We start from the raw sequence: 57,671 nt of genomic DNA, 5'->3' as shown, positions 1-57,671 counted from the left end.
GACCGGTGCTCTACGGGGATGGGTGTCAGTCTAGACGACTGGGTCTGTATTCAGTTTGTGCGGATGCTGTGCGCGAAGCGGTCTACGCAGAAGGCTCGGCGCACAGCATCCCAGAGGGTTACTCGCCCTTGTTCTTCTGGACGATCTCGTCGGCGACGGCCTTGGGGACCTCCGCGTACGAGTCGAACTCCATCGAGTACACGGCCCGACCCGAGGTCTTCGAGCGCAGGTCGCCGATGTAGCCGAACATCTCCGACAGCGGGACGAGGGCGCGCACGATCTTGATGCCCGACCCGTCCTCCATCGACTGGATCTGGCCACGACGCGAGTTCAGGTCGCCGATGACATCGCCCATGTACTCCTCGGGCGTGCGCACCTCGACCGCCATGAGCGGCTCGAGGATGGCGGGGTTCGCCTTGCGGATGGCCTCCTTGAAGCCCATGGAGCCGGCGATCTTGAACGCCATCTCGGACGAGTCGACGTCGTGCGACGCGCCGTCGAGCAGGATCGCCTTGACGCCCACGACGGGGTAGCCCGCGAGGACACCGACGTTCATCGCGTCCTGGAAGCCCTGGTTGGTCGGCTCGATGTACTCGCGCGGGATGCGGCCACCGGTGACCTTGTTCTCGAACTCGTACGTCTTGTCGGCCGTGACCTCGAGCGGCTCGATCGCGAACTGGATCTTCGCGAACTGACCCGAACCACCGGTCTGCTTCTTGTGGGTGTAGTCGTGACGCTCGACGGCCTTCTTGATCGTCTCGCGGTACGCCACCTGGGGCTTTCCGACGTTGGCCTCGACCTTGAACTCGCGCTTCATGCGGTCGACGAGGATGTCGAGGTGCAGCTCGCCCATTCCCTTGATGACCGTCTGGCCGGTCTCGGGGTTGAGCTCCGTGCGGAAGGTCGGGTCCTCTTCGGCGAGCTTCTGGATCGCGGTGCCCAGCTTCTCCTGGTCGGCCTTGGTCTTCGGCTCGATGGCGACCTCGATGACGGGCTCGGGGAAGGTCATCGACTCGAGGACGACGGGCTCGTTCGGGTCGGCGAGGGTGTCACCGGTGGTGGTGTCCTTCAGGCCGATCACGGCGTAGATGTTGCCCGCGGTGACCGCGTCGACGGGGTTCTCCTTGTTGGCGTGCATCTGGAAGATCTTCCCGATGCGCTCCTTCTTGCCCTTGGTCGAGTTGATGACCTGCGCACCCGAGTCGAGGTGACCCGAGTAGACGCGGATGTAGGTCAGACGGCCGAAGAAGGGGTGCACCGCGACCTTGAACGCGAGCGCGGCGAAGGGGTCGTTGGCGTCGGGGTGACGCTCGATGACCTTCTCCTCGTCCTTCGGGTCGTGCGCCTCGATCGCGGGCACGTCCAGGGGCGAGGGCAGGTAGTCCACGACCGCGTCGAGCATCGGCTGCACGCCGCGGTTCTTGAAGGCCGAACCACAGAGCACCGGGTACAGGTCACCGGCGACGGTGAGCTTGCGGATGGCGCCCTTGATCTCGGCGAGCGTGAGCTCTTCGCCGCCGAAGTACTTCTCCAGCAGCGCCTCGTCGGACTCGGCGACCGTCTCGAGCAGCTTCTCGCGGTACTCGGCCGCACGGTCGGCGAGGTCGGCCGGGATCTCCTGGACCTCGTACTTGGCGCCCATGGTGACATCACCCTTGGCGTCGCCGGGCCAGACCAGTGCGCGCATCTCGACGAGGTCGACGACGCCCACGAAGTCGTTCTCGGCACCGATCGGCAGCTGCAGCACGAGGGGCTTGGCGCCCAGACGGTTCACGATCGTGTCGACGGTGAAGTAGAAGTCGGCGCCCAGCTTGTCCATCTTGTTGACGAAGCAGATGCGGGGCACGTCGTACTTGTCGGCCTGGCGCCAGACCGTCTCGGACTGGGGCTCGACGCCCTCCTTGCCGTCGAAGACGGCGACGGCACCGTCGAGGACGCGCAGCGACCGCTCGACCTCGACCGTGAAGTCCACGTGTCCGGGGGTGTCGATGATGTTGATCTGGTGCTTGTTCCAGAAGCAGGTCACGGCGGCGGACGTGATCGTGATGCCGCGCTCCTTCTCCTGCTCCATCCAGTCGGTGGTCGAGGCGCCGTCGTGGGTCTCGCCCAGCTTGTGGTTGACACCCGTGTAGAACAGGATGCGCTCGGTCGTCGTCGTCTTGCCGGCATCGATGTGCGCCATGATGCCGATGTTGCGGACCTTGTTGAGGTCGGTGAGCACTTCTTGTGCCACGGGGTGTCCTTACGTGTGTGTTCGGGTTGCGGACGCTTCGACGCGGCCCTGCGGGCCTCGCTCAACGACCGGGGAGTGACCGCCGGTCGTTGAGCGAGCGCAGCGCGTCGAAACGCGTTACCAGCGGTAGTGAGCGAAGGCGCGGTTCGACTCGGCCATCTTGTGGGTGTCTTCGCGGCGCTTGACCGCGGCACCCAGGCCGTTCGAGGCGTCGAGGATCTCGTTCTGCAGACGCTCGGTCATCGTCTTCTCACGACGACCCTTCGCGTAGCTGACGAGCCAGCGCAGCGCGAGCGTGTTCGCGCGGTGCGGCTTGACCTCGACCGGCACCTGGTAGGTCGAGCCACCGACGCGGCGGCTCTTGACCTCGAGGGTGGGGCGGACGTTGTCGAGCGCCTTCTTGAGCGTTGCGACGGCATCCTGGCCGTTCTTCGCCTCGACGCCCTTGAGGGCGTTGTAGACGATCGACTCGGCCAGCGACTTCTTGCCGTCGACGAGGATCTTGTTCACCAGCTGGGTGACGATCGGAGCACCGTAGACCGGGTCGTTGACGACGACGCGGCGGGGTGCGGGTCCCTTGCGAGGCATCGGACTCAGCCCTTCTTGGCGCCGTAGCGGCTACGGGCCTGCTTGCGGTTCTTGACGGCCTGGGTGTCCAGGGCGCCGCGAACGATCTTGTAGCGGACACCGGGGAGGTCCTTGACACGGCCTCCACGGACGAGCACGAGCGAGTGCTCCTGCAGGTTGTGGCCCTCACCCGGGATGTAGGCCGTGACCTCGGTGCCGTTGCGAAGCTTGACACGGGCGACCTTGCGCATGGCCGAGTTCGGCTTCTTGGGCGTGGTCGTGTACACGCGGGTGCAGACACCCGCCTGCTGCGGGTTCGCCTTCAGGGCGGGCGCCTTGGTCTTGGTGACCTTGGGCGTACGTCCCTTGCGAACCAACTGCTGAATGGTTGGCACGTTCTCTCCTTGTAAAGCTGTGCCGGCTCTCGCCTGCACAGGTGCTGCACGGTGACAGCGATGGTGGCTTCACCACAGATCCACCGGCGCGGCGGATGCCGAGCATTGGGTGGTGGATATGCCGTGGGGGCGGCCTGTTCGCAGACCGGTCCCGATCGTGTGCCGAACCCCGTCCGGATGCCGTGGCACGGCGGACGGCGCGCGTATACGCACACCCGGTCAATACTACGCCGTATGACGAACGCGGGCAAACGCGCCCGGTGAGTCGCGCTCTGCTCTCGCGACGCTCGTCTCAGCGTTCGATGCGCGCGAGGTGGAACTCCTCGTCGCCGAGGAAGAACCGCTCCCCCGCGTCGATCTTCGAGCCCGGCTCCACCTCGACCTCCTCGCCCATGAAGGTGCGAACGAGCACCCCGTTCGTCGAGGCCAGATCGGTGATCGTCCAGACCTCGTCGTGCCGTTCGAGACGGGCGTGGGTCTTGGACACGGTGAGGGCCTCGCCGGCAACGGCGATGAGCTGGGCCTTCGGGAAGGCCGCGTCGGCGGCCGGGCGGCGCCCGAGGATGACGACGTCTGCCGTGATCGCGACCGGCGCACCGGATGCCGGGACGAGCTGCCACACCGCCGCGCGAACCCGCCGCGTGATGACCGTCTGGTCGATGTCGTCGTCGGCGCTCTCGCCGCGGAGGTGCTGGGCGGCGACCGCGCCCGCGGCCGAACGCGGCGATCCCGCAGCCGGAGAGCCGATGACCGCCGACACCTCGCCCGACAGCTCCGGGAAGCCGTCGGGCTCGTTCGGAGCGACCGCGAACGCCGGCCACGGTCGCGCGCGGCGCAGCGGCGGCTCCGCCGCGTCGGGCGTGAGCCCACGCTCCCCCGCGGCGGGCGCGTCCGAGGAGCCCGCCTGGGAGCCGTCGACCGCGGAGTCGGACGCATCCGCGGCGGGTTCGGCCGGTACGCCGTGGGCGGCTCGGGCGGCTGCCGCGGCAGCGGAGACCCGGGGCGCCGGTGCCGGTGCATCCGCCGCCTCGCCGACGTCGTGCGGCGACGGCAGCGCGGTGCTGCGACGGCCCGGCACGAAGTCGATGGGGGCATCATCGGTGACCGGCGGCATCGCGTGGCGCCATCCGGCACCGGAGCTGGGCGGGAACGGGGAGGGCGCGATCGCCGAGACGTCATCGATCTCCGACGGCCACGCCGCGTCGTCGTCAGCGGTGGCTTCCCCGGCGCGGACCGCGGCGGATGCCGATACGGGCGCCGGAGCGGGCGGACGGACCACGGCGGACGGCGGCGGCGACGACGTCGCGACGGGCTCGTCGAGCGCCTCGACGGCGACGGTTCCCGCCTCGGGCCGTGCGGGGGCAGGTTCCGCGGGCGCCGGGGCGGCCGTCGACGGCGAGGCGGGCGGCACCGTCGTCTCCGGCGGGGTCCAGGCCGGCGCGGCGGCGGGAGCGGGAGGAGCGAAGAGCCGCGCCAGGTCGTCGTCGTCCTCGCGCACGTCGTCGGACGGTGCTGCCGGCTCCGCCGCCGCGGCCGGCGGCAATGCAGAGACGACCGCGACTTCCGGCGTCATCGGGGCGGGTTCGGCGAACACACCGCCGAGGCTCGCGCGAGGCTGTTCGCGGCGGTGCGCCGACATGCCGCCGGCGCGTGCGCCGAGCCATCGCGCGGGCCCGAAACCGAGAATGCTCGCCCACACGACGAACAGCACCGCCGCGAGGGCGGTCATGCCGCCCCCGTAGCCGAAGCCCGGATTGATCCGGTGCGCCGCGACGACGACCAGCACCCACAGCGCGATCGGCCCCAGCACCGGGAAGAGCCCGATCAGAACGAGCCACGGGCTGAAGCCTCCCCACCGGAGGAGGGTGGCGACGTTCCACACGGGAACCCACCCCTTGTAGGGGGCCTCGCCCATCTTGCGGAACATCGCGGCCAGCGCCAGCGCGGTCCAGACATAGAGAGCGAGGCCCACCGCCAGGGCGACGAGGCCCAGCAGAGCGCCGACGGAGTCGCCGATGGGTGCGTTCATGCGGTGCGCCGCGGGCGCGAGGCCGCACGGCTCCCCCTCTCGAAGTGTGACCGGAACGATCGCGGGACGAACGATCTCAACGATACGGCTGCACGCAGCCGGCGCCACCTGTTCGTCGCGAGCGCGGCCCGCTCGTCCTCGACGATCCGCCAGAACTCCTCGGCCTCGTCGGAGGACATCGGGCGGGCGGAGAAGACCGCTTCATCGGCCGTCCGCGCGAGGGTTCCCGCCGCAGGACGAGCCAGCGCCCGTGCGATCTCGGAGCGCGTGGCCGCGGGCGGTGTGCGACGGCCGGCGTCGGCGGCGGCGTCGAGGTACTCGTCCCACCCCCCGGCGATCGCGTCGGCGGGTCGGTCCTGGCGCCGTCGCCGTCGGCGGCGCAGGGCCTTGGCGATCATGATCGCCGCGAACGGGCCGGCGAGCACGAGCAGAACCGCGAGGACGCCGCCGGTGATACCCAGCGTCGTCCACAGCCAGCGCAGGTCGAGGGGGTCGGGTCGGTCGGTCGGCGCGGCACTGTCCTCCTGCGCGGGACGCTGGGGCTGAACCTCGTCGACCCCGTCGGGGCGCACCGACGTGGCGATCTGCGGGTCGGGCTGCTCGGTGCGCTCGGTGCGCGGCGGGCGCGTGTGCTGGGGGGTGACGTCGACCGGGATCCACTCCCCGGATGCCGAGCGCACCTCCACCCAGGCCGAGACGTCGCCGGCGCGGCACACTCCGTCGACGCACGTCGCGGCATCCGGATCGCTCGACACGAGCCGCGTGCCGACGACGATCCGCGCCGGAAAGCCCAGCTCGCGGGCGATGAGGGCGACGGCGGTCGAGAACTGCTCGTCGTCGCCGACGGCGGCCACGAGGTCGTCCGCAGCCACGGCGGCGGGGTCGGCCTCGCGGGCGAGCAATGCCGTGAACATGCTGTCGATGCGCGCCAGCGAGTGTCCCGATGCGCTCGGCGCGAAGGTGTAGCCCGTCCCGAGCTGCTGCATCCAGGCGGCGCCGGCGGCCGGAGCGCGCAGCGCGTGGCTCAGGTAGCCGCGCGAGCGCAGCAGCGCGACGAGTCCGTCCAGCGCCGCACCGCCCGTGCCGACGGCATGCTGCTGCACCCAGGTGCGCAGGCTCGCCGGCGCCACGAGTTCGCCGCCGTCGGCCCCGGTCACCGACACCCCCGCCTGCCCCCCGGGAGCAGCCGCCGAGGTGAGGGCGCTCACCGCCGGTGCCGCGGCGCGCAGGCGATACGTGTCACCGGCGCTCCACGGTGTCGTCTCGACCGCCGCCTCGCGGGCACCGCTCACGTAGAACCCGTCGGCCAGCGCGGCGGCGCGCGGTCCGGCGAAGTCGACGGATGCCACGGCGCCGGCCGTCGGCATCCAGATGCCGTCCAGCGCACCGATCGTCACCTCGGCATCGATGGGAGCGCCCGCACCGAGAACGCGCGCCGCCGCGAGCCGCACGAACGGCTCGCCCGCCGGGTCGGTGCGGAAGACCGCGCCGTCGTAATCGTCCAGCACGGCCAGTCGCACGCGATCGGGGAGCGCATCCCCGGTGATGCGGAACAGCTCCTCGTCGACGCGCGCATCGGCGAACAGCGTCCGATACGCGCTCAACGGGCTGACCGCGCGCGAGATCTCCTGACGCGGTCCCGTCGCCTCGCGCAGGACGTCGCGCTGCGACGGCACCGCCACCGCCGGCACCGCGACGGCGACGGCCGCGGCGACGACGACCATGCCGACGCCGAGCCCGAGCCGGCGCAGTCGTGCACCCGCTCCCCGCGCGGCGCCGCCGGCCACCCGCACGCTGGCCGCGCCCGACGCGCGACGAAGCGCCTGCACCCGCGCGGCGCGGGTACGCCACGACAGCCACAGCACCCCACTGAGCAGCACCCCGGCGCCGACGGCCGTTTCGACCGGAGCGGGAAGCACGACGGGTCCGACGACCAGCGGCGCGCTGAGCTCCGTGCTGCCGAACAGCAGCCCGAAGCCGGCCATCGCGATCGCCACGGGCACAGCGAGCACGGCGAGCGCGTCTGTGCGCCAGCTCAGCAGCAGGACGCTGGCGGTACCGACGAGAAACACGACGAGCGCCGGCACCAGCAGGTTGCGATACGACCCGACCGGCAGGTCGACGGTGAGCAGATCCTTCCAGCCCCACAGCAGCCCCGCGACGAGCTCACCCAGTCCCTGGAGGAACGGCGCCGGTGCTCCGGCGCGCGAGGGGACGGCCACGGGCACCCCGACCACGAGGAGTGCGCCGGCGAGCAGTCCGGCGGCAGCCCAGCCGTTCCATTGCCGCCAGGCGACGAGGGCGGCGATCGCTCCCGCGAGAACGGATGCCGCGGCCACCAGCAGCAGGAACGACGCCGAGCGGTAGACCGGCCATGCCGCCACCGCCGCCAGCCCCACGGCTGCGAGAGCGTACAGCGCCCCGGCCGCGACCCTCACGAGCGTGCTCCGCGCAGGAGGAGTCCGGCGAGGTCCTCGAGCGCACCGATGGTCACGACGGTGAGCGGACCGACCGTCTGTGCGCGCGGGTGGGCGCGCTCGTCGCAGCGGACGGCGATGACCGCGGCATCCACCGGAAAGGCCAGCGTCGCCAGGCGCAGCGCCGCGAGAGGCACGCCCGAGCCGGCGACGAGGACAGCGACCGAGAGCCGTTCGTTGGCCTCGGCGGTCAGCCGGCACACCTCCGGGAACGGCATCGTCTCGACGAGGCGATCGACGCCGCTGAAGCCGTCGAGCACGGCGCGCGGGGCGCCCGCGGCGATGTGGCGGATGGCGCGCAGGCGCCCCCGGACGACGCGCGGGATCTCGGCACCGACGACGATGTCGAGGTCGCGCGCGTCGTGCACGGCGCGCAGGGCCAGGGAGGATGCCGCGCTGACGGCGAGTTCGAACTCGTCGTCGGATGCGTACTCCGCGCTCGACAGTCCCAGCACGACCGCCATCCGCGAGCGGCGCGACTCCTCGTACTGCCGGACCATGAGCCGGCCCGTCTTCGCCGTTGACTTCCAATGGATCTGGCGGCGGGCATCACCGGGCGCGTACTCGCGGATCGCGTGGAAGGACATGTCCGCATCGACGAGGCGCCGCGTGGCACTGCCGTCGAGGTCGCGGATGAGTCCGGCGCTGGTGGACGGCACGGCGACGGTGCGCGGGTGGACGAACAGCTCCTGTACGTCGTCGAAAGCATGCTCGCGGCGCAGCAGCCCCAGCGGATCGGAGCGGATCGTGGTCGCCGGACCGATGCGCACGATGCCGCGACGCTGCGGCGGCAGGTCCACCGCGTGACGGGAAACCCCGTCGGCGGCGAGGAGCGGAACGCCGAACTCGACCAGTCCGGGCCCGATCGGGATGTCGATGCGGCCGGGCAATGCCGTGGCGCGCCCGATGTTGCGCACGACCACGGTCGCCCGCGCCGCCACCCCCGCGACGACGCGCTCCCGGTCGAGCACGAGGCGCACCTCGTACGTGCGGGCACCGAGGAGGAACGGCAGGGCCATGGCGAGCAACGCCGCCGCGGCCGCGCCGGCGACGAGGGCCTCGACCCATCCGAACGCGAGCCCGGCCGAGAGGCCTGCGGTCGCCGTCAGCACCGCCAGGGCCCCGGCGGGCCTGATCGTCGCGCGGCACCACGCGGTGGCGGCGCGGACGGCCGCGCGCCCGCTCGCCCACACCCGCGAGGCGCGGACGGCCGCTCCCACCAGGCGACGGCCGCGGCGCGCCGTGACCTCCGTCCGCTCGCCGGTGAGGCTGGTTGCCGAGGTCCGCGTGAGCCGTGTGTCGGTCACGGACGACCGACTCTCGCCGCTGCTCACGCGCTGTCCCGGCGGGTGGGCGGCGCCACGTCGAGAAGGACCTGACCGATGACGGCCTCGGGGGCGACGCCGTCGAACTCGGCCTCCGCGTGCAGGATCAGCCGGTGAGCGAGCACCGGGACGGCGAGCCGCTTGACGTCGTCGGGAGTGACGTACGTGCGCCCGTGGGCGGCGGCGCTCGTGCGCGCGGCCCGCGTCAGGGCGAGGGCCCCGCGGATGCTGACGCCCAGGCGGACCTCGTCGGCCGCCCGCGTCGCGTCGACGAGCCGCGCGATGTAGTCGAGCACGAGCGCGTCCACGTAGACGTCCGCGGCCAGTTCGCTCATCCCGACCAGCGCCCCCGGGGTGAGCACGGGCGACAGGTCCGCGGTCGCGACCGCGGCGCGGTCGAGGATGCGGACCGTCGCCGCGTGATCGGGGTAGCCGAGCGCCGTGCGCAGCAGGAAGCGGTCGAGCTGGGCCTCCGGCAGGCGGTAGGTGCCGGCCTGCTCGACAGGGTTCTGCGTAGCGAGCACGAGGAAGGGGGCACCGACGGCGCGCGTGACGCCGTCGATGGTCACGCTCCCCTCCTCCATCACCTCCAGCAGCGCCGCCTGCGTCTTGGGGCTTGCGCGGTTGATCTCGTCGGCGAGGACGATGTTGGCGAAGATGGGGCCGGCGTGGAACTCGAACGCACCGGTCTTCTGGTCGTAGACGGTGATTCCGGTGATGTCACCCGGAAGCAGGTCGGGGGTGAACTGGATGCGGGTCGTCGTCCCCTGCACCGATTGGGCCACGGCGCGGGCGAGGGAGGTCTTGCCCGTGCCCGGCACGTCCTCGATGAGCACGTGGCCTTCACTGAGCATGGCGGTCAGGATGAGCTCGACGACATGACGCTTGCCGAGCACGGCGCGCTCGACGTTGTCGGCCAGTTGCGCAAAGGTCTGGGCGAACCAGGTCGCCTGCTCGGTGGTGATCGTCATGAGGACTCCGTCGGGTCAGCCGGCCGGGTTCGGCGCGGTGGAGGGCGTACAGCGTGTCGCGAGCTCTGCGCTCGCGGGGGCGAGGCTCCAGCCTTGCCCGGACCAGTCGACGACGACACGGATGCCGGTGACGCGCACGGCCTCCGCGGGCACCGTCCACGGGTCCGTGCCGGGAACCAGCAACGCGTCGTTCTTGTCGTAGTAGCGGATGCCGGCGGCATCGAACGTCACCGCGGCATCCGAGCCGCTCGATCCGGCGGTGCGCGTGAGGGTCGTGCCGCCGGTGCACGTGCCGAGCGACCAGGACGCCTGCACCTGGTAGGGAGCGCTGCCAGCGGCGGGGACGACATCGCCCCAGTCCGACTGCCACCACCCGTCTTTGTGCTCGTAGCGCACCTCGATCCCGGGGTCTTTGTCGAACACGCTGCTCGGCAGTGCCCGGAAGACGACGTTGTTGTCGTTCGGCGGCGTCTCGGGCGACGTGGGCGTCTGATCGATCGTCCACGTGGCGCGGCCCGACGGGGTGCCGTCGCCGGCGACGTGGGCGGTGGGGCCGACGACGAAGGTGTACCCGGTCGGCGCGGCTCCGCTCTGCACCGCGCGCACCGTGTTGGTGACGGTGGCCCGACCGAAGGAGCGGGAATCGAACCACGACTCCGCGCAGAGGGCGAAGGTGTACAGGCGCCCGTCCGGGAGACCGCGGAAGACGCGCTGTCCGCCGTCGTCGCTCGTGCGACAGCTGTCGACGGAGACCGGGGCGCCGTCCTGGCCGACGGGGCCGTCGAGACGCACGATGCCGTACCGCACCCGGGCGCCGTCGCCCCCCGGCGTCGCCGTTCCCACCGCCGTGATGTCGACGCGGCCGCCGCCGACGTTGACGGCCGTGAGGGTCAGCGTGCCCTGCGTCGGCGCACCGATGCCGTGCGCCGACACCGTCGTGGAGCCGATGGCGGGGCCGGGCAGGCCCGGCGGGGCCGTGTACCGCGACAGCGGCGTGATCGTCACGTCGGTCGCCGTGTTCGCGCCCACGCGGAACGCGGGCACCGTGACGGTGGTCTGCGACGAGCCGACGGCGATCGTCTGCGTCTCGCCGACCGGACTGGTGATCTGCAGAGATCCGGTGTTCGCGGCATCCACGCCGGAGATCGCCAGCGACGCGACGCCGCCGTCGGCGCCCGCGACGACGGGAGCCGCGGTCGCACCCGTGGGAGCCGATGGCGGGTCGTACGCCCACGCGGTCGTGCGCACCGCGGTGAGCGATGACCCCACCGCATTCACCGCGACGGCCTCGTAGGAGCGCTGCTCGCCGTTCGGGGCGCTGATCGGCGGGCAGATGCCCTGCGGGGTGCACACCGCCACGCGCTGGCCGCCCTGACGGACCTCGAACCCGGTGAGCACCGGGTAGGCGGCCTGCGCCGGTCCGGGATCGACGCGGAGCGTGAGAGAGCCGTCGGCGTAGGCGGACTGGGCCACGCTCGCCGGCGCCTTCGGATAGCCCTGCAGGTCGAGGAGGATCCGCCCGTCCCGGGCGCTCGCGCTCTGGCGGCCCTGGGCGTCGCGGACGGTGAAGCTCGCCGCGCACGTCGCACCCGGCGCATCCGAGGTCCACGATGCCGAGACGCGGCTGGGCGAGACCACCGCGAAGCTCACTCCGGTGCAGACGCCGGCCGGGGCGACGGAGACCACCTGCAGCGGCGTACCCGGCAGCGGGTTGACCTCGCCGGCCGCACCGATGACGTCGATCGTGCACGACGAGCCCGATGCCTGGCTGCACTGCTGCTGCACCGAACCGCCCTGGGGCAACGTGGACGGGGCGGCGCCGACCCGCAGGGAGATCCGCGCCGGGGCGACACCCGGGTGCGACGTCACCTGGACGACGACGCTCTCGATCGTGCCGGGCGCGGCCGCATCGCGGCCTCGAACGCTCAGCTGCGCGCCCTGCAGCGCGAGGTCGAAGGATGCCGGGGTCCCGTCGACCCGGTAGACGATCGCCTCGGGGCGCCCTTGCCAGGTGGTCATCGCGCCGAGGTCGAAGACCTGGGTGTCGCCCGGAGCGACCTCGAGCGCGGCCGGCGACAGCCGCGGCTGCGGGGCGATCGGGGTCACCACGACCGGGATGGCCAGGACGGTCCAGGCCGGCTGACCGGCCAGGCGTACGAGCACCCGGCAGGTGTCCGTCCACGGCGCGTCCGCGCCGGCCGCGTAACGCAGGGTGGTTCCGCCGACGGCGGTGCACGATGCCCCGGGCCGCGCGCCCGAGGCGCGGGTCTCGCCCGACAGCTCCAGGGCGCGACCGCGCGGCACCGTGATGAGCGCGGCGAGGTCGACATCGGCCTGCGCGTTCTCGCCGACGGTGAGCGGGGGCGCCCCGGCACGCAGCGCCAACGGCGTATCGGCGGCGGCCGGGATCCTCAGGAACGCGTACGTCGTCACCGGCCCGGCGGACGTCTGCCCCGTGACCGAGAAGGGGATCACGTGGGCGCGGTCGTCGACGGTGCCCACCAGGCGCGTCCCCTCGACGGTGATGCCGTCCATCGGTGCCCAGAGCCCGACCGACAGGTCGCCCGTGTCGCCTCCGGACCACAGCACCTTGCCGGAGAGCACGTCGATGCCTCGCGCCAGATCGGCGCGTCCGTCGGCGTCGAGCACGGTGTCGGAGACGACCGGGAAGTCGGCGACGCGCTGGGCGACCACCCGCACGACGATGAGGCCGCGGGCGGTGTTTCCGGCCGAGGAGACCACGTCGTAGAGGAACGACATCGTCCCGGGTGTCGGTCCCGCCGCGATCGTGACCGTGTCGTCGCTCTGCGACACGAGTCGCTGTTGCAGACGAGTGAACTCCGCCGTCGGCGACCCGTCCAACGCGAACTGAGGCACGTCGGGGCGCACCCGCTGCAGGGTCAGCGTGCCCTGCAGGGGGTCGATGTCATTGGCGAGGGGATGCACGCGCAGCACGTTGCCGTCACCGGCTTGCACCTGCACGTAATCGGTGTAGGTGATGGGGGCAGGACTGGCATCGCCGCTCAGCACCCCGACGCGGACGGTTCCGACGCCCGCGGCGCCGGACGGGTCCACCACCCGGTAGGTGAACGTGTCCTGCCCCGAACTCCCGGCATCGCTGGAGTAGACGATGGACGCACCGTCGGCGGAGATGACGGCCGAGCCGTGCGCGGGCTGATCGACGATGCGATCCAGACGCACGACGTCGCCGTCCGGATCCATCCCGAAGCCGTCGAACGCGATGACCGTGGACAGTCCGCTGAGCACCCGCCCCGAGAGCGTCCGCGGCAGGGGGTCGCGGTTCGCTCCGTCGCCGACCACGCTCAGGTGCACGGTGGCGGTGTCGCCGAGCGCCGGTGCGCCGGTCGTGAACGCCCGATAGGAGATCGTGACGTCCCCCGGCGTCGTGGGAGCCAGCACTCGCAGCACATCGCCGGCGGCGAAGGCGAGGACGTCGGGGCGCGAGGCGACGATCGACTCCGGGTCCAGGCGAGGGCGGGTGCCGACCGCCGCGACGTCGTTGTCCAGCACCGGGATGTCGATCTGCGCGCCCGCGCGCACGACGGCACGATCGTCGACGGCGATCGGCGCCTGCTCGGCGGCGGGCGGCAGCAGGTACACCGTCGCTTCACCGGTGATGGCCGAACCCTCGTCGGTCGTACCGTCGCCGACCCGGTACGAGACGGTTCCCAGCAGACCCGGCGCGCCGGATGCCGTCGAGCCCGACACCCGCAGCTGGCTCTGGGCCACGACGTCGGCCGACAGGGAGGCACCGGTGACCGGGCGGATGACCAGATCGCTCAGCAGCAGCACCCGCCGGGTGGGGTTGGTGACCGCGGCGAGGACGTCGACGGTAGCATCGGCCTGCGGACGCACGAAGGCGACGACCGGCGAGGTGGACAGGTCGGCGGGCCCGCCGGGGTCGAGCAGCGTGAGTCGGACGGTGCCGGTGGCCTCGTGCCCTCCCGAAGACACCGTGACGGCGACACGGTAGGCGCCCGGCGACGCCGCGACGACGTCGAACGTGGTCGAGCCGCCGACGACGGTCGCGGTGGCCGCCGCATCATCGAGCACGCGCGCCGCGGTGAGCGTCAGGTCGCCGGCGGTCCCCGTGACGTGCGGGGCGACGTCGACCGACACGCGCGAGCCCGCCACATCGACGACGGCGAACGACTGCAGGGCCGGCTGCGCGTCGCCCCGGATCCGCACGACGAGCTGCCGGGTCGCGGTCGCGCCGCGGACGTCGGCGACGGTCACCGTGATCGACTCGGCCTGCTCGCCGGCCACCCCGGCGTCGCGGTGCTGGAACACGACGTCGCCCTCCGGGGTGGTGGCGACCTCGCCGAGACCGGAGTCGTCGCTCGCCGACAGGAGCAGAACGGGGTCGCCTTCCGGGTCCACCCAGTCGCCGAGCACGGGAACGGTCACCGTGCCTCCGGGAGCCACCTCGGGGCTCGGCCAGTCCTGGCGGCACCCCTCGACGCCGCACCACACCGGGGCGGAGTTCTCGTCCTCCACCGCGACGCGCAGCGTCACCGTCGCCGGCGGCGAAACGAGCCCGTCCGCCGTCGTGCCGTCGGTGACCGCATAGCTGAACGTCGCCGATCCCGTCGCTCCGGGGGCGACCCGCACCGCAAGGCGCTGGCGGTCGTCGGTGGTGGTCACGGTGCCGAAGGCGGGGTCGAGGCCGGTGACCGATGCCGGGTCGACGGCGAGGACGTCATCGTTGGGATCGTGATCGTTCAGCAGGACCGGAAGGCTCACGAGGGCACCCGGCCGCACGCCGAACGCATCGTTCTCGGCGACCGGAGGGCGCGGGTCGATGATGGGCGGCGGCTTCTGGTCCGACGTCTTCGGCGCCGTCTTCACCTCGTCCTCGATGTCCCAGTTCTGGCTGGAGGGCAGCAGGCGCCCTTCCGGGACGGACCAGACCCACCCTGATCGCGCATCGTTGAGGATCACGCTGTCGCCGGCATCCACGAAGACGGGGCGACGCTGGGAGCCCAGACCCTGCCCGCCGTAGTCCAGTGGCACATCCCCTCCGGTGGAGGTCCACAGGGTGCCCCCGCGCGTGCCCTCGGCGAGCCACGCGGCGCTGATGACGCCGCCGCGACTGACCGGACGGGCGGGGGTGCCTCGCGAGGTCGTGCTGTCACCGAAGATGCGCTCGGCCGCGACCGCGGAGACCGGAATGCGCACCAGACCCGTGTCGTCGGCGACGTAGACGGCATCGCCGTCCACCGCCGGTCGACTGACCGCGATGGTGCCCGTCAGCGAGATCGTGCCCGTCCCACGGCTCGTCCAGAACCGTCCCGCACCGCTGCCGGCAGTGTCCAGGAGCACCCAGTCATCGCCGGCGGCAGTGAGAACGGGGCGCTCCACCGTGGCCGCGACCTTGTCGGCGGCGGCGACCCTTCCCGAGGCGAGGTCGATCCGCGAAACCGTGCCGGCCGACGCCGAATAGCTGAAAACCACGCCCGACGATGCGGCCGCGACGGCGGCGGCGGCCGGAACATCGATCGGCGCGGCGGGTCCGGCCGAGAGCCGCCCCGCGAAGACCGCCCCCGCATCGGTGCGATAGGCCACGACGTCACCGGAGGCGTCGATGTCGGCCGTCCCGGCGGGCGCGGGCGTCGCGGTGCGCAGCCCCTCGGCGTCGAGATCGACCGGTGCGGCGTCGTCGATGCGCTCGACCTTGGCGTCGTTGTCGGTGAACATGTACGCACCGTCGGCGGACGTCACGATCCGACTCGGATTGCTGACGGCGCGCACCGTGTCGATCTCTCCGATCGCGGTGTTCACGCGCGCGTAGCGCAGCGTGTCGGCCTGCAGAACCCACGCGGAGCTCTGCGACGGCGGGGTGCGCTGCGCGTCCAGCCCTGGCCACACCACGCTGACACCGGCGATCAGCGCCGCCGTCGCGCCCGCGGCGGCGAGACCGACGATGCTGCCCCGCCTCATCAGCGCATCACCGTCCACAGCGCCGCGGCCGCGGCCAGCAGTCCGCCGCCCACGACGAGGGCGCCGACGATCGAGAGCGCGATGACCCGCGGTGACCACAGCGCACGCGGTGCGGAGGCGCTCAGCCCCGTCGCGTCCTCATCCCCGCTGGGGGTGCGACGCGCCGTGGCGTCCGGCGTCGTGCGCCGACGCCCCTCCGCGACGCGGCTGCGTGCGGGCCCGCGCGCCGACACGTCGGTGAAGTCGATCGCGTCGGATGCCGGCATCCACTCCTCCGTCGGCACCTCCAGCGCCGTGGGCGCGATCCCGGCCGCGCGCTGCACCTCGCGGACGGCCTCGCCGAACTCCCGCGCCGAGGCGTACCGGCGGTCGGGGTCTCGGGTCATCGCCGTCGCGAGGACCTGCTGCAGCGCGTCGGGAACATCCGGACGGGCGATCGGCACGAACGTCGCCCGTGCGATGCGGCGACGCATCAGCTCGCGGGTGTTCTGATCCTTCTCGCGCCTCTCGAACGGGCTGTGCCCGGCCAGCAGCGAGTACACGGTCGCGCCCAGGCTCCACACCTCGCTCGCGATCGTGCCGCCGCTGTGCTCGGCGACGACCTCCGGCGCGCTCCACGGGATCGACATCGCCAGGACGTCGGATGCCGCGCTGCGCTGCAACGACGCGGAGATGCCGAAGTCGGCCAGCACCGCCGACCCGAAAGTGGTCACCAGGATGTTGCTCGGCTTGATGTCGCGGTGGATGAGACCGGCGCGGTGCGCCGACTCGAGCGCACCGGCCAGACGTACGGCGACGGCCATCACCTCATCCACCGGCATCCGCTCGATCCGGTAGCGCTGCGCGAGCGAGCCCGGACAGTACTCCATCACGATGTACGGCCGTCCGTCGGCGGAGATTCCGGCCTGGTAGACCGTGACGATCGCCGGGTGCGCCGACAGATGCGCCAGCACGTCCGCCTCGGCATTGAACATGCGCAGCAGGTCGGGGTCACGCTCGCCGGCCGGCAGCACCTTCACGGCGACCGCGCGTCGCGGCATGTCCTGTTGATACAGGAACACGTCGGCGAAGCCGCCGGATCCCAGCGGACGCACGTAATCGAGCCCCGGCAGCTGCGGCGGCGCAGACGGGAGCCTGCGCGTCATGGCACCCCTCAGTCATCTCGCGACCCCATTCCCGACGACGTCGGGAACCCGGCCATGCTAACAAAGCCACCTCGCCGCACCGCGGCGCCCGCTCCGCCCCGCTTCGCCTCGGGGCGAGCCGGCGCGGGTCAGAGCTCGGGAAGTCCGGGGTCGGCGTTCGGCTCGAACGGCGCATCCAGCGAACGGGTGAGCTCCTCGAGCATGGCGGCGATCTGCGGCTCGACGTACTGCGCGATGGCGGCCTGGATGCGGAGGCGATGGTGCAGCAGCACGGCGCAGACCTCGCGACCCACCATGTTGGCGTAATCGTCGGCCAGTCCGACCTCTTGGCGGAGGGCCGCCTTCGCATCATCGCTGAGCGGCGGCAGGGCCGGGATGTCGGCGTCCTCCTGTTCCGCGAGCCCGCCGATCGTGAAGAGGAACGGCGCCCCCGGCACCGGATCCGGATCGAGGGGAAGTCCCTCGAACTCGGGGTCGAGCCCTTCCGCGGGGCGGTAGCTGCGCGCCCGGTTGCGGGCGGCCTGCTGGTCGAGCTCGGCCTGCAGCATCGGGAGGTTGCGCGACGTGTACTCCGCGACGGCATGATCGACGATCGTCTTGATGCGGGTGGAGAGCCCGTGCTGCACACCGTGCGGAACATCCGCCCCCAGGCCCGCGGCCGACAGCACCGGCGAGCCGAAGCAGCGGCGGCACGGCGCGACGCGCCCGCGGTGGGTGGCGGGCTCCCAGCGCGGCAGCCAGCGCAGCCAGGCGTCCACCGCCTGGCTGACCTGGGTCTCGATCGACCGCTCCACGGGTCCATTGTTGCGGCATCCGCGCCGATCGCGGGGGATTTCCGGCCACGACTCAGTCCTCGTCGCGCTCCCACGGCCAGCGAGGCCGTTCGGCGGCGGTGCGCACGAGCGCGATCGCCCCCCATCCACCCACCAGCGCGGCGGCGGCCAGCACGACGGCGAACCACGAGGTCGCGAATGCGCCCACAGCGGCCACGATGCGCGCGCCGTCCACTCCCGAGAGCACACCGCCGGCCAGCACGCCGACCAGGTAGGCGAGCACCGTCGCCACCGTCACGATCGCCGCGCTGCCGTATCGCCTGCGCTGCGGGCGCACAGAGAACCAGGTCGAGACGGCGAAAGCGCCCACGGCGAACGTGCCGCCGACGATGCCGGGCAGCTGCCCCAGCCCGGAGACCGGCAGCACCTCCGCGCCCGTGAACAGGCTGAGCATCCCGAACCCGCCGATCAGCAGGGCGAAGAACCCCACGACGGCGAACGCGGTGGCCACCGGCGGGGTGAGCCCGCCTGCGCCACCGCGTCCGCGCGGATCGGTCATCAGCTCTGGTGCAGCCTCGGGCCCGCCTCGAGCGTGCGCTCGTACTCGCGCTGCGCCTCGTCATTCAGCTCGGTGACGCGCTTGCCGCGAGCCGCGACCCACGCGCCGAACCAGATCGTGAGCTCACGGCCGAGCACGAAGGCCACGATCGCGAGCGGGGCGAGCAGCTGCCCCTGAACGAGGTCGGCACCCTGCCGCGCGGTGAGCGTCCAGAACGGCGCCTGGAACAGCTGGCCGAGGAGGTGCCCCGCGTAAGCGACGACGCCGACGAGAAGGCCGAAAATGACCCAGTGGCCCCAGCGTCCACGATTGATGACGGCACCGAGCAGCCAGAAGCCGATGAAGAAGACGACCACCGGCACCCACAGCCACCACGACTGCACCGCAGCCAGCGCGGCGGTGCCCACGTTGGCACCCGTCACCTCGCCCCGGATGGCCTGCAGGCCGAGCGCGGCGCCCAGGTACAGGATGCCGAAGGCCACCGCCGCCAGCAGGCCGATCGCGCCCGCAGCGCCACGGTTGCCGCGCAGACGCGGCGGCTCGGGAGCCTGCACGAAGATCGGCTGCGGGGCGGGGGCCGCGGCCGGGACGACCGGCACGACCGGCTCCGCGACGACGACGGTCTCCGCAGAAGACGAATAGGCGCCCGGAACGTACGTCTCGTCGACCGGATCGTCGGCGAAGGAGGATCCGTAGACCGGTTCCGTGTGCGTGGCGGGCGTCGACTCCGCGCGCGCTGGCTCGGCGACCACGGGCTGCGGCGCCTGCTCGGACGCGGCCGACGCGGACGTGTGGACAGCGTCGGCGGCCTCGGCATCCGCTGTCGAGGGCGCATCGACGGCGGCCTCGCGAGAAGCGGCTTCGGCGTCGGCGAGCCCCGCATGGGCACTCGCGACGGCCTCATCGACCGACGTGGTCTCGACCGGGGTGTTCTCCTCGATCGGTTCGCCGTACTTGGGGTCGCTCATGGCGTGTGCTCCTCACGCGGGACGTGTGCCGCCGCACAGCGAGCGTAACGCCGGGGTGGGGCACCGACGCGGAGCCATGCCGACGTGTCTCGACGCCCGTGCCGCGCGCGCCGCTTATCGTGAGGCCATGACCTCACGCCGACTCGCCGCCCTCGGCATCAGCCTGCTCGCGGTTCTCGCGCTGAGCGCCTGCGCCGGCACGCCCGACGCCGTCGGGACGGGGACGGCGTCGGCCCCCGCCGCGTCGGCGGCGCCGACGCCGGTGATGACGCTCGCCCCGTTCCCGATGGGGCCGGCCACCTCGACCACTCCGCTGCCCTCGAACCTGCCGCAGGGATGCCGGGACATCCTGACGGCGAGCGTCCTGCAGGAGCTCGACGGCGTGCCGCTGAACGCGGAGGGGATGGGCGGCGGCATCCGCAGCGACAGCACGCGCGTGTGCGTCTGGGGGGAGCCGGGCGCGGTCGGCACCCGCCTCGTGACCCTCATCGGGTACGCCCCCGACCAGTCGGCTCACGACGCGCTCTACGCCCTCGGCAACGACGGCTACACGTGTTACGAGCCGCACGGCGGCATCCGCTGTGAGAAGACCTGGCAGTCCGCGACCCTCCCGGTGCAGGAGGGGCGCACCCTCTTCTACCGCGACGGTGTCATCGTCGACACCCAGTACTCGAACCTCGCCCCGGCCGGTTACACCGACGCCATCATCGACGCCCTCTGGCCGCCCGCCGGGTCCGTGCCGCGGACGCCGGCGCCCGCCCCCAGCCCCTCGGCGACGCGGTAGCGGTGCGCGGTCAGCCCCAGACGCGCTTCGCGATGCGGCTCACGTAGTCCGAGGGGTGCCAGCCGCGCTCGCTCGTCGACAGCCACCGTCCGCCGCCGGCTTCGATCGTCTCCGTCAGGTCGCCGTCGGTGCGCGTGCAGCGTGTGCGCTCGCCCTGCGATGAACAGGTGAACCCCGCCGCGGGCAGCGCCGCGGCCGCGATGGGCCCGGCATCCGTCGGGACATCCGCGAGCGTCGTGGTCACGGTGCCGGCGTCGGCGCGCCATGTACAGGTGAACACGACCTGCGGTCGCAGGGCGTCGACCAGCTGCGTCGCGGTGGTCATCGGTGCGTCCGACGATGCCGTCAGCCCGGCAGCCCCGGGGGCGAAGGTCAGCGTGGCGTCGAGCGCCTCGTCGTAGAGGTCGGCGCAGCGGGCGGGCACGCCATCGACGGAGGCGGCCTTCCCGGTCGCCTCCGCGGCCGGAGTCGACGTGGACGAGCGCCCGGCCGCGTCGCCGAGCCACGACACGGATGCCGGGATCATCGGAATCGCGAGGAACGCCAGCACGCCGACGGTCGCCGCACACGCGATACCGACGACCCACGCGAACGCCGCGTTTCTTCCTCCGACCCGAGCCATGCGCTCAGGCTATCTCCGCGCCCCCACGCACCCGCCGCGCCCTCCCGCGAGCCGCCAAGATCTGCCCGAGCCGCCATGGCCCGGCGCGCCAGATCATGGCGGCTCGCGCGGAACATGGCGGCTCGCGGAAATGGGAAAGGGCCCCGGGGACGTGTGTCCCCGGGGCCCTTTGGCCTCGATCAGTTGTAGGTGCCGGGCGTGAAGTCGTCCGTCGAGAAGCTGTCGAAGTCGACGTAGCTCAGGTCGGCGTCGCTGTACGCGCCGTCCGAGGCGAAGATGCGGTTGGGATACCGCTCGCTCTTGGCCTCCTCCGTCGCCTCGACCACGACGTTGCGGTACTTCGCAAGGCCGGTGCCGGCGGGGATGAGCTTTCCGATGATGACGTTCTCCTTGAGGCCGACGAGCGGGTCGCTCTTGCCCTCCATGGCCGCCTGCGTCAGGACGCGGGTGGTCTCCTGGAACGATGCCGCCGACAGCCACGACTCCGTCGCGAGCGACGCCTTCGTGATACCCATCAGCTCCGGACGGCCCGATGCCGGGCGCTTGCCCTCGGCGACGGCCTCGCGGTTGATCTGCTGGTAGCGCTTGAAGTCCACCAGCTCACCCGGCAGCAGCGTCGTGTCGGCGTGGTCGACCACGGTGACCTTCCGCAGCATCTGACGCACGATGACTTCGATGTGCTTGTCGTGGATCGGCACACCCTGCGAGCGGTAGACGCCCTGCACGCCGTTGACGAGGTACTTCTGCACCTCACGGGCGCCCATGACGCGCATGACCTCCTTGGGGTCGAGCGTGCCCACCAGGATCGGCTGGCCGACCGTGACGTGCTGGCCGTCCTCGACCAGGAGCGTCGCGCGCTTCAGGACGGGGTAGACGTGCGGCTCGTCGCCGTTGTCGGGCGTCAGGATGACCTTCTTGGCCTTGTCGGTCTCGTCGATCTTGATGACACCGTCGGCCTCGGCGATCGGGGACGCACCCTTGGGGGTACGCGCCTCGAACAGCTCCTGCACGCGGGGCAGACCCTGCGTGATGTCGTCGGCCGACGCGGAACCACCGGTGTGGAAGGTACGCATCGTCAGCTGCGTGCCGGGCTCACCGATCGACTGCGCCGCGATGATGCCCACGGCCTCTCCGATGTCGACGAGCTTGCCGGTCGCGAGCGAACGGCCGTAACACTTCGCGCAGACACCGACGGCCGAGTCACAGGTGAGCACGGAACGCACCTTGATGGTCTCGACACCCGCGGCCACGAGCTTGTCGATGAGCACGTCGCCCACGTCGTCTCCGGCCTCGGCGACGATCTCGCCGGACGGCGCGACCACCTCGGCGGCGAGCGTACGGGCGAACACCGAGTTCTCGACGTTCGCGTCGCGCACCAGGGTGCCGTCGGCACCGGGAGCGGCGATCGTGAACTCGAGGCCCTTGGAGGTGCCGCAGTCGTCCTCACGGATGATGACGTCCTGCGAGACGTCGACGAGGCGTCGCGTCAGGTAACCCGAGTCAGCGGTACGCAGGGCCGTGTCGGCCAGACCCTTACGGGCACCGTGCGTCGCGGTGAAGTACTCCGCGACCGACAGCCCCTCGCGGTACGAGGAGATGATCGGGCGGGGCATGATCTCACCCTTGGTGTTGTTGACCAGGCCTCGGATACCGGCGATGTTTCGGATCTGCAGCCAGTTACCACGGGCACCCGAGCTCACCATGCGGTTGATGGTGTTGTCGGCCGGGAAGTTGGCCTTCATCGCGGCCTGCACCTCGTCGGTGGCCTCGGTCCAGATCTTGATCTGCTCCTGACGACGCTCGGCGTCGGTCACGAGACCCTTCTCGAACTGGCCCTGGACCTTCTGCGCCTGCTTCTCGTACTTGGCGATGATCTCGCCCTTGTTCGGCGGGGTCAGGATGTCGCTGAGCGCGACCGTGACACCCGAACGCGTGGCCCAGTAGAAGCCGGCATCCTTGATGCGGTCCAGCGACGCCGCGACCTCGACCTTGGGGTACTCCTCGGCCAGCTTGTTGACGATCTGCGACAGCTTGCCCTTGTCGGCCTGCTCGCGAACGAACGGGTAGCCCTTGGGCAGCGTGTCGTTGAAGATCGCCTGGCCGAGCGAGGCGTCCACGAGACCGTGGCGCTCGTAGCCCTCGGGCGCTTCGCCCTCGAGGAAGGTCAGACCGGGGATGCGGATGCGCACCTTCGCCTGCAGGTCGAGGGTGCCCTCGTCCTTGGCCAGGATGGCCTCGCCGACCGAGCCGAACACCCGACCCTCGCCCTTGGCACCCTCGATGACCGTGGTCAGGTGGTGCAGGCCGATGATCATGTCCTGCGAAGGCAGGGTGACCGGACGGCCGTCGGAGGGCTTGAGGATGTTGTTCGACGCGAGCATGAGCACGCGGGCCTCGGCCTGAGCCTCGACCGACAGCGGCAGGTGCACGGCCATCTGGTCACCGTCGAAGTCGGCGTTGAACGCCGCGCACACGAGCGGGTGCAGCTGGATGGCCTTGCCCTCGACGAGCTGAGGCTCGAAGGCCTGGATGCCGAGGCGGTGCAGCGTGGGGGCGCGGTTGAGCAGCACCGGACGCTCGCGGATGATCTCCTCGAGCACGTCCCAGACCTCGGGACGGGTGCGCTCGACGGCGCGCTTGGCGGCCTTGATGTTCTGCGAGTGACCGAGGTCGATCAGGCGCTTGATCACGAACGGCTTGAACAGCTCGAGGGCCATCTGCTTGGGCAGACCGCACTGGTGGAGCTTGAGCTGCGGGCCGACGATGATGACCGAACGGCCCGAGTAGTCCACGCGCTTACCGAGCAGGTTCTGACGGAAGCGGCCCTGCTTGCCCTTGAGCATGTCGGACAGCGACTTCAGAGCACGGTTGCCGGTACCGGTGACGGGACGACCGCGGCGACCGTTGTCGAACAGCGCGTCGACGGCCTCCTGCAGCATCCGCTTCTCGTTGTTGACGATGATCTCGGGGGCGCCGAGGTCGATCAGGCGACGAAGACGGTTGTTGCGGTTGATCACGCGACGGTAGAGGTCGTTCAGGTCGCTGGTGGCGAAACGGCCACCGTCGAGCTGGACCATCGGGCGCAGCTCCGGCGGGATCACCGGGACGACGTCGAGGACCATGGATGCCGGGCTCATGCCCGTCTGCAGGAACGAGTTGACGACCTTGAGGCGCTTGATCGCGCGGATCTTGCGCTGGCCCTTGCCCTCGGAGATCTGCAGGTGCAGCGACTCGGCCTCGGCGGCCAGGTCGAAGGCCTGCAGACGACGCTGGATCGACTCCGCGCCCATGTAGGCCTCGAAGTACTGACCGAAGCGGTCCTGCAGCTCGTGGAAGACGTCGTCCTCCTGCTTGAGCTGACCGACCTCGAGACCGCGGAACTCGTCCCACATGCGCTCGAGCTTGGCGACCTGGTCGTCCGCGTTCTTGCGGATGGATGCCATCTCCTTCTCGGCGGCGTCCTTGACCTTCTTCTTCTGGTCGGCCTTGGCACCCTCGGCCTCGAGGGCCGCGAGCTCCTCCTCCAGCTTGGCCAGACGCGCCGCCACACGGGCGTCGCGGCGGTCGCCGAGGTTCTTGATCTCCAGGCGCAGGTTCGCCTCGTGGGTCGGCATGTCGCGGTGGCGGGCGTCCTCGTCGACCGAGATCACCATGTACGCGGCGAAGTAGATGACCTTCTCGAGGTCCTTCGGCGCCATGTCGAGCAGGTAGCCGAGGCGCGAGGGCACGCCCTTGAAGTACCAGATGTGGGTGACGGGGGCGGCGAGCTCGATGTGGCCCATGCGCTCACGGCGCACCGAGCTCTTGGTGACCTCGACGCCGCAGCGCTCGCAGACGATGCCCTTGAAGCGGACGCGCTTGTACTTGCCGCAGGCGCACTCCCAGTCGCGCGAGGGGCCGAAGATCTGCTCTCCGAACAGACCGTCCTTCTCGGGCTTGAGCGTGCGGTAGTTGATGGTCTCGGGCTTCTTGACCTCGCCGAACGACCAACGACGGATGTCGTCAGCGGTGGCCAGGCCGATACGAAGCTGATCGAAAGTGGTGGACTCGAGCACTGGTTCTCCTGTGTCTCAGAAAAGTTTCGAAATCAGGCCGCGGGTCAGATCTCGTCGATCGACGAGGACTCGAAGCGGCTGGAGATGTTGATGCCGAGCTCCTCCGCTGCGCGGAAGGCCTCGTCATCCGTGTCTCGGAGGTTGACGGGCGTGCCATCGGCCGAGAGCACCTCGACGTTCAGGCAGAGCGACTGCATCTCCTTCATGAGCACCTTGAACGACTCGGGGATGCCGGGCTCCTGGATGTTCTCGCCCTTGACGATGGCCTCGTAGACCTTCACGCGGCCGACGATGTCGTCGGACTTGATCGTCAGGAGCTCCTGGAGCGCGTACGCGGCGCCGTAGGCCTCGAGGGCCCACACCTCCATCTCACCGAAGCGCTGGCCGCCGAACTGCGCCTTACCACCGAGCGGCTGCTGGGTGATCATCGAGTAGGGGCCGGTCGAACGCGCGTGGATCTTGTCGTCCACGAGGTGGTGCAGCTTCAGGATGTACATGTAGCCGACCGAGATGGGCGCCGGGAACGGCTCGCCGGAGCGACCGTCGAACAGCGTCGTCTTGCCCGAGCTGTCGATGAGACGCTCGCCGTCGCGGTTGGGCAGCGTCGAGTCGAGCAGGCCTGCGATCTCCGCCTCGTGCGCACCGTCGAACACCGGAGTCGCGACCTTCGTGCCGGGAGCGGCCTCGCGGGCCTCCTCCGGCAGGTGCACGGCCCACTCCGGGGTGCCCTCGACCTTCCAGCCCTGCTTGGCGATCCACCCGAGGTGGGTCTCCAGCACCTGGCCGAAGTTCATTCGACCCGGGATGCCGAGCGGGTTGAGCACGACGTCGACCGGCGTGCCGTCCGCGAGGAACGGCATGTCCTCGACGGGGAGGATCTTCGCGATGACGCCCTTGTTGCCGTGGCGGCCGGCGAGCTTGTCACCCTCGGTGATCTTGCGCTTCTGGGCGATGTAGACCACGACGCGGCGGTTGACGCCCGAGCCGAGCTCGTCGTCGCCGTCCTCGGCGTTGAACTCCTTGACGGCGATGATCGTGCCCTGCTCGCCGTGGGGCACCTTCAGCGAGGTGTCACGGACTTCGCGGCTCTTCTCGTTGAAGATCGCGCGCAGCAGGCGCTCCTCGGCGCTCAGCTCGGTCTCACCCTTGGGCGTGACCTTGCCGACGAGGATGTCGCCGGGGCGCACCTCGGCGCCGATGCGGACGATGCCGCGCTCGTCGAGGTCCTTCAGCAGGTCGGGGCTGACGTTGGGGAGGTCGCGGGTGATCTCCTCCTTGCCGAGCTTCGTGTCGCGGGCATCCACCTCGTACTCCTCGATGTGGATCGAGGAGAGGGTGTCGTTCTTGACGAGGTCCTGGCTGAGGATGATGGCGTCCTCGAAGTTGTGGCCCTCCCACGTCATGAACGCGACGAGCAGGTTCTTTCCGATCGCCAGCTCGCCGTTCTCGGTGGCGGGGCCGTCGGCGATGACCTCGCCGACCTCGACCCGGTCGCCCGCCGAGACGATGACGCGCTGGTTGTAGGAGTTGCCCTGGTTGGAGCGGTCGAACTTGCGCAGGAAGTAGTCCTTCGTGCCGCCTTCGTCCAGCTGCACGGTGACGACGTCGGCGGAGACCTCCATGACGACACCGGCCTTGTCGGCGGTGATGACGTCACCGGCGTCGATGGCGGCGTAGCCCTCCATGCCGGTTCCGACGAACGGCGAGTCGCTGCGCAGCAGCGGCACGGCCTGACGCTGCATGTTCGCACCCATGAGGGCGCGGTTGGCGTCGTCGTGCTCGAGGAACGGGATGAGAGAGGTGCCGACCGACACCATCTGGCGCGGCGAGACGTCCATGTAGCCGATCTCGTCGGCGTGGAACAGGTCGACCTCGCCGCCCTGACCGCGGCGGGCGAGCACGCGCTCGTTGGCGAACTTGCCGTCGGCGGTCAGCTCGACACCGGCCTGAGCGACGATGTAGTCGTTCTCCTCGGATGCCGTGAGGTAGTCGATCTCGTCGGTGACCTTGCCGTCGACCACACGGCGGTACGGCGTCTCGATGAAGCCGAACGCGTTGATGCGGGCGAAGGAGGCGAGCGAGCCGATCAGACCGATGTTCGGGCCTTCCGGCGTCTCGATCGGGCACATGCGGCCGTAGTGCGACGGGTGGACGTCGCGGACCTCGACGCCCGCGCGCTCACGCGACAGACCGCCGGGGCCCAGGGCCGACAGGCGGCGCTTGTGGGTCAGACCCGCGAGCGGGTTGTTCTGGTCCATGAACTGCGACAGCTGCGACGTGCCGAAGAACTCCTTGATCGCCGCCACGACGGGACGGACGTTGATCAGGGTCTGCGGCGTGATCGCCTCGATGTCCTGCGTGGTCATGCGCTCGCGGACGACGCGCTCCATGCGCGACAGACCGGTGCGGACCTGGTTCTGAATGAGCTCGCCGACGGCGCGGATGCGACGGTTGCCGAAGTTGTCGATGTCGTCGACGTCCAGGCGGATCTCGGCGGGCTGGCCGTTACGCACGCCCGGGATGCTCGCGTCGCCGTTGTGCAGGGCGACGAGGTACTTGATCGTGGCGACGATGTCGTCGACGGTGAGCACCGAGTCGTTCAGCGGCTTGTCGAGGCCGAGCTTCTGGTTGATCTTGTACCGGCCGACCTTCGCGAGGTCGTAGCGCTTCGGGTTGAAGTAGAAGTTGTCCAGCAGCGCGCGGGCGGCCTCGGCGGCGACCTGCTCGCCCGGACGGAGCTTGCGGTAGATGTCGCGGAGCGCGTCCTCCTTGGTGAGGATCGTGTCCTTGCTCAGCGTGTCGGCGATCGACTCGTAGCCGGCGAACTCGGCGAGGATGTCCTCACTGGACAGACCGAGCGCCTTCAGGAACACGGTGACGGACTGCTTGCGCTTGCGGTCGATGCGTACGCCGACCTGGTCGCGCTTGTCGATCTCGAACTCGAGCCAGGCGCCGCGGCTGGGGATGACACGGGCCGAGACGATGTCCTTGTCGCTGGTCTTGTCGGGCGTCTTGTCGAAGTAGACACCGGGGCTGCGCACCAGCTGCGAGACGACGACGCGCTCGGTGCCGTTGATGATGAACGTGCCCTTGCCGGTCTGCAGGGGGAAGTCGCCCATGAAGACCGTCTGCGTCTTGATCTCACCCGTGAGGTGGTTCATGAACTCGGCCTCGACGTACAGCGGGGCGGCGTAGGTCTTGCCGCGCTCCTTGCACTCCTCGATCGAGTACTTCTCCGGCTCGAGATAGGGGTTCGTGAAGCTCAGCTGCATCGTCTCGCCGAGGTCCTCGATGGGCGAGATCTCCTCGAAGATCTCCTCGAGGCCGCTGGTCTCGGGCACATCGGTGCGACCGGCGGCCTTCGCCTCTGCGACACGGGCCTTCCAGGCGTCGTTGCCGACGAGCCAGTCGAAGGACTCCGTCTGCAGCGCGAGAAGGTCGGGGACCGTCAGCGTGTCGGAGATCTTGGCGAACGACAGGCGCGAAGCGCCGCGGCCGTTCTTGGGGGTGGTGGTGGAATTGGTTGCGTTGCGCGCAGCAGCCAAGGGGATTACCTCCATGAGCCCGGGCAGGGGCTGGTTTCCTTGTCGTCAGGTGGAGTGCTCCGTTCCACTCCTGCGCGAGCGCCCCCATGATCCGGGGCACATTGTCAACGCAGGCACAAGCCGACCACCATATGAGGGCATGGGGGAAGGGAGCGCAACTACCCACTATAGTCCGCACGACGCGCCATGTCCAGTCGATTCTTGACGCGCCTCCCCGGCTGCGGTATAACCGCGCGGACGCGCTCTCAGAAGCGCCCCGACGACGCCGCGCCGGCGTGGCGGAAGCGCAGGCGCGTGCCCGGCCGCGCCTGGCCCAGCAGATCGCGATCGGCATCCGTGACCACGGCGACGACCGGGTAGCCGCCGGTGACCGGACCGTCCGGCCGAGGATGACGGGATGCCCGTCCGGGGGCACCTGGATCGCGCCGGGCAGCATGCCCTCGCTCGCCAGCTCTGAAGTATCGGTGCGCTCGAGCGCTGGTCCGTCCAGGCGGATGCCCACCCGATCGGCCTGGGTGGACACCGTCCAGACCTCCGCGAACAAGGGCGTCAGGGCGGCGAACCGCTCGGCGCGCGGACCGGGCGCCACCGTGATCTCGAGCTGGGCGGCGGGCGGGGTCCACGGTCGCAGATCGACGGCGGGCACGGCCCCGACGACGTCGCCGCCCACGGCGAGCACATCGCCCGCCGCGAGCGGGGCCGGGCCGAGGCCCGCGAGAGTGTCGGTCGCCCTCGAGCCGAGCAGTGACCGCGCGGCGACGCCGCCGCGGACGGCGAGGTAGGCGCGCGCGCCGTGCACAAACCCCTCGATCTCCAGCTCCGCGCCCGCCGGCCACCGGTAGGCGACATAGGGGTCGAGTGGGCGGCCGTCAAGGCGCATCGGGCCCCAGGCACCGGCGAGGGCGAACCAGAGGTCGTCCGCGGATGCCGCGGCATCCCGCACCGCGCGGAACCCGCCCATCGTGATCTCGATGCCGGCCGCGCCCGCCGCGGTGCCGACGAGCCGGTTGGCGACGCGCAGCGCCGCGCGGTCGGCCGCACCGGACACCGCGACACCGGACGCGAGCGTGCCGCGCCGCCCCTGATCCTGCACGGTCGCCGCGAGGCCGGGCGCCAGCACCCGGATGCCGCCGCCGGCGCGCGACGCCGGTGACGCACCGCGAGCATCCACCGGGCGTTCCGCGGAGGAGCGGCCGGTCACGGGGACGAAGCGCACGAGGTCGCCGGGCTGCAGCAGAGCGGGGGACGCGGCGTCGGGGTCGAACAGCACGGCGGGCGTCGTGCCGATCAGCTGCCAGCCGCCGGGCGTCGACCGCGGGTACGCACCCGAGAAGCGTCCGGCGAGCGCGACGGCGCCGGCCGGCACGCGCGGCCGTGGGCGCGACCGCCGCGGCACGTCGTAGGGCCAGTCCGCGCTGACGAGATAGCCGAACCCGGGGGCGAACCCCGTGAACGCGACCGTCCAGTCGGCCGCCGCGTGGCGCGCCGTCAGCTGCGCGACGCTGATGCCCAGCTCGGCGGCGAGCGGGTGGAGGTCCTCACCGTCGTAGACGACCGGGATCTCGACGGTGCGGCCCGGCGTCGCGACGTGCGCGACGCCCGTCCGGGCCGAGAGCACCCACGTCCGTGCCGACGCGAGCGACAGCATCGTGGGGTCGACGACGACGAGCACCGTCTGCGCCGCCGGCACGAGGTCGACGACGCCGGGCGGCCGTGTCGCCGCCAGTCGAGCGTGCAGCGCGAGAACGGCGTCGAGGTCGTCCACCTCCGCGAGCAGAGCACGCTCACCGAAGGGGCGCACGCGGATGCCGCCGGCAATCACCCCCTCGCCGGGAATCACCCCCTCGCCGGGAATCACCCCCTCGCCGGGATTCACCATGGCGCGGCGATGTCGACGCCCGCGGCATCCAGAGCCGCACGCACGGCGCGGGCCATGGCGAGCGCACCCGGCGAGTCACCGTGCACGCACAGCGACGCCGCCGCGGCCTCGACGAGGCTGCCGTCGATCGCCTCGACGACGCCGCTGCGAGCCAGACGCACGGCGCGCGCGGCCACCGCCTCGGGGTCGCGCAGGAGCGCACGGGGATCGCTCCGCGGCACGAGGCCGCCGTCGGGCAGGTAGCCGCGGTCGAGGAACGCCTCGCGCACGAACGGAAGGCCGGTGCGTGACGCCTCGTCGGCGATGACGCCGTCCAGACCCAGGATCGGAACGGCGCGGCCGAGCGCGGCGGACACCGAGGCCACGGCATCCACCACCGCGCGGGCGTGCCCGACGTCGCCGCGGACCGCGTGGTAGAGCGCTCCGTGGGGCTTGACGTAGCGGATGTCGGCTCCGGCTCCCGCGAGCGCGCGGAGCTGGGCGTCGACGCTCGCGCGGAGGTCGGCCTGCGTGATCGACAGCGGCGTCCGTCCGAATCCCGCCCGGTCGGGGTAGGAGGGATGCGCCCCGATCGCGACGCCGGTGCGGGCGGCGCGCTCGACCGCGGAGCGCATGGACGCCGTGTCGCCGGCGTGGCCCCCGCACGCGACGGAGGCGCTGGAGATCAGGGCGAACATGGCGTCGTCATCGGCGGTGGGCACCCCGTCGACCGTCTCGCCGAGATCGGCGTTGAGATCGATGACCGCCACGATCCGAGCGTACCGGCGGCGCGGGTGCCCGGCCGCCGGCTCCGTCGGCGGGATCAGCGACACGCGGCGCGTGGTGGCGTCCCGACTAGCGTGGGGGGCATGGCTCGCGCGCACGTGGAGGACGACGAACCGCAGGCGCGCCTGTCGGACGGCACGATCGCGCGGGTCGTGCCGAGCCGCTACGCCGGCGGCTACGAACTGGATGTGGACGGCACACCGCAGTCGCACGTCGACCTCGACGACCCGGCGCACCTGCACTTCGAGTACGTGGCCCGGATGGGCGCGGTCATCGACCGGCTCCGGATGCCGGGGCAGCCGCTCACCGCGATCCACCTCGGCGCGGGAGCGCTCACCCTTCCCCGGTACGTCGAGCACACGCGCCCCGGCTCGCGACAGCAGGTGATCGAGCTCGAGCAGCCCCTCGTGGACCTCGTGCGCGCCCGTCTGCCGCTGCCGCGCGGCGCGCAGGTGCGGGTGCGCATCGGCGATGCGCGCGACGTCGCCGGTCGCCTTCCGGCCGGGCTGCAGGGTACCGCCGACCTCGTGGTCTCCGACGTGTTCGCCGGTGCGCAGACGCCCGCCCACCTCACCACCGTCGAGTACTTCCGCATCCTCGGCGGGCTGCTCGCGCCCGACGGGGTGCTTCTCGTGAACGTCGCCGACGGCGCGGGACTCGCCTTCGCCCGCCGCGAGGTCGCCACCGTGCGGGAGGTGCTTCCCGAAGTCATCGTGCTCGCGGAGGTGCAGACGCTGAAGGGTCGCCGCTTCGGCAATCTCGTCATCGCGGCCTCCCCCTCCCCCCTGCCCGTCGAGTGGCTGCCGCGACTGATGGCCGCCGGTCCCCACCCGGCGAAGGTCGCGCAGGGCGCAGAGCTCGACGAGTTCGTCCGAGGCGCCCGAGTGGCGACGGATGCCGATGCCACCGCCTCACCCAAGCCCGCGGCATCCGTGTTCGAACGCTGAGAATCGGCGGCCGCGGCGTGTACAGGCGGGCCCCCCGATGGCCTCGGGTCACACTGGAGGGGTGCGCCTCACGCAGGCGCGTTCGCACGACGATCCGCACGACGAAGGGGGCCTGCCCGTGACCTACATCAAGGGATACGACCCACAGACGCTGCGCGAGATGGTGGACCCTCGCGAGTGCCAGGAGCGCCTCGACGAGTTGGGCGACCAGCGCAGCCTTCCGGCTCTGCTCGAACGGGTGTGGCTGCTGAAGGTGCTCGGTCGGTGGGACGAGTCCCTCGTCGTGTCGGAGCAGTCGGTGCGTGTGGCACGGATGGGCGGGACCCGCAAGGATCTGCTGCGCGCGCGGATCCTGCACGCGAGCGTGCTGCAGGTGCGGGGAGCGTACGCCGCGGCCCACCAGGAGCTGACCACCTGCGCCGAAGAGGCGGAAGGGCAGGGCTGGGCAGCCCTTGCGGCGTTCGCCTTCCAGCATCGCGGCAAGGTGAGCTACGACGCCGAGGACTACGCCGACGCCCGCGCCGACTTCAAGCGCGCGCTGTTCCTGCGTCAGCAGACGGGCGCGCCGGAGGAGCAGCTCGAATCGACGCTGCTGGCCATCGAAGCCGCCGACCGCCGTCGCACGACGGCCGTCGCGAGCTGAGTGTCGGACACCCGTTCTAGCGTGTCCGCATGACCGATCTGGACGTCGTCCGGCGCGAGGCCGAGGCTCTCATCCGCACGCATCTCGACGCGTCGTGGACGTTCGCCTTCGACAACGCGAAGCGCCGCGCGGGAGCCTGCGACTACACGCGCCAGCGCATCACCGTCTCCCGGTACCTCGCCGCGCGATACGACGACGAGACCAATCGCCAGACGCTGCTGCACGAGGTCGCGCACGCGCTCGCCGGTCCGCGGGCCGGGCACGGCGCGGCGTGGAAGCGCACGGCCCGCATGCTCGGCTACACCGGCGGCACGACCCATCACGGCGAGACGGCCACCGAGCTGGCCCCGTGGGTGGGCGTCTGCCCCACCGGTCACATCGCCTATCGTCATCGCCGCGCCACGAGGCCGACGTCGTGCGCGCGCTGCTCGGCATCCTTCGACGACCGCTTCCTCTTCGTCTGGACGCGCCGCGAGATCTCACCGGCCACGCGTCGGGCGGCGATGACGCCGCGGGAGGCGGTCGGCGCGCCGCTCTGAGCGCGACTCAGTCGTACGCCGCGAACGTCCCCTCGCGCAGGACGGGCACCGACGACACCGCATCCACCTGGGCGGCGGCGAGCACGTCATCGCGCAGACCCCGGTCGATGAGCTCCTGTCCCGATCCGCCGGCGGTCAGAAGGTGCCGCAGCGCAGGGCGCAGGCCCCGGAACGCCTCACCGGCGGCCGCCGCCTCGGGCGAGGTGTGGTCGATGCCGAGCGCTCCGAGCGCATCGACGATCGCGCCGGCGCCGAGCAGGTCTTCGACCGCGACGCGAAGGGCGGCGCCGGGTTCACGGGACGAGAGCTCGCCGGCGGCGATGACGAGGATGCTCGTGCGCGCCGCGCGGCGCTGCTGCTCGGCCATGACGGCGGCGGCCACGGCAGTGGTGTTGACCAGCGCCCCCAGGAACACCACCGCGTCGCTCTCGGCGGCGCGGGCGGCGACGGCGGCGCCGTTCAGCGACAGGGCGTGGGCGGCGGCATCCAACGCAACGGTCTCGCCCGCCTCGATGTGCCGCGCGACCGTGCTCGAGAATCGGAGCACGTCGACGACGACCACGACATCGGATGCCGCCACGCGCTCGAGCCCCGAGGTGCCCCATTCCATGCGCACCTGATAGCGGGACTGATCGAACGGGGAGGCCATGTCTCCAGGCTACGGGCAGGCGGATGCGAGACTGGGCGCATGCGGATCATGCTGAAGCTCGTCCTGGACTGCGACGCGGATGCCGCGTGGCGCGCCCTGCACTCGCCGCGCGCGGTCGCCGACCTGTACGGCCCGTTCGTCGAGCTGGCACCGATGGCGGCGGAGGGACTGCCGCTGCGTCTCGAGCCGGGCGCCGACGTCCCCGTGCGCATGAGCGTCGCCGGGCGGATCGGGCTCGGCCAGCAGCTGATCCATGTGAGCGAGCGGCACGTCGACGATGCGAACGGTCCCGTGCGCATCTTCCGTGACAGCGGCATCCCGCTGACCGGTCCCCTCGCGGCCCTCGATGTCTGGGACCACCAGATGGCCGTCTCCCCCGCGCCGGGCGATCCGTCTCGCACGCTCTGGCGTGACCGGCTCGTCATCGGCGGTGCGGCGGCGGCCCCGCTGTGGCCCGTGCTCTGGGCGACGTGGCAGTGGCGCGGCGCGCGACTGAAGGCGCTGGCGCCGACCTGGGCGTACGATCCCGAAGCCGCGGAGGATACCTCCGTCGACCCATCCGAACGCTGACGGCTGCCTTCCCGAAATGCCGGCCGCCGCGGTCGAAGCCGTGACCGCGGCAGCCGGCGTCCGGGCGCTCCCAACGCGCCCGGGTTCTCACTCGGCGAGGGCCTCCACGGCACTCACCCGCGTCGCCAGCCGTGTGGGAACGACCGTGGCGACAACGGTCAGTAGCGCCGTCGCCGCGACGACGATGAGCACCGGCATCCACGGCACGGCGGGGGCCACGACCGTCGGCGCTGCGAACGACGGCGGCAGCGCGACCGAGCCGAGCAGCGACTGCGTCGCCACCCAGCCATAGACGACGCCGAGCACCAGCCCGAAAGCCAGCGCCGTGATCGTCACGTGCACGGCCTCCAGCAGCACCACGGTGCGCACCTGCGCGGACGACAGCCCCAGCGCGCGCAACAGGCCGAGCTCACGTCGACGCTGCACGACACCGATCGTCAGAAGGTTGACGAGTCCGACGGCGGCGATCACGGCCGACACCGCGACGAGCCCCATCATGATGGCCGCGAACGTGTCGAGCACGCGGCTGAGCTCGGCCGCCGGAGCCCCATCGGCTGCGGCGGTCAGCAGCGCTTTCACGGACGCACTCGCGACCGCGAACATCACCACGAGGGTCACCCCCATCACGACACCGATCGCCATCCGGCTGGCGCGCTCGGGGTAGCGCAGCGCATTCTCGGCGGCCAGACGCGCGGGCGCCGAGCGTCCGAAGGCGCGTCCGCTCAGGCGCAACAGCGGCGGCATGACGAGGACGGCCCCCAGCGCGAGAGCGGTGAAGGACAGCACACCGCCGAAGAAGGCGACGATGACACCCAGCGGCGATGCCGTCCCGACGACCACGCCGCCGGCGAGCAGCGCCGCACCGGAGGACCCGAGCGCGACCGCGACCGCGGTACGCCCGCGCGATCGGGCCTCGTCGCGCGTGCGCGGCGTCGCCCCACCGAGCGCCTGCAGGGGCGTCACCGCCAGCACCCTGCGCGACCCGCTCCAGGCGCCGGCCCAGGTCGTCAGCGCCACGACGGCAGCCGGAACCAGCAGCACCGGCTGCAGCACGGCATAGCCGACGGTGACGTGCAGCAGTGCGTCGGCGGCACGAACGAGCGCGGCGGCGACGGCCGCTCCCACGATGAGGCCCGTCGTGGCTCCGATGACGCCGACTCCGACGCCCTGACTCCCCACCTGGCGGCGCTGAGCCCGCGCGGACGCGCCGATCAGCCGCATCAGGGCGATCTGACGGGTGCGGCCGGCGACGATGGTCGCGAAGGTGTTGGCCGTCACGATCGCGGCGACGTACACGGCGACGCCGACGAGCAGGACGCTGAGGATGCCGAGGACGATCGCGACCGTCTCGCTGTCTCCCAGGTAGGGGTCGGTGCGCGCCCACGTCGCGATGTAGCCGGTGGCGGTCAGCAGCAGCACGCCGAACGCGGACGAGATCGCGGCGACCAGAATGCTCGCCCCCATGCCGCGCTCGCGCAGCCACGCCCCTCGTGTCCAGGCGCGGCGGGGCGCAGCCGTCGGCGGCGCCGCGCGGTCGGCGAGCGCGCTCACGCCCTCACCTCCGCGGCCAGCATGAACGCCGCGACCTGCTCGGCGGTCTGCGCGGGCTTGTCGGCGACGACACGGCCGTCACCGAGAAACAGCACGCGATCGGCATGCGCGGCGGCCACGGGGTCGTGCGTCACCATCGCGATGGACTGTCCGTGCTCACGGCTGGCGGCGGCGAGAAGGGAGAGCACCTCGCGGCTCGAGCGCGAGTCGAGGTTGCCGGTCGGCTCGTCGGCGAAGACGAGGTCGGGCGCCGTCGCGAGGGCGCGGGCGATGGCGACGCGCTGCTGTTGGCCGCCGGACAGCTCGTGCGGCCGGTGCTGCAGGCGTGCCCGCAGCCCCAGGGTGTCGATGAGGGCGTCGATGCGAGCCCGCTCCAGCGCCGTCGGGCGCCGTCCGTCGAGGTCGAAGGGCAGCATGATGTTGCCGATCGCGTCGAGGGTCGGTACGAGGTTGAACGCCTGGAAGACGAAGCCGATCCGACGCCGGCGAAGAATCGTCAGCTCGAGGTCGGACAGCCCCGTGATCTCGGTGTCGCCGATCCACGCCCGACCGCTGGTGGCGCCGTCCAGCCCGGCCATGATGTGCATGAGCGTCGACTTGCCCGAGCCCGAGGGGCCCATGATGGCGGTGAACTCCCCGCGGCGGATGCCGACGGTGACGCCGTCGAGGGCGCGCACCCCGCTCTCGCCGCCGCCGTAGGTCTTGGTGAGGCTCTGCACGCGCGCGGCGAGCCCGAGTTCGGTCGTGGTGATCTGCATGCCCTCGACGCTACGGAGGGCGCCGGCGCCGCCGCGTCGGCCTCGCGTCGCGGCGCCGTACATCGCAAGGATGATCCGGGGCGGGTGCTCTCTCAGGCCAGGCCGTGCTCGAAGGCGAAGAGGACCAGTTGCACGCGGTCGCGGAGTCCGAGCTTTCCCAGCACGCGACTGATGTGGGTCTTCACCGTGGCCTCGGAGAGGAACTCACGCTGGGCGATCTCGGCGTTGGAGAGGCCGCGGGCGGCGAGGGCGAAGATCTCCCGCTCCCGCTCGGTGAGCTCGGCGAAGGCCGGGGGCGTCGCGCGCAAGGGGGCGGAGAACTGGGCGAACAGCTCACGCGTGGCCGCGGCGGCGATGACCGCCGAGCCCGACTGCACCGTGCGGATGGCCGCGAGGAGGAACTCCGGATCGGCGTCCTTCAGGAGGAAGCCGCTCGCCCCCTGACGAATGGCTCGCGCGGCCGCCTCGTCGAGATCGAAGGTCGTGAGCATGACGATCCGCGGCGGCGCGCTCGCCAGCGTCGTATCGGACAGCAGCTCCGCGGTCGCAGCGAGGCCGTCCATCACCGGCATCCGGATGTCCATGAGCACGACGTCGGGGCGCGTCTGTCGGACGACCCGCACGCCTTCCGCCCCGTCGCCGGCTTCACCGACGACGGTCAGATCCGGCTGCGAATCGATGACCATGCGAATGCCGGCACGGAAGAGGGCCTGGTCGTCGACGAGGACGACACGGATCGGCGCGCTCACCGCGCCGCCTCCGGGACGTGCGAACCCGGAGGGTTCGGCCCGGGGAGGGGTCCCGGAGCGATCGGCTGCCCGACGATCGGCAGCGAGGCGGTCACGACGAAGACCTGCCCGCGGTGCGCCGCCTCGAGGTGCCCGCCGACGAGTTGTGCACGCTCACGCATGCCGATGAGCCCGTGCCCGCGCGCCTCGCCGTCTGCGCGGTCGCCGTGCGCGCCGGCAAGCGGCGACGGCGGATCGATGGGATTGCTCACGGTCAGCTCCACCCGTCCAGGGTGCCACGCCAGCCGCACGCTCACCTCGGAGCGTGCGCCGTGGCGCAGCGCATTGGTGAGCGCCTCCTGCAGGATGCGGAAGACGGCGAGCTGCACCGCCGACGGCACCTCGGCGGTCGGCACGGGGTCGATGTCGACCCGCAGTGCGACGCCCGCCGCGCGCACCTGCGCGTAGAGCTGTTCCAGGTCGGCGAGCGTCGGCTGTGGCCCTTCGGCCTGCGTGTGCCGCAGCTGCGTCAGCAGCATCCGGACGTCGGACAGTGCGGCGCGGGCCGTGGCCGAGATGGTGCCGAGCGTCGCTGCGGCAACGGCCGGGTCGGATGCCGCCGCGTAGCGCGCACCGTCGGCCTGAGCGATCACGACCGCAAGCGAGTGGGCGACGACGTCGTGCATGTCGCGGGCGATGCGGGTGCGCTCGGCCTCGGCGACCGCCGTCGCCTCGGCGAGTTCTTGCGCACGGCGGTTCTCGCGCGCACGCAGCGTGGTGCGCACCAGCGCGCCGGTCGTCCACGACAGCAGCAAAGCGAACGCGGCGGAGGCGAAGGTGGCGACGCTGGCGAACACGTACGTGCCGATGCCGTTCGGCGTGCCCGCTCCGAGCAGGAGCGGCACCACGATGATGTACACGGCGATCGCGACCGCGCCGACCAGCGATGAGGCGAGCCCGAGCCAGAACGTGCGTCGCGCCCCGTACGCGGCGGTGGTGTAGAGCACGCCGAAGATCACCACGTTGGCGGGCAGCGGCGGCAGCCCGCCGGCCATCTGCAGGATCGCGGCCGCCCAGCACACCGCCAGCGCCAGCTCCGGCGCGAGGCGGCGGATCGCGCCGGCGGCCGAGAAGACCACGGTGAGAACCAGCGCGACGGCGAGCGCCACGTGCGGCGGCAGCACGCCCGAGCTCACCGAGTCCCAGGGGACGAGGGTGGCCAGCACGGCGAACATCGCGAAGACGCCGGCGGCGACGATGTCGACCGTCAGCTGCGTGCGGGTGAGCGTGCGGAACACGCTTCGACGCTACGCGACGGCGCGTGTCGCGGCATCCATCGCGGGATGTATTGCAGTCGGCGGCGCCCGGCGGCGCTAGGACGCGCCGAGCGGGACGATCGGCCGGTGCTCGTAGAACGTCTGGAGGACGACGGTGGTGCGGGTGCGGACGGAGGCCGCGAGGCGGATGTCGCGCACGAGCTCTTCGAGTGCGCGCGGCGAAGCGACGCGGGCGAAGAGCATGTAGCTGGCGTCGCCGGCGATCGAGTGGCAGGCCTCGATGGCGTCGAGGTGCTCGAGCAGCTCCGGCGCGTTGTCGGGCTGGGCGGGATCGAGCGGGGTGATCTCGATGAACGCGGCCAGGGGGCGTCCGGCCGCATCGGCATCGACGAGGGCACGGTACCCGGTGATGACCTCGCGGGACTCGAGTCGCTTGAGCCGCGCCTGCACCGCCGAGACCGACAATCCGACGGCGGCGGACAGGTCAGCCAGGGTCATCCGCCCGTCGCGGGAGACCTCGGCAACGATTCGACGGTCGACATCATCTTCCACACATGGAAGAATATCCGATGCGAGCCGCTCAGGCCGTAAATATTCCTGTCAAACGATCGGAGGTGCCCACCATGTCCCTTCTCACGCCCGCGAAGTCCGTCATCGGAGAGCCCGAGGTCGTCGAAGACGACCGACCGATCACGCAGGTCGTCGAAGACGACCGACCGATCACCCGGCTCGTCGAAGACGACCGACCGATCACCCAGCAGCCGGCCTGGCTGGCCCTGAAGGACGCCGTCTCACGACTGCAGCCGCTCCAAGCACCCGACGGCTCGGTGGCGGACCCCGCCCACCGTGATCACGCCGCGGAACTGGTCGCCGTGGTCGCGGAGGCGATCGCGAGCCTCGCCCCGCTGTTCCCGCACGACGCCGATTATCTGTCGGCGTGCGTGATCGACCTGCACCGCTGGGCGGACTCCGGCTTCGGCGTGCCCGACTTCCTCGACTCCTTGGTGACCTTCCAGCCGCAGCGCGACCGCGTCGACGGCCTGCGCCATCTCGTCGTCTTTCCGATGTACACGCAGAACGGCTCCCGCGACCGGCGCCTGGAGGCGGTGCTCTGCGAAGTGATCTGGCCGGAGTTCATCGCCGAGGTGGAGCACACGTACACCAACGGCCTGTTCGTCTCCCTGCGCCTGCTGGATTTCACGTCCGGCTACGACACGAACTCCGCGGTGCTGTTCCCCGAGACGGTCGCCATGCGCGAGATCCCGGCGTTCACCTGGGGCGCGATCTTCCAGGACCGTGAAGCGGCGCGTTTCCGACGGGTGGTCGCCGCGGCATCCGAGATCACGAAGCTCGATGTGCCGGAGGGCGTTACGCGCCTGCTCGCCGACCAGGGCCTGACCGAGCAGACCTTCGTCATGTGGGACCTGATCCACGACCGCAGTCACATGCGCGGCGACCTGCCGTTCGACCCGTTCATGATCAAGCAGCGCATGCCGTACTTCCTGTACTCGCTCGAGGAGCTGCGCTGCGATCTGACCGCGTACCGGGAGTGCGTCGGCATCGCCGCACGGCTGAGCGCGCGGGCCGATCAGGGCGAAGATCTGACGGATGCCGAGCGGGAGATGCTCGATCACGCGCGACTCGTCCCGTACGCCGTGCTCTTCGACCGGATCTTCCGGTTCGCGATCACCGGGACGCGGGTACGCAACTACGACGGTCTCGGCGGGCAGCTGCTGTTCGCCTGGCTGCATCAGCGCGGCGTGCTGCACTGGACCGACACCGCTCTCGCCCTCGACTGGGACGAGGTGCCGGCGGCGGTCATCGCCCTCAGCGATGCGATCGACCGGCTGTACTGGGAGTCGATCGACCGACCGAAGGTCGCGCACTGGCTCGCCGCCTACGAGCTCGTGAGCAGCGTCGTGACCCCTCACCCGGCGTCGCTCTGGGCGCGCGGTCTGCCCGACGACGTGCTGGCCGGAGCCCCGAAGAGCTACACCGACGCCGTGCTGGACGACGAGTTCCCGCTGTCGATGTTCTTCGAGGCGCTCGACAAGAAGATGCAGAGCGTCATCTCCTCGACCACGGGCATCACGGGCCGCGATGGGTGACGGCGTGCGCGGGCGCTCGGTCATGATCGCCGGCGCCACGAGCGCGAGTGGCCACGCCGCCGCCCGCGCGCTCGTGGCGGCCGGGGCGAGCGTCATCGCGGTGGGGCGCCGCGACGACGCTCTCGCTCCCCTGCGCGACCTGGGCGCGCGCACGGCCGTGTGCGACCTCGCCGACGAGGCGGAGGTCGCGGCGTTCGCGGCGATGCTCGCGGCGGACGGCGTGCGTGTCGACGGGCTGCTGCACCTCGTCGGGGGGTGGCGCGGCGGCGGCGGGCTGCGCGGCCAGACCGAGGCCGACTACCGCGCGCTGGAGAGCGGGCTGAGCGCCCTGCGACACGTCACGCGCGCGTGGTGGGACGACCTGAACGCCTCCCCCGCCGCCCGGACGGCGATCGTGTCGTCCACGGCGGTCGCGCGTCCCCTGGCGGGCGGGGCCAACTACGCCGCCGTCAAGGCCGCGGAGGAGGCATGGGCCCGCGCGATGGCGCAGGGCTTCGCGAAGGACGCGCGCGATCGCGGGGTCGCGCAGACCGCGGCATCCGTCATCTTCCGCGTCCGGGCTCTCGCGGGCCTGGAGGAGGCGCTCGGATCGGCCTTCGTCGGGCTCTGGGATGCCGACGCGGCCGAGGTCAGCGACACGATCGTCGGCCTCGGCGCGCCGAACTAGATTGGATATCCGTGACCACCCTGCATGACACGACCGTCCGCGGCTTCGCCAGCGACAACTACTCGGGCGTCCACCCCGAGATCCTCGAAGCCATCGCCGCCGCCAATCACGGGCATCAGATCGCGTACGGCGAGGACGCCTACACGGCCCGGCTGCAGGAGGTGGTTCGCCACCACTTCGGCGACCACGCCGAGGCGTTCCCCGTCTTCAACGGGACGGGCGCGAACGTCGTCGGGCTGCAGTCGATGCTGCCGCGGTGGGGCGCAGTGATCGCGGCATCCACCGCGCACATCAATGTCGATGAGGGCGGCGCTCCCGAGCGCGTCGCGGGGATCAAGATCCTGAACGTCCCCACCGACGACGGCAAGCTGACTCCTGAGCTCGTCGACCGCGAAGCCTGGGGATGGGGCGACGAGCACCGCGCGCAGCCGCTCGTCGTCTCGATCACACAGTCGACCGAGCTCGGCACGCTGTACACGCCCGACGAGATCGCCGCCCTCGCCGACCATGCGCACGCCCGCGGTATGCGCCTGCACCTCGACGGCGCCCGCATCTCCAACGCGGCTGCGGCGCTTGACCTGCCGCTGCGGGCTTTCACGACCGATGTCGGCGTCGACGTGCTGAGCTTCGGTGGGACGAAGAACGGCGCGCTCGGCGGAGAGGCCGTCGTTGTCCTGAACCCGGATGCCGCGGAAGGACTTCTGTTCCTGCGCAAGCTCAACATGCAGCTGGCGTCGAAGATGCGCTTCATCTCCGCGCAGCTCGTGGCACTGCTCGAGGGCGACCTGTACCTGCGCAACGCGCGCCACGCCAACGCGATGGCCCAGCGGCTTCGTGCCGGCGTCGAGGCGGGCATCGCCGACGGGTCGATCACGGGGGTGTCGTTCAGCCAGCCGACGCAGGCCAACGGCGTGTTCGCGGTACTGCCCGACGGCGTCGCCGATGCCCTGCGCGAGAGCTTCCGTTTCTACGACTGGGGCCCCGCCGGCGGAGGCTCGACGGAGCGCGACGGCGATCCGTCGAGTGCCGGTGGGGAGGATGCGGCGAAGAACGAGGTCCGCTGGATGTGCTCGTTCGACACGTCCGAAGACGACGTCGACGCGTTCGTCGCCGCTCTCGCGCGCCTCACCTGACGCGCGCCGGCTCGACGCCGACCCGTCACCGGGTCAGGCGCCGGCGAGCCACGCCCGGTACGCGTCGAAGGAGTACGGCCGCCCCAGGAAAGCCTCGACGAGCGCGGTCGCGTCCCGGCTGCCGCCGGGCTCGAGGATCTCACGACGGCAGCGGGTCGCCGCCTCGGCATCCATGAGGTCGCCGCCGAAGCCCGAGATCAGGTCGCGCGCGATGACGAGGCTCCACTGGTACGTGTAGTAGCAGGCGCCGTACCCCGTGAGATGCCCGAATCCGGCGTACGAGTGCAGCCCGCGCAGCGGCTGCACGGGGCTCGTCGAGGCGTACCAGTGCTCGGTGGCCGCCTGCAGGTCTTCCGTACGGTCGACGTGCAGGTGGTACGACACGTTCGCGTGGCCGAGCTGGCGGCGCACCTCCAGGGCCCGCCCGAACCCGTCGGCGACGCGCATCTTGGCGACCAGATCGGCCGGGATCGGCTCGCCCGCGGCGTTCGCGGTGAACGAGGCGAGGACCTCGGCATCCCACGCCCACTCCTCCAGCAGCTGGCTGGGTGCCTCGACGAAGTCCCACTCCGTCGCGACACCCGAGAAGCGCACGAAGCGCTGCGCGCCGCCGAGGATGTCGTGCACGAGATGGCCGAACTCGTGGAAGAACGTGACGACTTCGTCGTGGGTCATCAGCCCGCGCGCGAAGTTGCACAGCAGCACCGCCTCGGGCAGCACACGCCCCGCGACGCCGGGGGCGAGGGGGAAGCAGGCGGCGTGGTTGTACTTGCCGTCACGCGGATGCAGGTCGAGGTGGATGCGTCCGAGCCGCTCGCCCGTGCGGACGACGTCGTACGAGCGCACGTCGTCGTGCCAGGTGGAGATCTCGACGGGCACGTACTCGACGTCGAGCAGGCGCGCGGTCGTACCGAGCACGCCCGGCAGCACCCGATCGAAGGAGAAGTACGAGCGCACGAGCTGAGCGTCGGCGTCGTGACGCTCACGGCGCAGCGCACTGAGAAGGTAGAAGAAGTCGGCGATCGTGACCTCGGTCGCCGCCGGGTCGTCCTGCTGCAGCCGTTCGAGCAGCACCGGGTACTCACGAGTGGCCGCGTCGGCCGATGCGTCGTCAAGACGCGCGAGGAACTCGGCGATCGCCGCACTGCCGCCGTCGACACGATCGGCGCCGATCATGCGCGTCTCGGTCTCGTAGTCGGCCCAGTCGCGGTAGCCGAGCAGCTGCGCACGTTCCGCGCGGACGGCCACCAGCTCGGCGAGGACAGTGTCGTTCACCGGCCACGCGAGGTCGTTGTAGGCCGCGACGAGCGCCGTGCGCGTCGCCCGGTCGGTCGCGTATTCCCGCACCGGCATGAGGTCGGTGTACTCAGTCGTGAGCACGATCATCCCGTCGTGGTCGACGGGGTACGCGTCGATGAAGTCCTGCGGCAGACCCGCCAGTGCCGCGGGGGCGACGCGGATCTCGCGCCGTCCGTCGCGGATGTTGCGTGAGAACTCCAGACTCAGCTCCGTGTCGCGGTCGGTGAGCACGCGCACACGCTCACGATCCGCCGCAGGAAGGGCGACGCCCCCGCGGTGGAAGTCGCGGCGCACCTGCGCGAGCAGCCGCGCCTGCTCGGCGTCGAGAGCGTCATCGGTGAGAGCCTCGAATACGGCGAACAGCTTCGCGTCGAGAAGGCGGGATGCCGAGAGCGCCTCGAGCGCCTGCACCTGCTCCTCCGCGATGCGGCGCACCTCGGCATCCGGGTGCGCCTCACTCAGCAGGTAGGCCTCGCACGTGGCCTGCCGGAGCGCCAGATCGGCGTCGTTCCACAGGTCCAGGCGCGTCGCGGCATCCGTCTCGTCCGCCGCATCGATGAGGCGGGCGTCGACATCGGCGACGAGAGCGACAGCGGCGGCGGGTCGTCCGGACGCGAACGCCACCCAGTCGTCGGCGTCGGTCGGGAAGACGAGAGGCTCGATCGAGGTCATGATCCGAGCCTACGTCGGGGCTGCGACCTCAACGATCGGCGATCACGCGGGCGTCTGATCGCCGTCGTTCTCGGCTCTGCGAATGCCCGGTAACGGTGTCGATGATCTTCTGGGCCTTGACGCTCGCGCGATCGAGGATCTCGCGTGAGCGCAACCGCGCGTCGGCCTCGTGCTGCTGAGCCTGCGCGCGCATGAGCTTGTCGAAGTCGTCGGCCTTCGCCGTGATGCGCTGCGCATGCTCCAGCGACGCGGCGACCTGCTCGTTGGCGTCCTGCGTGATGCGCACGGCGTCCTCCGCCTCCGCACGGAGCTGCTCCGTCTCACGCGAGACGAGCGAGCGCAGCGCTGCGGCTCCCTTCTCGGCTTCGGTGCGGATCGCAGCGGCCTCCTGCTCGGCCTGCGCGACCTTCTCGGCGGCGTGCGCCGCCTCGCGCTCGAGCTGGGCGGTGTGCGCCGTCAGCTCGGTGTCGATCGTCAGTCTCGCCTGTGCGGCATGCGTCGCCGCCTGGGCACGGAGGGTCTCGATGTCGGCCTGAGCCCCCGCCCGCTGCGCGGTGATCTCCTCGCGCGCAGCCTGCAGAAGACGCTCGGCCTGGACACTCGCGTTCTTGATGATGACGGATGCCTGGTCCTCCGCGACCCGCAGCACGTCCTCGAACCGCTCGCGTTCGTGGGAGGACTCCGCGGCAGAGCTCACGAACTCCGCCGACAGGGTCTGCACCTTGTCTTCCGCGTTGTCGGCCCGCGCGGACTGCACCGCGAGTTCACCCTCCAGCTGCGCGACGCGCGCCTCCAGTCGCGTGAGCTCCTCAGCGCGGTCCTGCGCCTCCTGCTGCGCCGCCTCGAGCAGACGGGCGAGCGCGTCGGCGTCGGCGCGACGGGCGTCGGCGTCGGCCGTCAGCGCGGCGAGGGCGGCATCCACGGCGGCGCGGTCGTAGCCGCGGAAGACGGTCGGGAACGTGGCGGCCTCCCCGTCGGATCGGGACTGCTGCGACCCCGACATGAGGTCATCGAAGGCGGTGTGGTCGGACTCGTAGCGGTCAGTCATGGCAGCACTCCGAAGCGGCGCCCGCCCCGGCGGGCACGGCGGCATGTCACCGACTCGGGCGCGCCGGCACGCGGATGACATCGGAGAAACCGATCGTCACCGTGTCGTCGTCAGCGACGCCCGAGCAGCAGATCGGTGAGGGTGGGCCGGAAGTGGCGGGCGACGTAGGTGACGGCTTCGTCGACGCCGAACGCCCGGGTCGAGTTGCCGACCCGCACCCACAGCTCGGTGCCGCCGCCCTGGGCGACGAAGACGGGCTCGGGTGCTCGCGGGCAGCGCACGGCGCAGACCGTGGCGCCGTCGATCTCGGCGAAGCGGATGCGCGGCATGGCGGCCGCGTTCTTTCCGAGGCTCGTCGCCAGCATGTCGCGCAGCCAAAGCTCGAAACGGTCGGCGTCGGGGGTGCGCAGGGTCGCGAAGTCGCGGTCCAGCCCGTGGACGCGACCCGCGTCGTCAACGCCGATGAGCAGTGTTCCGCCGGAGCTGTTGAGAAAGGCGGCGACGGTTTTGGCGACCACCTGCTCCATGCGGGCGTCCTTCTTGTCGTCGCGGACGTTCCAGCGCGCGGTCTCCTTGAACTCGACGCGGTCGCTCTCGCCCCTCTCCAGGAGCGCCGCGACGTCGATGGCGCCGTCACGTCGCGGCAGTGCGGCGATGCCCGCGACGAGGAACGACAGCCCGAGGCTGCTGCCGACCGCAAGCAGCAGCGCCGTCGGCATCCACAGTCTCAGCCCGACGAAGAACCAGCCCGCCAGGAAGAGCCCGAGGCTCACTCCCAGCAACGACACGATCGTCATGACCGACAGCGGCAGGGACAGCCGAGCGCCGAAGAGGCGACGCAGCACCCACGCGATCATGAAGGACAGCAGCAGCGCGAGCGGCAGCGCGCCGGCGACCTCGACGAGCATCTCACTGCGGGGCACGGTGATCACCTGGGTTCGAGAGTCGGTTCGGCGGCGGGGCGGTCAGCGCAGCGCGCCGACGCTGGCCAGAGCCAGACGGATGAGCGTCGAGCGCCCGCCCTCCATCTCGGCGGCCAGAGCGTCGGACGACGCCTCCTCCGGGGTCATCCACGTGACCTCCAGAGCATCCTGGCGCGGCTCGCACGTCCCGGTGACCGGGATGACGAACGCCAGCGACACCGCATGCTGACGGTCGTCGTGGAAGGCGCTGACCCCGGGCAGGGGGAAGTACTCGGCCACCGTGAACGGCACCGGCTGCGGCGGAAGCTGCGGGAACGCCATGGGCCCCAGGTCGTTCTCGAGGTGACGGAAGAGGGCATCACGGACCGTCTCGCCATAGCGCACCCGCCCCGACACGATCGACCGGGTGATCTCCCCCAGCGGCGTCGCCCTCAGCAGCACGCCGACCTGCGTCACCGCACCCACGCCGTCCGTGCGCACCGGCACCGCCTCGACGTAGAGGATCGGCAGCCGCCGACGGGCCTCGGCGAGCTCGACGTCGCTCAACCAGCCGGGGTTTCCGGCGCTTTCCGGAGCCGGCGAGCCGAACGTGCCGTCGCCGAGGGGGTGGCCGGGCCGTCCCCCGCCGCTGCCGAAGCCGCGCAGCGGGTCACGGGGGTTCCCGTCGTCGTCGCGTTCGTTCGGATCGGGGTCGGGGGTGCGAACGGCCATGCCTCCATGTATACCCGTACCGCCGCCGGTGGCGCGCCCGTGCCGTCGGCCGGGCGGCGACGCGAGTGTCGGCGCCCCCTGCGAGGATGGTGGTCATGAGCGCGATCGCGATCGACGACGAGGCCGTCCTCTGGTCGGAAGGCCCCGAGACGCGGGCGGGCAGACCCCTCCTGCTGCTGCTGCACGGATACGGCTCGGATGAGCGCGATCTTTTCGGGCTCGCTCCTTTCCTCCCCGACGCGTTCGTGCTGGCCGCGGTTCGTGCGCCGCTGGCGCCGCCCTTTCCCGCCCCCGGCTGGTCGTGGTATCCCATCGAGGGACTCGACGGCCGCTCGAGCGGAGCGGTGACGGCCGCCGCCGACGCCCTGATCGCGTGGATCGATCGGGCGACGGATGCCGAGACGATCGGCATCCTCGGCTTCTCTCAGGGCGCCGCGGTCGCTCTGCAGGCTCTGCGCCTGCAGCCCGAGCGTTTCGCCTTCGTCGTGAACCTCGCCGGCTACGCAGACCCGTCACCCCTTCCGGGCGACGAGGTGCTCGCCGAACGTCGCCCCCCGGTCTTCTGGGGCCGCGGCGCGCGCGACGAGGTGATTCCCCCCGCCGCGGTGGCCCATACGGTGCAGTGGTTGCCCGCACACGCGGAGCTGAGCGGCCGGGTCTACGCCGGGCTGACCCACAGCGTGTCGCAGGAGGAGCTCGACGACGTCCACGTCTTCCTCGACAAGCAGCTCGCCGCCGCGGGCTGACCCGGCTGTGGCCTTCGTCGTGGGGGGGCGTTAGGCTGTCGGCGTTCTTGTCCCGACCGTGAGGAAGACCGTCGAAGGGTTTCGACGCCGCGCTGTGATCCCGCGCTGAGCCGTCGACCCTCCGTCCCTCCTCGGACACCGGGTTCTCCGACGCGTCGGCGCATCTTTATCCGCGCCGGCCGTCGATCCCTCCCGTCGTCCGGGAACAGTGTCGTGCGCGCCTGCGCTCCGACACTGATCTCGTCAGTGTCATCGACACCGACAGGAGGCACCCATGCCCCACGCTTCTCCCGCGGTCGTGCTCGACCGCGTCACCTTCACCTGGCCCGACGGCACCGTCGCTCTCGACGACGTCTCCGGGGCCTTCGCCGCTGTGCGCACCGGACTCATCGGACGTAACGGCTCCGGCAAGTCCACGCTGCTCGGCCGCATCGCGGGCACCCGCGTCCCGGCATCCGGCACCGTCTTTCGCAGCGGCACCGTCGATGTGATGCCCCAGCGGCTCACCGCCGACACCCGCGTCGCGGCACTCTTGGGCGTCGATGCGGCGCTGGATGCCGTGCGGGCCATCTCGTCCGGCGACGTCGATCAGCGCCACTTCGACGCGGTCGGCGACGACTGGGACATCGAGGCACGCGCCACGGCTGCGCTCGCCGAAGCGGGCCTTCCCGAGGACGCTCTCGACCGACGGGTGGGCGCCCTCTCCGGTGGCGAGGCCGTCCTCGCCGCCCTCGTCGGCGTGAGACTGCGCGGAGCCCCGATCGCACTTCTGGACGAGCCGACCAACAACCTCGACCGTGACGCGCGGGCGCGCGTGCACGATCTGGTGCGCAGCTGGCGCGGCACGCTCGTCGTCGTCAGCCACGACACGGCGCTGCTGGAGCTGATGGACGAGACCGCCGAGCTGTACGCGAGCTCGCTGTCGACGTTCGGCGGCGCGTACTCGGCGTGGCGCGCCGCTCACGAGGAACAGCAGGCGGCAGCCCGCCAGGCCGAGGCGGCGGCGCGACAACAGGTGCGGCGCGAGAAGCGCGACCGCATCCACCAGGAACAGGTGCTGGCCACACGCGCTGCGATCGGCCGTAAGTCGGCCGCTGATCGGCGCGCACCGAAGATCGTCCTCGGCGAGAAGAAGCGTGCCGCCCAGGCGTCGGCGGGGCGGCTACGCGTCGAGGCGCGCGACAAGGAGGCGGAGGCGCGCGCGGTGCTCGACGCCACCGAACGCCGCGTCCGCGACGACGAGCCGGTGCACATCGAGCTGCCCGACCCCGATGTCGCGGCCGGTCGACGGATCGCGACGATCGGCGACCGCGAGCGCTCGTGGACGGTCCAGGGGCCGGAGCGGGTCGCGCTGATCGGTCCGAACGGCGCGGGCAAGACGACCCTCCTGGAGCGGCTGGTCGCGGGTGGCACGGGGACTCCTGCGGGCGGCTTGGCGGTCGATGGCGTGCACAACTCCGCCTCAACCGCTGCAGGTGGCCCTGATGGCCCGCTCAGGCGGAGTTGCGCAGACGCAACAGCCCACACCGACCGCATCGGATACCTGTCGCAGCGCATCGACCTCCTCGACGAGCAGGCGACGCCCCTGGAGAACCTGCGCCGCGCCGCACCCGGGGTCGGCGACGTCGAGCTGCGCAACCGACTCGCGCGCTTTCTGCTCCGCGGCGACACGGTGCTGCGGCCCGTGTCGGCGCTGTCGGGCGGCGAGCGCTTCCGGCTGGCCCTGGCCTGCCTGGTGATGGCCGACCCGCCGCCGCAGCTGCTGGTGCTCGACGAGCCGACGAACAACCTCGATCTCGACACGGTCGACCAGCTCGTCGCCGCGCTGGCCGCGTTCCGCGGCGCCGTCGTGCTCGTCAGCCACGACGACGGCTTCCTCGAGCGGATCCGTCCCCACCTCGTGCTGGAGCTGCGCGAGGGGGTGCTGACCGAGATGCGGTTCGAGTGAGCGCGGATGCCGCGGGTCGCGGCATCCGGTCGGGGTCGACCGGCGCGAGCGCCGCGGCACGGGTCGGCTCATCCGTTCCGTATTCAGTCCGCGCGAACGCGACGGCGGCGCGCGGACCCGGGTTCTCCAGACTCCGGCGCGGGTCCGGGGGCGCAGAGACTGAGGACGGAACAGGGCGAGCGTGGGACGGCGCGGCGCGCGCCGCAGCCGCGGCGTCCGGGGGCGCCCGTGCACGCCCGTGTCCGCCCGGCGCAAGCATCCGCCCGAGTGTCGGCGGTCCGCGGGATGATGGAGCGATGGCCGATGTGCTGGAGCGGTTCGGTCCTGCGACCCAGGACTGGTTCCGTGGCGCCTTCGCCCAGCCCACGAGCGCTCAGGCGGGGGCATGGGACGCGATCACCGCGGGCAAGCACGCCCTCGTGGTCGCCCCCACCGGCTCGGGCAAGACCCTGTCGGCGTTCCTGTGGGCGATCGACCGCGTCTTCCGCGAGAAGGCCCCGGCCGCAGCGGCGGACGATGCCGATGCGCGCAAGAAGAGGGCGGCGAAGAAGAAGACGGATGCCGCGGGCACGCACATCCTCTATATCTCTCCGCTCAAGGCTCTCGGTGTCGACGTCGAACGGAACCTCCGGTCGCCGCTGGTGGGAATCGGGCAGGCCGCGCGACGTCTCGGCATCCCCCTTCCCGAGGTCACCGTCGGCGTGCGCTCCGGCGATACGCCGGCCGCCGATCGCCGCAAGCTCATCGCCGACCCGCCCGACATCCTCATCACGACGCCCGAGTCGCTCTACCTGATGCTCACGTCGCAGGCGGCCGAGACCCTGCGCGACGTCCACACGGTGATCGTCGACGAAGTGCACGCGGTCGCGGCGACCAAGCGCGGCGCGCACCTCGCGGTCAGCCTGGAACGGCTCGACGACCTGCGTCGCGACGACGATCTCGATCGCCCTGCCGCACAGCGCGTCGGGTTGTCGGCGACGGTGCGCCCGATCGACGAGGTCGCGCGCTTTCTCGGCGGCTCCGCGCCGGTCGAGATCGTCGCCCCGCGTGCGACGAAGGCGTTCGATCTGCGCGTCGTCGTGCCGATGGCCGACATGCTCAACCCGCCCCCGCCACCCGAGCGGGCCGACCCCAAGACGAGCGCGGAGACGGATGCCGAGGGCGACGGGGACTGGTTCACTCCGTCACAGCCGTCCGAGATCACCGGATCGGTCTGGCCGCACGTGGAGGAGGCCATCGTCGACCGCGTGCTCGCACACCGCTCGACGATCGTGTTCGCGAACTCGCGACGTCTCGCCGAGCGTCTCACGGGCCGCCTCAACGAGATCTACGCCGAACGGCTCGGTCTCGACCTTCCCGAGCAGACCGTTCCCGCCGCCACGATGGCCCAGGCAGGAGCGAGTGCCGGCGCCCCACCGGAGCTGGCAAAGGCCCACCACGGCTCGGTCTCGAAGGAGCAGCGTGCCCAGGTCGAAGACGAGCTGAAGCGCGGCATCCTGCGCTGCGTCGTCGCGACGAGCTCGCTGGAGCTCGGCATCGACATGGGCGAGGTCGATCTGGTGATCCAGGTCGAGGCGCCGCCGTCCGCCGCCTCGGGCCTCCAGCGCGTCGGACGCGCGGGCCATCAGGTGGGCGAAGTGAGCCGCGCCGCCCTCTTCCCCAAGCATCGCGGCGATGTGCTGCACACCGCCGTCGTGACGGAGCGGATGCTGGCGGGCCAGATCGAGGCGATCAGCGTTCCGCAGAACCCGCTCGACATCCTCGCGCAGCAGACGATCGCCGCGTGCGCGGTGGGGCCGGTCGACGTCGAGGGGTGGTTCGAGACGGTGCGGCGCTCGGCACCGTTTCGCACGCTGCCCCGCTCGGCCTACGAAGCGACGCTCGACCTGCTCGCGGGCAAGTATCCCTCCGACGAGTTCGCCGAGCTGCGTCCCCGCGTCGTCTGGGACCGCGATCACGGCACGCTCACGGCGCGCCCCGGTGCGCAGCGCGTGGCGGTCACGAGCGGCGGCACGATCCCCGATCGTGGCCTGTTCGGCGTCTTCGTCGCCGGCGAGACGCGCAACGCCCGCGTTGGCGAGCTCGATGAGGAGATGGTCTACGAGTCGCGCGTGAACGATGTGTTCACCCTGGGCACCACGAGCTGGCGCATCGTCGAGATCACCCACGATCGCGTCAACGTCCTGCCCGCGTTCGGTCAGCCGGGAAAGCTGCCGTTCTGGCACGGCGACGGGCTCGGCCGCCCCGCCGAGCTGGGCGAGGCCCTCGGCCGGTTCTCGCGCGAGGTGGCGGCGGCGGATGCCGAGAAAGCGACCGCACGCCTGCGCGAATCGGGGCTCGACGACAATGCGATCGGCAACCTGCTGGCCTACCTCGACGAGCAGAAGGAGGCGACCGGCAGCCTTCCGACCGACCGCACCCTCACGGTCGAACGCTCGCGCGACGAGGTCGGCGACTGGCGGATCATCCTGCATTCCCCGTACGGCATGCACGTGCACGCGCCGTGGGCCTTGGCCGTCAACGCGCGCATCCGCGAGCGCCTGGGTGTCGAGGGCTCGGCCGTCGCGAGCGACGACGGCATCATCGCGCGGGTACCGGATGCCGAGAGCGAACCGCCCGGAGCGGAACTGTTCGTCTTCGAACCGGACGAGCTCGAACAACTCGTCACCGACGAGGTCGGCGGCTCGGCGCTGTTCGCCTCCCGCTTCCGCGAGTGCGCGGCACGCGCCCTGCTGCTGCCCCGCCTCAACCCCAACAAGCGCTCGCCGCTGTGGCAGCAGCGTCAGAAGTCGGCCCAGCTGCTGGAGGTGGCGAAGAACCACCCCACGTTCCCGATCATCCTCGAGACGCTCCGCGAAGTGCTCCAGGACGTCTACGACCTCCCGGCGCTGCTGCGCATCGCCCGCTCCATCGGCGACCGCCGCATCCGTCTGGTCGAGACCACCACGAGCACCCCCTCGCCGTTCGCCCGCGACCTGCTGTTCGGCTACGTCGGCGCCTTCATGTACGAGGGTGACTCGCCCCTCGCCGAGCGGCGCGCGGCGGCACTGTCGGTCGACCCCGCCCTGCTGGGCGAGCTGCTCGGCAAGGTCGAGATGCGCGAGCTGCTCGACCCCGCCGTCATCGCGCAGTTCGAGCGCGAGGCCCAGCGGCTCGACCCGTCGCGGCGCGTCCGCGGGCTGGAGGGCGTCGCCGATCTGCTGCGCCTTCTCGGACCGCTCGACGCCGCCGAGGTCGCGGCGCGACTGGCGGAGACGGCCACGCCGACGCAGGATGCGTCTGCCGGCGCCCCGCACACCACCACCGCGACCGCACCAGCACCTCCCCCGTCGGATGCCGAGACCGACGCGGCCGCACACGCGGCGGCATCCGCTTTCCTCGACCAGCTCGTCGCCGCGCGCCGCGCGATCCGCGTGAGTGTCGGCGGCGTGGAGCGAGTCGCGGCCATCGAGGACGCCGGCCGGCTCCGCGACGCTCTGGGAGCCGCGCTGCCCGTCGGCATCCCGCTGGCCTTCCTCGAACCCGTCGTCGACCCGCTCGCCGACCTGATCGCGCGCCACGCGCGCACGCACGGCCCGTTCCGCACGGCCGATGTCGCCCGGCGGCTGGGCATCGGCGCCGCCGTGGCCCGCCAGACGCTGCAACGCCTGGAGTCGCAGGGGCGCGTGGCGAGCGGCTTCTTCCTGCCCGAGGGGGCGGCCCCGCGATCGGTTCCCGGTGACGAGGGCGGCGCCCGCACCGGCGTCGACGACCTGGAATGGTGCGACAGCGAGGTGCTGCGACGCCTGCGCCTGCGCTCCCTCGCCGCGATCCGCGGCACCGTCGAACCGGTGGCGCCGGCCTCCTACGCGCGCTTCCTCCCGGCATGGCAGCACATCGCCGGGGCGGCCGGCGGACGTCCACTCGAAGGCGTCGACGGTGTGCTCGCCGTCATCGAGCAGCTCGCGGGCGTGCCCCTTCCGGCGAGCGCCTGGGAGTCGCTGATCCTGCCTCTGCGGGTGAGCGACTACACACCGGCGATGCTCGACGAGCTCACCTCGACCGGCGACGTCGTCTGGTCGGGCCACGGCTCGCTGCCGGGCCGCGACGGTTGGATCGCCCTCCACCCGGCCGACACCGTGACCCTCACCCTCATCCCGGCCGAAGACCCGGAGGAGCCCTCCGCGGCGGAGCAGCGCATCATCGACGCGCTCCGCGCCGGTGGCGCGTTCTTCGCCGGTCAGCTGGCGGCGATGACGCAGGCGACGAGCGAACAGGCCGTCGTCGACGCGCTCTGGAACCTCGCCTGGACCGGACGGGTGACCAACGACACGTTCGCGCCCGTCCGCGGGCTCCTCGCCGGGGGCTCGCAAGCCCATCGCACGACACGACGCGCGCCCCGCGCCCGGATGTTCCGCGGCACCTCCATCCCGACGACCCTGACGGCCGCGCGCGCCGCCGCACCGCGCGCTCCGATGGCCGGGGGACGCTGGTCGCTGCTGCCCGAGCCGTCCGCCGACGGCGCACTGCGCGCGACGGCCTCGGCGAGCCTTCTCCTGGAGCGCTACGGCGTCGTCACGCGCGGCAGTGTGCAGGCCGAGGGCGTCCCGGGCGGGTTCGCGCAGGCGTACCGTGTGCTCGCCGGATTCGAGGATGCCGGGCACTGTCGCCGCGGCTACTTCATCGAGAAGCTCGGGGCCGCACAGTTCGCGGCATCCGCCACCGTCGACCGCCTCCGCGAGTACGCTGCTCTCGCCGACCCGCCCCCGCGTCGCGCCGTGACACTCGCGGCCACCGATCCGGCCAACCCGTACGGCGCCGCGCTCGCCTGGCCGGCGCTCGAGGGCGTCGCGCATCGTCCGGGACGCAAAGCCGGCGGACTGGTCACGCTCGTCGACGGTGAGCTGGTGTTCTACCTCGAACGCGGCGGCCGATCGGCGCTCGTGTTCGACGACGACGACGAGGTCCTGGCCGCCGCGGCCGCGAGCCTCGTCACGACGGCGCGCACCCATCGCCTCGACACGCTCACGGTCGAGCAGGTGTCCGGAGCCTTCGTGTACGGCACCGCGGCGGGGCGCGCCCTGCAGGCCGCAGGGTTCGTCGAGTCCAGCCGCGGCCTCACTCTGCGGCGTCAGCGATGAGCCGCCTCACCGCGTGCCCGCCGGGAGCCGGTCGTGCCCGAGGGTGACACCGTCTTCCGCACGGCGCGGCGGCTGCACGAAGCGATCGCCGGCGCCGAGGTCGCACGCTTCGAGCTGCGCGTGCCGCGGTATGCGACGGCCGACCTCACCGGCGAGGTCGTGCACGAGGTCATCCCGCGCGGGAAACACCTCTTCATGCGCATCGGCTCCTTCACGCTGCACTCGCACCTGAAGATGGAGGGGCGCTGGCTGGTGTTCGGCCGCGGCGAGCGGTGGCGGGCCCCGGCGTACCAGGCGCGCGCGATCGTCGGCACCGCGGCGGTGGATGCCGTGGGCTTCGAGATCGCGATGGTCGACCTCGTTCCCACCGCCGACGAAGACGAGCTGGTCGGCCACCTCGGCCCCGACCTGCTCGGCCCGGATTGGGATGCCGAGGAGGCCGCGCGGCGCATCCTCGCCGATGACCGGGCCGTCCACGTCGCGATCCTCGATCAGCGCAACCTCGCGGGCCTGGGCAACGAGTACGCCAACGAGCTGCTGTTCGTCCGCGGCATCCTTCCGACCACGCCCGCCGCCGCCGTCGATGCGGCCGGTCTCGTCGAGACGGCCTCGCGCATGATCCGGGCGAACCGCGACCGCGCGTCGCGCACGTTCACCGGCGACACGCGTCCCGGTCGGCAGAACTGGGTGTACCGCCGCGCGCGCAAGCCGTGTCTGCGCTGCGGCACGCCGATCCGCCGCACCGAGCTCGGCGCCACCGAGACCAGCGAGCGCATCGTGTTCTGGTGCCCGCTCTGCCAGACCTGACCGTGCCCTCCCGCCCCGCCACGACGGCGGAGCCGCCGTAACAGATGCGGATCGTCGCAACAGAATCGGATGCCGCGGCATCCTTCGGTCCGCATCCGTTGCCGATCCCCGCATCCGGTGCGGGCCGGACCGCCGCGCCGGCGCCGCCGCGCCCGCAGCGCCGCGCCTCAGCGGCCGAGGTAGCGGCCGGGGCGGTGGTTGAGGGCGAGAACGAGGTTGAGGAGGATCGCACCGACGGCGCTCATCACCACGTTCGGCCAGGGCACCACCAGCAGCGCCAGCGCGACGATCAGCACATCGAAGATCATCATCGTCCAGCCCGCGCGGAAGCCGGTGCGGTCCTGGATCTCGAGGCCGACGATGTTGATGCCGCCGACACTGCCGCGGTGCCGGAAGAGGATGAGCACCCCGACACCGGCGAGCAGGTTCCCCGCGAGAGTGCCGTACAGCGGCTCGAGACCGCTGATCGGGAAGAGCGCGTCGTGCAGCGGGGCGAGCCCGGAGACCAGCGCGATGCAGACGACCGTGCGGATCGTGAAGTCCCACCCGCGCCGCCATACGGCCAGCAGCGCGAACGGCACGTTGACGGCGGCGAACAGCACCCAGAACGGCCAGCCGGTGGCGTACCCCAGCAGCAGCGAGAGCCCGGCGGTGCCGCCGGTGACAGCCCCCGCCGCATGCAGCAGGTGCAGGCCCACGGACACGAGGAACGTTCCTGTGAGGATGCCGAGAATGTCCTCCGCGACCGAGTGATCTTGGGTCTTGGCTTCGAAGACAAGAGTGGGACCGGTCGTCGGGTCGGCCTCCGCAGGTGTGGTCACAGCATCCATCTTCGCAAGCCACACGCGACCCGGCGTCACGGGACCGACCGTGGGAATGATCCGGCGGTCACCACCGTTGCGGATACCAGGAGGGATTCGTGGGTAAGAACTACATCGACATCGAAGACGAGCGCGGACAGACGCTGCGTTATCGCAAGCACGTCAACGGCCGCGGTCTGATCGCCAACGGCGCGAAGGTGCACGCCTCGGCCCTGGTCGAAGCGGGCGCGTATGTCGAACCGGGCGCGCAGATCGCTGCGGGCGCTCACATCGGCCGCGGCGCATGGATCGAACCGGATGCCGTCATCGGCCCGGACGTCGAGATCGCCCCGCACGCGCACATCGGATCGGGCGCGGCGATCGGCCCTCGCGCCAAGATCGGCGTTCGTACCGTGGTCGGAGCTCACGCACGCGTGGCGGGCGGATCGCTCATCGGCGACGACGAGCAGATCGCCGACGGCGAGCGCGTCGCGACCGACCGTCGGGGCCTTCGCCTCGCCGCCTGAGCCGCGGCGCCGGCGGCGGGATACGCTGGCCTGCATGGCCGCACGCGGAGCAGGAGGAGCAGGCGGGCGTGGCGGCAAGCCCGCGCGCCCCTCGGCATCCTCTCGCCGTGCTCCTCAGAAGAGCGGGACGAAGAAGGGCGTTGCCCGCACGGGTGCGGCACCCAAGCGCGCGAGCCCGAAGCCGGAAACACCGACGGTGGCCGACGCTACGCGCGGCCCGTTCCGCCTCGGCGCTGTCGAGGGCGCCACTCCCGGCAAGTGGATCGGCACCTGGCGTGAGCGGATGCCGCACGTGGCCCTCGAGCTCGTGCCGCTGACCGTCGCCGACCAACGGCAGGCGCTGGCGACGGCATCCGTCGACGCGGCACTCGTGCGACTGCCGCTAGATGTACTTCCCCGGGAGGTTGTGAACGGGTGAGGTAGGCGAAGACCTCCGGGCAGGATGTG

41 protein-coding genes and 1 pseudogene are annotated in these 57,671 nt (G+C 71.6%); 14 read left to right on the top strand and 28 right to left on the bottom strand.

The window, feature by feature from the left end; all coding sequences use genetic code 11:
- Positions 1-118: 118 nt before the first annotated feature.
- The 12 genes from fusA to AS96_RS00780 form a co-directional block, all read right to left on the bottom strand.
- A complete protein-coding gene (fusA, locus tag AS96_RS00835; protein ID WP_005050523.1) occupies positions 119-2,233 on the bottom strand; it encodes an elongation factor G in 2,115 nt (704 codons plus the stop codon).
- A gap of 117 nt (positions 2,234-2,350) precedes the next feature.
- On the bottom strand, positions 2,351-2,821 hold the full coding sequence (gene rpsG, locus AS96_RS00830; RefSeq protein ID WP_005050524.1) for a 30S ribosomal protein S7: 471 nt from the start codon (positions 2,819-2,821) through the stop codon (positions 2,351-2,353).
- A gap of 5 nt (positions 2,822-2,826) precedes the next feature.
- Positions 2,827-3,195, bottom strand: coding sequence for a 30S ribosomal protein S12 (gene rpsL, locus AS96_RS00825; protein WP_005050525.1), 369 nt, complete (start codon positions 3,193-3,195; stop codon positions 2,827-2,829).
- 292 nt (positions 3,196-3,487) lie between these two features.
- A complete protein-coding gene (locus AS96_RS00820) occupies positions 3,488-5,224 on the bottom strand; it encodes an FHA domain-containing protein (protein WP_036284595.1) in 1,737 nt (578 codons plus the stop codon).
- Positions 5,221-7,662, bottom strand: coding sequence for a transglutaminase-like domain-containing protein (locus AS96_RS00815; protein ID WP_036284592.1), 2,442 nt, complete (start codon positions 7,660-7,662; stop codon positions 5,221-5,223). Before AS96_RS00815 ends, AS96_RS00820 begins: the two co-directional genes overlap by 4 nt.
- Positions 7,659-9,008: a DUF58 domain-containing protein gene (locus AS96_RS00810; RefSeq protein WP_016463579.1), complete on the bottom strand. Its 1,350-nt coding sequence runs from the start codon at positions 9,006-9,008 to the stop codon at positions 7,659-7,661. The genes AS96_RS00815 and AS96_RS00810 overlap by 4 nt, the downstream gene beginning before the upstream one ends.
- A gap of 23 nt (positions 9,009-9,031) precedes the next feature.
- On the bottom strand, positions 9,032-9,997 hold the full coding sequence (locus AS96_RS00805; RefSeq protein ID WP_036284589.1) for an AAA family ATPase: 966 nt from the start codon (positions 9,995-9,997) through the stop codon (positions 9,032-9,034).
- Between the two features lie 15 nt (positions 9,998-10,012).
- Complete coding sequence (locus AS96_RS00800; protein WP_036284587.1) at positions 10,013-15,958, bottom strand: Ig-like domain-containing protein; 5,946 nt, start codon at positions 15,956-15,958, stop codon at positions 10,013-10,015.
- On the bottom strand, positions 15,958-17,103 hold the full coding sequence (locus AS96_RS00795) for a serine/threonine-protein kinase (protein ID WP_036284584.1): 1,146 nt from the start codon (positions 17,101-17,103) through the stop codon (positions 15,958-15,960). The genes AS96_RS00800 and AS96_RS00795 overlap by 1 nt, the downstream gene beginning before the upstream one ends.
- Before the next feature lie 128 nt (positions 17,104-17,231).
- Positions 17,232-17,897, bottom strand: a complete 666-nt coding sequence (locus AS96_RS00790; RefSeq protein WP_005050534.1) for a hypothetical protein — start codon at positions 17,895-17,897, stop codon at positions 17,232-17,234.
- A 52-nt stretch (positions 17,898-17,949) separates the two neighbouring features.
- Positions 17,950-18,435 (bottom strand): hypothetical protein, encoded by a 486-nt coding sequence (locus AS96_RS00785; RefSeq protein WP_036284581.1) that lies wholly within the window; start codon positions 18,433-18,435, stop codon positions 17,950-17,952.
- The gene (locus AS96_RS00780; protein WP_036284579.1) at positions 18,435-19,403 is read right to left on the bottom strand and encodes a hypothetical protein; all 969 of its coding nucleotides are present in this window, start codon (positions 19,401-19,403) and stop codon (positions 18,435-18,437) included. The genes AS96_RS00785 and AS96_RS00780 overlap by 1 nt, the downstream gene beginning before the upstream one ends.
- A 127-nt stretch (positions 19,404-19,530) precedes the next feature.
- On the opposite strand from AS96_RS00780, the gene AS96_RS00775 reads away from it, so the two are divergent.
- A complete protein-coding gene (locus AS96_RS00775) occupies positions 19,531-20,187 on the top strand; it encodes a hypothetical protein (RefSeq protein WP_036284654.1) in 657 nt (218 codons plus the stop codon).
- A 10-nt stretch (positions 20,188-20,197) separates the two neighbouring features.
- Here the strand turns inward: AS96_RS00775 and AS96_RS00770 are convergent, their stop codons facing one another.
- The 5 genes and pseudogenes from AS96_RS00770 to pxpA form a co-directional block, all read right to left on the bottom strand.
- A complete protein-coding gene (locus AS96_RS00770) occupies positions 20,198-20,809 on the bottom strand; it encodes a hypothetical protein (protein WP_036284576.1) in 612 nt (203 codons plus the stop codon).
- 179 nt (positions 20,810-20,988) lie between these two features.
- Positions 20,989-24,864 carry a DNA-directed RNA polymerase subunit beta' gene (gene rpoC / locus AS96_RS00765; protein ID WP_036284573.1) on the bottom strand — a complete coding sequence of 1,292 codons (3,876 nt, stop codon included), beginning with the start codon at positions 24,862-24,864 and terminating at the stop codon, positions 20,989-20,991.
- Positions 24,865-24,908: 44 nt separating this feature from the next.
- The gene (gene rpoB / locus AS96_RS00760; RefSeq protein ID WP_036284651.1) at positions 24,909-28,409 is read right to left on the bottom strand and encodes a DNA-directed RNA polymerase subunit beta; all 3,501 of its coding nucleotides are present in this window, start codon (positions 28,407-28,409) and stop codon (positions 24,909-24,911) included.
- A gap of 245 nt (positions 28,410-28,654) precedes the next feature.
- Positions 28,655-30,288: pseudogene (locus AS96_RS00755) on the bottom strand (5-oxoprolinase/urea amidolyase family protein).
- Complete coding sequence (gene pxpA, locus AS96_RS00750; protein ID WP_036284649.1) at positions 30,282-31,037, bottom strand: 5-oxoprolinase subunit PxpA; 756 nt, start codon at positions 31,035-31,037, stop codon at positions 30,282-30,284. Before pxpA ends, AS96_RS00755 begins: the two are co-directional and overlap by 7 nt.
- A 99-nt stretch (positions 31,038-31,136) precedes the next feature.
- Between pxpA and AS96_RS00745 the strand changes: the two genes are divergently transcribed.
- The 3 genes from AS96_RS00745 to AS96_RS00735 all read left to right on the top strand — a co-directional run bounded on the left by AS96_RS00745 (position 31,137) and on the right by AS96_RS00735 (position 33,182).
- Positions 31,137-32,000 carry a spermidine synthase gene (locus AS96_RS00745; RefSeq protein ID WP_036284571.1) on the top strand — a complete coding sequence of 288 codons (864 nt, stop codon included), beginning with the start codon at positions 31,137-31,139 and terminating at the stop codon, positions 31,998-32,000.
- Positions 32,001-32,118: 118 nt separating this feature from the next.
- The gene (locus tag AS96_RS00740; protein ID WP_036284646.1) at positions 32,119-32,643 is read left to right on the top strand and encodes a hypothetical protein; all 525 of its coding nucleotides are present in this window, start codon (positions 32,119-32,121) and stop codon (positions 32,641-32,643) included.
- Between the two features lie 29 nt (positions 32,644-32,672).
- Complete coding sequence (locus tag AS96_RS00735; RefSeq protein ID WP_036284568.1) at positions 32,673-33,182, top strand: SprT-like domain-containing protein; 510 nt, start codon at positions 32,673-32,675, stop codon at positions 33,180-33,182.
- Positions 33,183-33,189: 7 nt separating this feature from the next.
- Here the strand turns inward: AS96_RS00735 and AS96_RS00730 are convergent, their stop codons facing one another.
- Positions 33,190-33,831, bottom strand: coding sequence for a 2-phosphosulfolactate phosphatase (locus tag AS96_RS00730; RefSeq protein WP_036284566.1), 642 nt, complete (start codon positions 33,829-33,831; stop codon positions 33,190-33,192).
- A gap of 39 nt (positions 33,832-33,870) precedes the next feature.
- Here AS96_RS00730 and AS96_RS00725 point away from each other — a divergent pair, with 39 nt between their 5' ends.
- Positions 33,871-34,401 carry a hypothetical protein gene (locus AS96_RS00725; protein WP_005050552.1) on the top strand — a complete coding sequence of 177 codons (531 nt, stop codon included), beginning with the start codon at positions 33,871-33,873 and terminating at the stop codon, positions 34,399-34,401.
- Between the two features lie 87 nt (positions 34,402-34,488).
- On the opposite strand, the gene AS96_RS00720 is transcribed toward AS96_RS00725, so the two are convergent.
- From AS96_RS00720 to AS96_RS00700, 5 genes are all read right to left on the bottom strand, one after another.
- A complete protein-coding gene (locus tag AS96_RS00720; RefSeq protein ID WP_036284563.1) occupies positions 34,489-35,952 on the bottom strand; it encodes an ABC transporter permease in 1,464 nt (487 codons plus the stop codon).
- Positions 35,949-36,710, bottom strand: a complete 762-nt coding sequence (locus AS96_RS00715; protein WP_036284644.1) for an ABC transporter ATP-binding protein — start codon at positions 36,708-36,710, stop codon at positions 35,949-35,951. Before AS96_RS00715 ends, AS96_RS00720 begins: the two co-directional genes overlap by 4 nt.
- Before the next feature lie 92 nt (positions 36,711-36,802).
- Complete coding sequence (locus tag AS96_RS00710; RefSeq protein WP_036284560.1) at positions 36,803-37,459, bottom strand: response regulator; 657 nt, start codon at positions 37,457-37,459, stop codon at positions 36,803-36,805.
- Positions 37,456-38,736: a sensor histidine kinase gene (locus tag AS96_RS00705; RefSeq protein WP_036284557.1), complete on the bottom strand. Its 1,281-nt coding sequence runs from the start codon at positions 38,734-38,736 to the stop codon at positions 37,456-37,458. The genes AS96_RS00710 and AS96_RS00705 overlap by 4 nt, the downstream gene beginning before the upstream one ends.
- A 75-nt stretch (positions 38,737-38,811) precedes the next feature.
- Positions 38,812-39,267 carry an Lrp/AsnC family transcriptional regulator gene (locus tag AS96_RS00700; protein WP_081767941.1) on the bottom strand — a complete coding sequence of 152 codons (456 nt, stop codon included), beginning with the start codon at positions 39,265-39,267 and terminating at the stop codon, positions 38,812-38,814.
- Between the two features lie 71 nt (positions 39,268-39,338).
- Here AS96_RS00700 and AS96_RS00695 point away from each other — a divergent pair, with 71 nt between their 5' ends.
- From AS96_RS00695 to AS96_RS00685, 3 genes are read left to right on the top strand one after another with little or no spacing between them, the layout of a single operon-like run.
- Positions 39,339-40,823, top strand: coding sequence for a DUF6421 family protein (locus AS96_RS00695; protein ID WP_036284554.1), 1,485 nt, complete (start codon positions 39,339-39,341; stop codon positions 40,821-40,823).
- A complete protein-coding gene (locus tag AS96_RS00690) occupies positions 40,816-41,490 on the top strand; it encodes an SDR family NAD(P)-dependent oxidoreductase (RefSeq protein ID WP_036284551.1) in 675 nt (224 codons plus the stop codon). The genes AS96_RS00695 and AS96_RS00690 overlap by 8 nt, the downstream gene beginning before the upstream one ends.
- An 11-nt stretch (positions 41,491-41,501) precedes the next feature.
- A complete protein-coding gene (locus AS96_RS00685) occupies positions 41,502-42,623 on the top strand; it encodes a threonine aldolase family protein (RefSeq protein ID WP_036284549.1) in 1,122 nt (373 codons plus the stop codon).
- Between the two features lie 33 nt (positions 42,624-42,656).
- Here AS96_RS00685 and AS96_RS00680 read toward each other — a convergent pair whose 3' ends face one another.
- The 4 genes from AS96_RS00680 to AS96_RS00665 form a co-directional block, all read right to left on the bottom strand.
- Complete coding sequence (locus AS96_RS00680; protein ID WP_036284546.1) at positions 42,657-44,594, bottom strand: M3 family metallopeptidase; 1,938 nt, start codon at positions 44,592-44,594, stop codon at positions 42,657-42,659.
- A gap of 28 nt (positions 44,595-44,622) precedes the next feature.
- On the bottom strand, positions 44,623-45,642 hold the full coding sequence (locus AS96_RS00675; protein ID WP_231477027.1) for a DivIVA domain-containing protein: 1,020 nt from the start codon (positions 45,640-45,642) through the stop codon (positions 44,623-44,625).
- Positions 45,643-45,752: 110 nt separating this feature from the next.
- Entirely contained in the window at positions 45,753-46,565 is an 813-nt protein-coding gene (locus tag AS96_RS00670) for an AlbA family DNA-binding domain-containing protein (protein ID WP_231477026.1), read from the bottom strand.
- A gap of 42 nt (positions 46,566-46,607) precedes the next feature.
- Positions 46,608-47,276 carry an NUDIX hydrolase family protein gene (locus tag AS96_RS00665; RefSeq protein WP_036284543.1) on the bottom strand — a complete coding sequence of 223 codons (669 nt, stop codon included), beginning with the start codon at positions 47,274-47,276 and terminating at the stop codon, positions 46,608-46,610.
- Positions 47,277-47,371: 95 nt separating this feature from the next.
- Between AS96_RS00665 and AS96_RS00660 the strand changes: the two genes are divergently transcribed.
- From AS96_RS00660 to AS96_RS00645, 4 genes are all read left to right on the top strand, one after another.
- Positions 47,372-48,022, top strand: a complete 651-nt coding sequence (locus AS96_RS00660) for an alpha/beta hydrolase (RefSeq protein ID WP_036284540.1) — start codon at positions 47,372-47,374, stop codon at positions 48,020-48,022.
- A gap of 274 nt (positions 48,023-48,296) precedes the next feature.
- Positions 48,297-49,970, top strand: a complete 1,674-nt coding sequence (locus AS96_RS00655; RefSeq protein ID WP_036284537.1) for an ABC-F family ATP-binding cassette domain-containing protein — start codon at positions 48,297-48,299, stop codon at positions 49,968-49,970.
- Positions 49,971-50,266: 296 nt separating this feature from the next.
- Positions 50,267-55,090: an Lhr family ATP-dependent helicase gene (locus AS96_RS00650; protein WP_036284535.1), complete on the top strand. Its 4,824-nt coding sequence runs from the start codon at positions 50,267-50,269 to the stop codon at positions 55,088-55,090.
- A gap of 33 nt (positions 55,091-55,123) precedes the next feature.
- Positions 55,124-55,897, top strand: a complete 774-nt coding sequence (locus AS96_RS00645) for a DNA-formamidopyrimidine glycosylase family protein (RefSeq protein ID WP_036284532.1) — start codon at positions 55,124-55,126, stop codon at positions 55,895-55,897.
- Between the two features lie 167 nt (positions 55,898-56,064).
- On the opposite strand, the gene AS96_RS00640 is transcribed toward AS96_RS00645, so the two are convergent.
- Positions 56,065-56,727 (bottom strand): YitT family protein, encoded by a 663-nt coding sequence (locus tag AS96_RS00640; RefSeq protein ID WP_036284529.1) that lies wholly within the window; start codon positions 56,725-56,727, stop codon positions 56,065-56,067.
- Between the two features lie 89 nt (positions 56,728-56,816).
- Between AS96_RS00640 and AS96_RS15880 the strand changes: the two genes are divergently transcribed.
- The gene (locus tag AS96_RS15880) at positions 56,817-57,224 is read left to right on the top strand and encodes a UDP-3-O-(3-hydroxymyristoyl)glucosamine N-acyltransferase (protein ID WP_005050582.1); all 408 of its coding nucleotides are present in this window, start codon (positions 56,817-56,819) and stop codon (positions 57,222-57,224) included.
- Positions 57,225-57,258: 34 nt separating this feature from the next.
- Positions 57,259-57,642, top strand: coding sequence for a hypothetical protein (locus AS96_RS15565; RefSeq protein WP_231477025.1), 384 nt, complete (start codon positions 57,259-57,261; stop codon positions 57,640-57,642).
- Positions 57,643-57,671: the final 29 nt, after the last annotated feature.

Origin of the sequence: Microbacterium sp. MRS-1 (assembly GCF_000585455.1) — a bacterium.
GTDB classification, from domain to species: Bacteria; Actinomycetota; Actinomycetes; order Actinomycetales; family Microbacteriaceae; genus Microbacterium; species Microbacterium laevaniformans.
The sequence above is the reverse complement of the archived record's forward strand: the minus strand, read 5'-3'. Positions and strand labels throughout refer to the sequence as shown.

Coding starts and splice junctions, on each gene's coding strand:
- rpsG (WP_005050524.1), bottom strand. CDS start 2,821: ATGCCTCGCAAGGGACCCGCACCCCGCCGCGTCGTCGTCAACGACCCG.
- AS96_RS00820 (WP_036284595.1), bottom strand. CDS start 5,224: ATGAACGCACCCATCGGCGACTCCGTCGGCGCTCTGCTGGGCCTCGTC.
- AS96_RS00805 (WP_036284589.1), bottom strand. CDS start 9,997: ATGACGATCACCACCGAGCAGGCGACCTGGTTCGCCCAGACCTTTGCG.
- AS96_RS00800 (WP_036284587.1), bottom strand. CDS start 15,958: ATGAGGCGGGGCAGCATCGTCGGTCTCGCCGCCGCGGGCGCGACGGCG.
- AS96_RS00795 (WP_036284584.1), bottom strand. CDS start 17,103: ATGACGCGCAGGCTCCCGTCTGCGCCGCCGCAGCTGCCGGGGCTCGAT.
- AS96_RS00785 (WP_036284581.1), bottom strand. CDS start 18,435: ATGACCGATCCGCGCGGACGCGGTGGCGCAGGCGGGCTCACCCCGCCG.
- AS96_RS00780 (WP_036284579.1), bottom strand. CDS start 19,403: ATGAGCGACCCCAAGTACGGCGAACCGATCGAGGAGAACACCCCGGTC.
- AS96_RS00775 (WP_036284654.1), top strand. CDS start 19,531: ATGACCTCACGCCGACTCGCCGCCCTCGGCATCAGCCTGCTCGCGGTT.
- AS96_RS00770 (WP_036284576.1), bottom strand. CDS start 20,809: ATGGCTCGGGTCGGAGGAAGAAACGCGGCGTTCGCGTGGGTCGTCGGT.
- AS96_RS00745 (WP_036284571.1), top strand. CDS start 31,137: ATGGCTCGCGCGCACGTGGAGGACGACGAACCGCAGGCGCGCCTGTCG.
- AS96_RS00735 (WP_036284568.1), top strand. CDS start 32,673: ATGACCGATCTGGACGTCGTCCGGCGCGAGGCCGAGGCTCTCATCCGC.
- AS96_RS00730 (WP_036284566.1), bottom strand. CDS start 33,831: ATGGCCTCCCCGTTCGATCAGTCCCGCTATCAGGTGCGCATGGAATGG.
- AS96_RS00725 (WP_005050552.1), top strand. CDS start 33,871: ATGCGGATCATGCTGAAGCTCGTCCTGGACTGCGACGCGGATGCCGCG.
- AS96_RS00715 (WP_036284644.1), bottom strand. CDS start 36,710: ATGCAGATCACCACGACCGAACTCGGGCTCGCCGCGCGCGTGCAGAGC.
- AS96_RS00695 (WP_036284554.1), top strand. CDS start 39,339: ATGTCCCTTCTCACGCCCGCGAAGTCCGTCATCGGAGAGCCCGAGGTC.
- AS96_RS00690 (WP_036284551.1), top strand. CDS start 40,816: ATGGGTGACGGCGTGCGCGGGCGCTCGGTCATGATCGCCGGCGCCACG.
- AS96_RS00680 (WP_036284546.1), bottom strand. CDS start 44,594: ATGACCTCGATCGAGCCTCTCGTCTTCCCGACCGACGCCGACGACTGG.
- AS96_RS00675 (WP_231477027.1), bottom strand. CDS start 45,642: ATGACTGACCGCTACGAGTCCGACCACACCGCCTTCGATGACCTCATG.
- AS96_RS00665 (WP_036284543.1), bottom strand. CDS start 47,276: ATGGCCGTTCGCACCCCCGACCCCGATCCGAACGAACGCGACGACGAC.
- AS96_RS00660 (WP_036284540.1), top strand. CDS start 47,372: ATGAGCGCGATCGCGATCGACGACGAGGCCGTCCTCTGGTCGGAAGGC.
- AS96_RS00655 (WP_036284537.1), top strand. CDS start 48,297: ATGCCCCACGCTTCTCCCGCGGTCGTGCTCGACCGCGTCACCTTCACC.
- AS96_RS00650 (WP_036284535.1), top strand. CDS start 50,267: ATGGCCGATGTGCTGGAGCGGTTCGGTCCTGCGACCCAGGACTGGTTC.
- AS96_RS00640 (WP_036284529.1), bottom strand. CDS start 56,727: ATGGATGCTGTGACCACACCTGCGGAGGCCGACCCGACGACCGGTCCC.
- AS96_RS15565 (WP_231477025.1), top strand. CDS start 57,259: ATGGCCGCACGCGGAGCAGGAGGAGCAGGCGGGCGTGGCGGCAAGCCC.